Annotated in this window: 50 protein-coding genes and 1 tRNA gene (1 of these 51 only partly in view); 18 read left to right on the top strand and 33 right to left on the bottom strand. The window is 65.8% G+C overall.

Features of this window, described 5'->3' with window-relative positions; translation table 11 throughout:
- From ACODTJ_RS02205 to ACODTJ_RS02225, 5 genes are all read right to left on the bottom strand, one after another.
- Positions 1 to 1,635: DUF927 domain-containing protein (locus ACODTJ_RS02205; RefSeq protein ID WP_488847508.1), on the bottom strand; the 1,635-nt coding region annotated here is incomplete at its 3' end.
- Between the two features lie 280 nt (positions 1,636 to 1,915).
- Entirely contained in the window at positions 1,916 to 2,710 is a 795-nt protein-coding gene (locus ACODTJ_RS02210; RefSeq protein WP_488847509.1) for a hypothetical protein, read from the bottom strand.
- A 68-nt stretch (positions 2,711 to 2,778) separates the two neighbouring features.
- On the bottom strand, positions 2,779 to 3,009 hold the full coding sequence (locus tag ACODTJ_RS02215) for a helix-turn-helix domain-containing protein (RefSeq protein WP_488847510.1): 231 nt from the start codon (positions 3,007 to 3,009) through the stop codon (positions 2,779 to 2,781).
- A 74-nt stretch (positions 3,010 to 3,083) separates the two neighbouring features.
- Positions 3,084 to 3,899 (bottom strand): hypothetical protein, encoded by an 816-nt coding sequence (locus tag ACODTJ_RS02220; RefSeq protein ID WP_488847511.1) that lies wholly within the window; start codon positions 3,897 to 3,899, stop codon positions 3,084 to 3,086.
- Positions 3,865 to 5,091 (bottom strand): tyrosine-type recombinase/integrase, encoded by a 1,227-nt coding sequence (locus ACODTJ_RS02225; RefSeq protein ID WP_488847512.1) that lies wholly within the window; start codon positions 5,089 to 5,091, stop codon positions 3,865 to 3,867. Before ACODTJ_RS02225 ends, ACODTJ_RS02220 begins: the two co-directional genes overlap by 35 nt.
- A gap of 364 nt (positions 5,092 to 5,455) precedes the next feature.
- Here ACODTJ_RS02225 and ACODTJ_RS02230 point away from each other — a divergent pair, with 364 nt between their 5' ends.
- Complete coding sequence (locus tag ACODTJ_RS02230) at positions 5,456 to 5,665, top strand: hypothetical protein (RefSeq protein ID WP_454655613.1); 210 nt, start codon at positions 5,456 to 5,458, stop codon at positions 5,663 to 5,665.
- Positions 5,666 to 5,753: 88 nt separating this feature from the next.
- Positions 5,754 to 6,035, top strand: coding sequence for a hypothetical protein (locus ACODTJ_RS02235; protein WP_454655614.1), 282 nt, complete (start codon positions 5,754 to 5,756; stop codon positions 6,033 to 6,035).
- A gap of 76 nt (positions 6,036 to 6,111) precedes the next feature.
- Here the strand turns inward: ACODTJ_RS02235 and ACODTJ_RS02240 are convergent, their stop codons facing one another.
- Together ACODTJ_RS02240 and ACODTJ_RS02245 are read right to left on the bottom strand one after the other, a co-directional pair.
- On the bottom strand, positions 6,112 to 6,324 hold the full coding sequence (locus tag ACODTJ_RS02240) for a DUF2934 domain-containing protein (protein WP_454655615.1): 213 nt from the start codon (positions 6,322 to 6,324) through the stop codon (positions 6,112 to 6,114).
- A 147-nt stretch (positions 6,325 to 6,471) separates the two neighbouring features.
- The gene (locus ACODTJ_RS02245; RefSeq protein ID WP_454655616.1) at positions 6,472 to 7,494 is read right to left on the bottom strand and encodes a bile acid:sodium symporter family protein; all 1,023 of its coding nucleotides are present in this window, start codon (positions 7,492 to 7,494) and stop codon (positions 6,472 to 6,474) included.
- A gap of 93 nt (positions 7,495 to 7,587) precedes the next feature.
- Between ACODTJ_RS02245 and ACODTJ_RS02250 the strand changes: the two genes are divergently transcribed.
- Positions 7,588 to 8,487 (top strand): LysR family transcriptional regulator, encoded by a 900-nt coding sequence (locus tag ACODTJ_RS02250; RefSeq protein WP_454655617.1) that lies wholly within the window; start codon positions 7,588 to 7,590, stop codon positions 8,485 to 8,487.
- Here ACODTJ_RS02250 and ACODTJ_RS02255 read toward each other — a convergent pair.
- From ACODTJ_RS02255 to ACODTJ_RS02315, 13 genes are all read right to left on the bottom strand, one after another.
- A complete protein-coding gene (locus ACODTJ_RS02255; protein WP_454655618.1) occupies positions 8,484 to 10,493 on the bottom strand; it encodes a MacB family efflux pump subunit in 2,010 nt (669 codons plus the stop codon). The two genes, ACODTJ_RS02250 and ACODTJ_RS02255, sit on opposite strands and share 4 nt — an antisense overlap.
- Positions 10,447 to 11,652 carry an efflux RND transporter periplasmic adaptor subunit gene (locus ACODTJ_RS02260; RefSeq protein ID WP_488847513.1) on the bottom strand — a complete coding sequence of 402 codons (1,206 nt, stop codon included), beginning with the start codon at positions 11,650 to 11,652 and terminating at the stop codon, positions 10,447 to 10,449. The genes ACODTJ_RS02255 and ACODTJ_RS02260 overlap by 47 nt, the downstream gene beginning before the upstream one ends.
- A complete protein-coding gene (locus ACODTJ_RS02265) occupies positions 11,649 to 13,097 on the bottom strand; it encodes an efflux transporter outer membrane subunit (protein ID WP_488847514.1) in 1,449 nt (482 codons plus the stop codon). The genes ACODTJ_RS02260 and ACODTJ_RS02265 overlap by 4 nt, the downstream gene beginning before the upstream one ends.
- A 122-nt stretch (positions 13,098 to 13,219) precedes the next feature.
- Entirely contained in the window at positions 13,220 to 14,653 is a 1,434-nt protein-coding gene (locus ACODTJ_RS02270; protein WP_454655621.1) for an NAD-dependent succinate-semialdehyde dehydrogenase, read from the bottom strand.
- A gap of 266 nt (positions 14,654 to 14,919) precedes the next feature.
- Positions 14,920 to 15,735, bottom strand: coding sequence for an aspartate dehydrogenase (locus ACODTJ_RS02275; protein ID WP_454655622.1), 816 nt, complete (start codon positions 15,733 to 15,735; stop codon positions 14,920 to 14,922).
- Positions 15,732 to 16,859, bottom strand: a complete 1,128-nt coding sequence (locus ACODTJ_RS02280; protein WP_454655623.1) for an alpha/beta hydrolase — start codon at positions 16,857 to 16,859, stop codon at positions 15,732 to 15,734. Before ACODTJ_RS02280 ends, ACODTJ_RS02275 begins: the two co-directional genes overlap by 4 nt.
- On the bottom strand, positions 16,846 to 17,547 hold the full coding sequence (locus ACODTJ_RS02285) for an ABC transporter ATP-binding protein (protein ID WP_454655624.1): 702 nt from the start codon (positions 17,545 to 17,547) through the stop codon (positions 16,846 to 16,848). The genes ACODTJ_RS02280 and ACODTJ_RS02285 overlap by 14 nt, the downstream gene beginning before the upstream one ends.
- Complete coding sequence (locus ACODTJ_RS02290; RefSeq protein ID WP_454655625.1) at positions 17,547 to 18,299, bottom strand: ABC transporter ATP-binding protein; 753 nt, start codon at positions 18,297 to 18,299, stop codon at positions 17,547 to 17,549. Before ACODTJ_RS02290 ends, ACODTJ_RS02285 begins: the two co-directional genes overlap by 1 nt.
- Positions 18,296 to 19,318, bottom strand: a complete 1,023-nt coding sequence (locus ACODTJ_RS02295; RefSeq protein WP_454655626.1) for a branched-chain amino acid ABC transporter permease — start codon at positions 19,316 to 19,318, stop codon at positions 18,296 to 18,298. Before ACODTJ_RS02295 ends, ACODTJ_RS02290 begins: the two co-directional genes overlap by 4 nt.
- On the bottom strand, positions 19,311 to 20,225 hold the full coding sequence (locus ACODTJ_RS02300) for a branched-chain amino acid ABC transporter permease (RefSeq protein WP_454655627.1): 915 nt from the start codon (positions 20,223 to 20,225) through the stop codon (positions 19,311 to 19,313). The genes ACODTJ_RS02295 and ACODTJ_RS02300 overlap by 8 nt, the downstream gene beginning before the upstream one ends.
- 189 nt (positions 20,226 to 20,414) lie before the next feature.
- On the bottom strand, positions 20,415 to 21,581 hold the full coding sequence (locus ACODTJ_RS02305; protein WP_454658948.1) for an ABC transporter substrate-binding protein: 1,167 nt from the start codon (positions 21,579 to 21,581) through the stop codon (positions 20,415 to 20,417).
- Positions 21,582 to 21,763: 182 nt separating this feature from the next.
- Positions 21,764 to 22,315 (bottom strand): 3-hydroxyanthranilate 3,4-dioxygenase, encoded by a 552-nt coding sequence (locus tag ACODTJ_RS02310; RefSeq protein WP_454655628.1) that lies wholly within the window; start codon positions 22,313 to 22,315, stop codon positions 21,764 to 21,766.
- Positions 22,316 to 22,348: 33 nt separating this feature from the next.
- Positions 22,349 to 23,323, bottom strand: a complete 975-nt coding sequence (locus tag ACODTJ_RS02315) for a dihydrodipicolinate synthase family protein (RefSeq protein ID WP_488847515.1) — start codon at positions 23,321 to 23,323, stop codon at positions 22,349 to 22,351.
- A 219-nt stretch (positions 23,324 to 23,542) separates the two neighbouring features.
- Between ACODTJ_RS02315 and ACODTJ_RS02320 the strand changes: the two genes are divergently transcribed.
- Entirely contained in the window at positions 23,543 to 24,451 is a 909-nt protein-coding gene (locus tag ACODTJ_RS02320; protein WP_454655630.1) for a LysR family transcriptional regulator, read from the top strand.
- A 196-nt stretch (positions 24,452 to 24,647) separates the two neighbouring features.
- Here the strand turns inward: ACODTJ_RS02320 and ACODTJ_RS02325 are convergent.
- Positions 24,648 to 24,722 (bottom strand) — tRNA-Val (locus ACODTJ_RS02325).
- A gap of 167 nt (positions 24,723 to 24,889) precedes the next feature.
- The gene (gene cpdR, locus ACODTJ_RS02330; RefSeq protein WP_038363805.1) at positions 24,890 to 25,249 is read right to left on the bottom strand and encodes a cell cycle two-component system response regulator CpdR; all 360 of its coding nucleotides are present in this window, start codon (positions 25,247 to 25,249) and stop codon (positions 24,890 to 24,892) included.
- 222 nt (positions 25,250 to 25,471) lie between these two features.
- Between cpdR and ACODTJ_RS02335 the strand changes: the two genes are divergently transcribed.
- Both ACODTJ_RS02335 and hisN read left to right on the top strand, forming a co-directional pair.
- Positions 25,472 to 26,392: an N-formylglutamate amidohydrolase gene (locus tag ACODTJ_RS02335; protein ID WP_454655631.1), complete on the top strand. Its 921-nt coding sequence runs from the start codon at positions 25,472 to 25,474 to the stop codon at positions 26,390 to 26,392.
- A 312-nt stretch (positions 26,393 to 26,704) separates the two neighbouring features.
- Positions 26,705 to 27,487 (top strand): histidinol-phosphatase, encoded by a 783-nt coding sequence (gene hisN / locus ACODTJ_RS02340; RefSeq protein WP_454655632.1) that lies wholly within the window; start codon positions 26,705 to 26,707, stop codon positions 27,485 to 27,487.
- Here hisN and ACODTJ_RS02345 read toward each other — a convergent pair.
- Entirely contained in the window at positions 27,392 to 28,447 is a 1,056-nt protein-coding gene (locus ACODTJ_RS02345; protein WP_488847516.1) for an alpha/beta fold hydrolase, read from the bottom strand. The genes hisN and ACODTJ_RS02345 overlap by 96 nt on opposite strands.
- A gap of 266 nt (positions 28,448 to 28,713) precedes the next feature.
- On the opposite strand from ACODTJ_RS02345, the gene ACODTJ_RS02350 reads away from it, so the two are divergent.
- Positions 28,714 to 29,184, top strand: coding sequence for an Hsp20 family protein (locus tag ACODTJ_RS02350; protein WP_257734998.1), 471 nt, complete (start codon positions 28,714 to 28,716; stop codon positions 29,182 to 29,184).
- A gap of 152 nt (positions 29,185 to 29,336) precedes the next feature.
- On the opposite strand, the gene ACODTJ_RS02355 is transcribed toward ACODTJ_RS02350, so the two are convergent.
- Together ACODTJ_RS02355 and ACODTJ_RS02360 are read right to left on the bottom strand one after the other, a co-directional pair.
- Positions 29,337 to 30,299 carry a hypothetical protein gene (locus tag ACODTJ_RS02355; RefSeq protein WP_454655634.1) on the bottom strand — a complete coding sequence of 321 codons (963 nt, stop codon included), beginning with the start codon at positions 30,297 to 30,299 and terminating at the stop codon, positions 29,337 to 29,339.
- Between the two features lie 93 nt (positions 30,300 to 30,392).
- Positions 30,393 to 31,448: a threonine aldolase family protein gene (locus ACODTJ_RS02360; RefSeq protein WP_454655635.1), complete on the bottom strand. Its 1,056-nt coding sequence runs from the start codon at positions 31,446 to 31,448 to the stop codon at positions 30,393 to 30,395.
- Between the two features lie 761 nt (positions 31,449 to 32,209).
- On the opposite strand from ACODTJ_RS02360, the gene gltB reads away from it, so the two are divergent.
- The 3 genes from gltB to ACODTJ_RS02375 all read left to right on the top strand — a co-directional run bounded on the left by gltB (position 32,210) and on the right by ACODTJ_RS02375 (position 40,351).
- On the top strand, positions 32,210 to 36,898 hold the full coding sequence (gltB, locus tag ACODTJ_RS02365) for a glutamate synthase large subunit (protein ID WP_454655636.1): 4,689 nt from the start codon (positions 32,210 to 32,212) through the stop codon (positions 36,896 to 36,898).
- A gap of 98 nt (positions 36,899 to 36,996) precedes the next feature.
- Positions 36,997 to 38,421 (top strand): glutamate synthase subunit beta, encoded by a 1,425-nt coding sequence (locus ACODTJ_RS02370; protein WP_454655637.1) that lies wholly within the window; start codon positions 36,997 to 36,999, stop codon positions 38,419 to 38,421.
- A 415-nt stretch (positions 38,422 to 38,836) separates the two neighbouring features.
- A complete protein-coding gene (locus tag ACODTJ_RS02375; RefSeq protein ID WP_454655638.1) occupies positions 38,837 to 40,351 on the top strand; it encodes an ABC-F family ATP-binding cassette domain-containing protein in 1,515 nt (504 codons plus the stop codon).
- A 7-nt stretch (positions 40,352 to 40,358) separates the two neighbouring features.
- Here ACODTJ_RS02375 and ACODTJ_RS02380 read toward each other — a convergent pair whose 3' ends face one another.
- A complete protein-coding gene (locus tag ACODTJ_RS02380) occupies positions 40,359 to 41,555 on the bottom strand; it encodes an SGNH/GDSL hydrolase family protein (RefSeq protein ID WP_454655639.1) in 1,197 nt (398 codons plus the stop codon).
- 56 nt (positions 41,556 to 41,611) lie between these two features.
- Positions 41,612 to 42,847, bottom strand: a complete 1,236-nt coding sequence (locus ACODTJ_RS02385; protein ID WP_454655640.1) for a lytic murein transglycosylase — start codon at positions 42,845 to 42,847, stop codon at positions 41,612 to 41,614.
- 341 nt (positions 42,848 to 43,188) lie between these two features.
- On the opposite strand from ACODTJ_RS02385, the gene rnk reads away from it, so the two are divergent.
- Positions 43,189 to 43,599: a nucleoside diphosphate kinase regulator gene (gene rnk, locus ACODTJ_RS02390; protein WP_488847517.1), complete on the top strand. Its 411-nt coding sequence runs from the start codon at positions 43,189 to 43,191 to the stop codon at positions 43,597 to 43,599.
- A gap of 158 nt (positions 43,600 to 43,757) precedes the next feature.
- Here the strand turns inward: rnk and galE are convergent, their stop codons facing one another.
- On the bottom strand, positions 43,758 to 44,750 hold the full coding sequence (gene galE, locus ACODTJ_RS02395) for a UDP-glucose 4-epimerase GalE (RefSeq protein WP_454655642.1): 993 nt from the start codon (positions 44,748 to 44,750) through the stop codon (positions 43,758 to 43,760).
- Positions 44,751 to 44,921: 171 nt separating this feature from the next.
- On the opposite strand from galE, the gene galU reads away from it, so the two are divergent.
- The 3 genes from galU to ACODTJ_RS02410 all read left to right on the top strand — a co-directional run bounded on the left by galU (position 44,922) and on the right by ACODTJ_RS02410 (position 47,225).
- Positions 44,922 to 45,800 (top strand): UTP--glucose-1-phosphate uridylyltransferase GalU, encoded by an 879-nt coding sequence (gene galU / locus ACODTJ_RS02400; protein WP_454655643.1) that lies wholly within the window; start codon positions 44,922 to 44,924, stop codon positions 45,798 to 45,800.
- Between the two features lie 103 nt (positions 45,801 to 45,903).
- Positions 45,904 to 46,791, top strand: a complete 888-nt coding sequence (locus ACODTJ_RS02405; protein WP_454655644.1) for a methyltransferase domain-containing protein — start codon at positions 45,904 to 45,906, stop codon at positions 46,789 to 46,791.
- Positions 46,788 to 47,225 (top strand): acyl-CoA thioesterase, encoded by a 438-nt coding sequence (locus tag ACODTJ_RS02410; protein ID WP_454655645.1) that lies wholly within the window; start codon positions 46,788 to 46,790, stop codon positions 47,223 to 47,225. The genes ACODTJ_RS02405 and ACODTJ_RS02410 overlap by 4 nt, the downstream gene beginning before the upstream one ends.
- A gap of 1 nt (position 47,226) precedes the next feature.
- Here ACODTJ_RS02410 and vapC read toward each other — a convergent pair whose 3' ends face one another.
- Positions 47,227 to 47,616 carry a type II toxin-antitoxin system VapC family toxin gene (vapC, locus tag ACODTJ_RS02415; protein WP_454655646.1) on the bottom strand — a complete coding sequence of 130 codons (390 nt, stop codon included), beginning with the start codon at positions 47,614 to 47,616 and terminating at the stop codon, positions 47,227 to 47,229.
- Positions 47,613 to 47,825: a type II toxin-antitoxin system VapB family antitoxin gene (locus ACODTJ_RS02420; RefSeq protein ID WP_454655647.1), complete on the bottom strand. Its 213-nt coding sequence runs from the start codon at positions 47,823 to 47,825 to the stop codon at positions 47,613 to 47,615. The genes vapC and ACODTJ_RS02420 overlap by 4 nt, the downstream gene beginning before the upstream one ends.
- Before the next feature lie 149 nt (positions 47,826 to 47,974).
- Here ACODTJ_RS02420 and purL point away from each other — a divergent pair, with 149 nt between their 5' ends.
- From purL to grxD, 3 genes are read left to right on the top strand one after another with little or no spacing between them, the layout of a single operon-like run.
- The gene (gene purL / locus ACODTJ_RS02425) at positions 47,975 to 50,185 is read left to right on the top strand and encodes a phosphoribosylformylglycinamidine synthase subunit PurL (RefSeq protein ID WP_454655648.1); all 2,211 of its coding nucleotides are present in this window, start codon (positions 47,975 to 47,977) and stop codon (positions 50,183 to 50,185) included.
- Between the two features lie 12 nt (positions 50,186 to 50,197).
- The gene (locus ACODTJ_RS02430) at positions 50,198 to 50,434 is read left to right on the top strand and encodes a BolA family protein (protein WP_061970071.1); all 237 of its coding nucleotides are present in this window, start codon (positions 50,198 to 50,200) and stop codon (positions 50,432 to 50,434) included.
- Positions 50,435 to 50,481: 47 nt separating this feature from the next.
- Positions 50,482 to 50,817, top strand: coding sequence for a Grx4 family monothiol glutaredoxin (gene grxD / locus ACODTJ_RS02435; protein WP_454655649.1), 336 nt, complete (start codon positions 50,482 to 50,484; stop codon positions 50,815 to 50,817).
- Positions 50,818 to 50,895: 78 nt separating this feature from the next.
- On the opposite strand, the gene ACODTJ_RS02440 is transcribed toward grxD, so the two are convergent.
- The 3 genes from ACODTJ_RS02440 to ACODTJ_RS02450 form a co-directional block, all read right to left on the bottom strand.
- Positions 50,896 to 51,537 carry a glutathione S-transferase family protein gene (locus ACODTJ_RS02440; protein ID WP_454655650.1) on the bottom strand — a complete coding sequence of 214 codons (642 nt, stop codon included), beginning with the start codon at positions 51,535 to 51,537 and terminating at the stop codon, positions 50,896 to 50,898.
- 42 nt (positions 51,538 to 51,579) lie between these two features.
- Positions 51,580 to 51,828 (bottom strand): DUF1272 domain-containing protein, encoded by a 249-nt coding sequence (locus ACODTJ_RS02445; protein ID WP_454655651.1) that lies wholly within the window; start codon positions 51,826 to 51,828, stop codon positions 51,580 to 51,582.
- 106 nt (positions 51,829 to 51,934) lie between these two features.
- Positions 51,935 to 53,665 (bottom strand): carbamoyltransferase family protein, encoded by a 1,731-nt coding sequence (locus ACODTJ_RS02450; protein WP_454655652.1) that lies wholly within the window; start codon positions 53,663 to 53,665, stop codon positions 51,935 to 51,937.
- 287 nt (positions 53,666 to 53,952) lie between these two features.
- Here ACODTJ_RS02450 and ACODTJ_RS02455 point away from each other — a divergent pair, with 287 nt between their 5' ends.
- Positions 53,953 to 55,593, top strand: the 5' portion of a protein-coding gene (locus tag ACODTJ_RS02455; RefSeq protein WP_454655653.1) for a mechanosensitive ion channel domain-containing protein. The gene runs 516 nt beyond the window's last position; 1,641 of the gene's 2,157 nt are visible here — the first part of the coding sequence; it begins with the start codon at positions 53,953 to 53,955; its stop codon lies off the right edge, out of view.

Consider the following 55,593-nt stretch of genomic DNA (forward strand, 5'->3'; position numbering starts at 1 on the left):
GGGGTCAACATTGGACGCCGATCGGGGGGCAACTTTGCGGGCCGTTTGACACTCGGCTTCCAACGCCTGATCGATGGGACTGGCCGATACGTCTCGCAAATTGGGACGATGCTGACCAAACCAATTTCGGAGAAGGGCCAGCAGCTTTTCAACTTCCGCTTTCGACGCAGCCGGCGTGCCGGGTGCTTGTGCAACTGTAAGCCGGACATGTCCCGCCAGCGACGTTGCCAGCGCATTCGCGAGCTTTTCCCGATCCCAGGGGTGCAAACGAAATTTAATCGCAAGACAGCCGGTGGCGTAGATGATGCCGAAGCGGCGCAGAACGCGCTTTTTGCCCCCGCCACCCTCGTTCTGCTTCATAAATATTTCTTGCTTGCGCTTCAGGTACGCCACGCAGCCGTCACGGTCAGCAGCCAGCCAGGCGTTAAGCTTGCGCAGAAATCGGAGGCCGGTTGCTCCAGCGCATCGAACAGATCGGCTCTTCAGGCGCTCGCAGAACTCGCTAAGGTTTCTACTGTCATGAAGCTCCTCGACGGCGCTGTGCTCGGAAGGTAGCGGAATTTCGATCAACCGGTCCAAGATTGCGCGATCGACCGTCCTGCGATTGGCAACAGCTTTCGCTTGAACGGGCTGATTTGCCGATGTCAGCAACACGAGGCGGAAGCGTTCCGGCGCATGAGCAGAAGTTTGCCGCCCTCGCTCCGCGCCATCCGACAACAAAAACGCGAGTTGTTCGATTATATCGACGGGAGACCCAGCTCCGCGCAGACCGCGAAGATCATCAATGATAAGGCCGAGATCGTTGTGCGCGGCAAACAACTCTTCAAGGCTAGCGATCGTGTGATTCGCGATCTCTCCTGCGCCGAGTTGCCGAGCTCTGTCTACCCCTGGATGAGCGCCCCATTGACTTGATGCAGCGACAAGCCAGGACGATTTTCCGGACTCCGGCGTCCCGACAACGCAAAGCGCAAAATTCTCCTCCGCCATCGGTAGCAGCAACGGGGATGCGAGCGCAGCCGCGGCTAACGTAATGCCGAGCGAGTTACCGCAGCACAGCTCGCCAGCATCATCCAGCCAATTCCTTGCAGTACCCAGAATACGGAACTTCTCGTGATACCGAGCTTGTTTCTCCGGCGACCTGAACTCGATGTTTCTCCCAGCATCCCCAATCAGGCCCGAAGGGTGAACGAAGCTTTCCAGGGCAGCAGTCCAACCGGGTTTTGCCAGGACCGAAAACGACGGTTTGTCACCCGCGCAATCTTCGAGGGCAGCTTGGAGCCTGCTCTTGGACTCGGACTTGAGCTGCGGGGCCCCAGCCTTCGCCAGCCACTCGTAAAACGCACCATTTCGTGCGGCCAGTTGAGCAGCGGGGACGGCTTGAACGACCGCTGCCGAGCCACGACCAATCTTCAAGAGGTAGTGTAGTTCACCGGTTTCACTTCGACCGATCCCTCCACAAGCCACCTGTTGCGCGACCTCGACGAACGTCATGTTTCGGTATCGCGTGGCGTTGTCGAATGGCGTGAACGGTGATGGTTGGTAACGCGCTGCTGTTTGGGAATGGGCTGTGTCGTGGCGAGAACTCCGAAGGAGACGATTGCCAGCAATCGGATTTCGAGGACGGGCGCGTTTCATGATGCTGATCCTTTTTGAAGCGGAAAGCAGATCAATGTCGTGACGACAAAACGCTCTACGAGCGGTCTCAAACGGAGTTTGAGACGCGTAGCGAGTGTCATCACGAATTCAAGGACAGAAGCTATAGAAGCGCTTGAAAGCGTCGATTACAGCGTCAATGCAGTGAGTGGGTATGCGCAGGAGCAGTAATAGGGACTACACTGCACCGCGTTGCGGCCTACTAATGTGCACAGGGCTACTGTGTGACGACGTCGTCATGTCGTCACGGCTTTTAGGTCGATCAGTACACTACGATCCCGTCGCCACGATGCTTGCAACCGACGAGGAACGGGAAAGCCGAGAACGAGTGACGCAGCAACAATCGCGCCAGAATTCTCGCTTGCCGTGATGGCAAGGAACGTGACGCGGAGCGCGATGGACCGGTGCGATCGAGCGGCCAGTCTAGTAGCGAGAATTTCTGTATGTAGGTGCAAAGGCCGATCAGGTTGTCCACGGGCTTCGTATGCACGGGCCGAATGAGCGGAACCGTCTTCTTTGAACGCGAGCGGAAATCGTCCAAAGCCTCCTTGGGCGGCGCCCGCATGATCAGATGCAGATGCGGCACCCATCCTTCGTCCGGCGTGTGCCGCGCGAATTCGGTTCCGCCGATCGTGACCGTCGAGCCAAGCCCACACCGGCGCAATTTCTGACGGATGTTGTCGTGGAACGCCCCGATCGAGAAATAGCGCAGCTCTTTGTCATCAACCGGGCTATCCAGGATGGTGACGAATTGCAGAATGTCGTTCCCATTCGGCAGCGTCTGCAAGACATCGCGGCCGAACAGGCGCCGATATGCACGGGCACACTTCGGGCATATCGTCAGCCCGCATGCTTCTTCCCCAATCATGCAACGATCGATTGCTTCGACCGCTTCGCAGATGATCTGGGATTTCGAACCCGCAAGCCGCTTCTTGGCACTTTGCCAGGCGCGAACTACGTCTTCTGATGTTTCAAAACGCTCCCGTCGAGGCAGATAGTCGGGTCGGAGGAACGCCACGTCGTAGCGGCTTGGAATCTCGCTTTTAGCGATTTTCATGATGTTGAGCTTCTTTACATAGGTTTCTCGGACCATATCGTTTACGCAGGTACGCGTTCGATAGGCCGCTATGGAGAGCCGCGCGGCAGAGACACCATGAATCGTCGTAGATCATCCATCAGGATGATTGTTCGCGATCCGAATTTTCGCGTATCGAGTTGTTTGGCGGCAATCGCGCGATACAGCGATGCGCGGCTAAGACCGCAGTATCGGCAGGCCTCTCTTATCGACATCGCGACCGGAACTGCCGCGATGTTCGGAGTGGAAACATTGTCCATATTTGCCTCGGTGTGTGTCATGTCGTCTTTTTACGATCATGACACCGAGGTCGTCTATTTTAGATTTGACGCTTATTACTCGCGCTATTTGAGTTTCAGGCGTCGACTTGACCGGAATTATCTTTGCCGATTTTGTTCATCGAATGCACGATTTCTTTGATGCGAACCTCATTGCATTTTATTTCCAGAAGAGAGTTGCTCGCCGATCTATCCTCAAGCCAATGCAGCATCCTACCCGATATGGCTTTCACGGCTAGTCTATTCTTAAATGGCGTAAAATATTTAAGAAGCTCAAGCCAAAACTCATCTGGCATGGCACTTGGCACCCGCCCGGTCTTTTGCTTCGGCAAGCCGTTGCGGCCGCCGATATATGATTCGATCTCGGCTCTCGTCACGCGAGCGAGATATTTCTTTGTGGTCGGATGAGCAAGCGCAGCAAGCAGCTCATCTAGTTTGTCGCTGATTTCTTCGGGATTTTGCGCCATTCCTCCTGCCGGATTCGTACGCAACCACAGCGCTAAATCAGGATAATCCGCTTCAAACGCCGCGCCGTCGTCAATGACCCCGAATTTATGCAGGAATTTTCGGGCAGAGACGACCTGCATCGCAACATGCGGAAGCATATTCTGGTACTTTACGGCGAGCCAATTCAGAGGATGAGGGCGCGGCAAATCATCTTGTGTGATTCCGACCCAATAGGTTTTCGGGATCGGCATTCTGCCGTACTCGGTGATGATGAATGCCGTCATGCCTCCATTCGATAATATTTCGAGCAAAACGCTTGAATCAAAATCCTCGTCGCGTTTTCTGATTAATCCAACAGCGGTGCCCAATCCTATCGTGTGTCGTAGGCTGTTTCGCTTGATGTTCGTGCTCTTATTTCTTGCTTTTTGATTTTCGTCGATCGCCATGCCGAAGTGCGCCCTTGCTGCAGAAATCTGCCCAGTCTTCCATCATTTTTTTGCGGCGCTCAAACATGTCGCCACGCCGATAGGCGGCTTCGACCCTGTCGCTGACAGTATGCGCCAGCGCCATTTCGGCCATTTCGTTCGGATAAGTCGTTTTCTCGGCTACCCAGTCGCGGAAGGTCGAGCGAAAGCCGTGGGCGGTGAGGTCGGGGCGCTCCATGCGTTTGAGTAGCGCGAGCAGCGCCGCGTTCGAGAGCGCCGATTGTGATTGCTCTGCCTTGAACACGATCCCGGTTCGTGGTTTCGGCAATGCGGAGAGGATTCCGATCGCTCGTTTCGAGAGCGGGACTCGATGTTCCCGGCCAGCTTTCATTCTTTCGGGCGGAATCGTCCAGACCTGCTTTTCAAGATCGACTTCGGACCAGTCCGCTCGAATTATCTCCCCGGTTCGCGCGGCGGTTAGAATCAGAAACTCAAGAGCGCGGGCGGCATTCGCAGCGCGGGCGCGCAGAGCCCCTATGAAGGCAGGAAGCTCAGCGTAGGGCAGCGCGGCATGATGCTCAACCTTTTTGACGCGCGTGCGGGCCGGCAACAAGGCGTCGAGATGCCCACGCCAGCGCGCGGGGTTCTCGCCAGAGCGAAAGCCGCGCACCGCCGCCCAGTCGAGAATCGCTTCGACCCGCCCCCTGACCCGGCTTGCCGTTTCCGTCTTCTTCGTCCAGATCGGCTCCAACGCCAGCATGACCAAGCTTAAGTCGATCTCATCGACGGGACGCTCGCCGAAAATCGGTTGAGCGTAGGTTTTGAGTGTCGCCCGCCACTGCTCGGCATGTTTTTTATTCCGCCACCCTGGAGCATGCGCCTTGATGTAAGCGTCCGCACACCACTCGAACGTTGGTTGTGTATTGGTCTCGGAGGCAGCGAGGCGGCTTTTGCGCTCTTCGATCGGGTCCTTGCCGTTGAGCAAGGCTTTGCGGCACTCAAGCGCCGCCTGACGAGCCTCCGCCAATGAGACCGTATGCAAAGGGCCTAATCCCATCGCTCGGGCCTTTCCCTTCAGCATGAAGCGAAATAGCCACGATTTTCCGCCGGTCGGACCGACTTGCAGATACAGCCCGCCCCCGTCAGCCGTCAGCCCCGGCGTCGCAGCGTTGCGAACCGCGAGCGCGGTCAGGATATTCAGGCGGCGCGCCATCGATCTGACTCACAAGATGACTCACAATGTACGATGAGATGTACCGGTACGCCCTGATACGTGTCTAGACAAAATCATACAAAAATTCGCCGAAACAGGGCCTCTTGAGACACTTCGAGACGCAAGGGTACGGCGGAGGCGGACTCCCTGTCCGCCACTCTCTATCGCCCTGCGATCATCGTACGATTCACAATCCGGCGCGAAGCCTCGGCCCTGCCGGTGACGTGCTGTCGCTTGCCGCGACGATTTTCCTCGCCAGTGATCGCACCCGAGGCCGCCGGCCTCTGGTGGACGGGAGCGAACGAGGTTGAAGCGCAGGTGAGGTTAGGCCTTAATCGCCGCCTCCACAGCAAGGAGAAACCCAATGCGATTGGCGCTCGCCATCATCACCTTGGCTCTCACCGGCTGCAATGGCACGCCAGAGTCCAATCATCCCACCCGCGACTATACCGTCGGAACGGCGCAATGTTCGAAATTCGGCTGGGGCACGTCCCAGATGGCCGAATGCCTCGACCGCGCCGCTGAGCGGCAGTCGGCGACGGTTTCGCAGGACCGCACAGGTGAGGCCGGATAATTCCCGGCGGCAGGCGGCCAGAATCGCGCTGCAGCATGCGTATGCGACGGGGTTGCACCTTGCCGTCAGGCGCGGCAAAGATAAACGCATGATCAGGACATTGATTGCCGCCAGCCTGGTTGCCGTTCTGGCCGCCGGCTGTGTCTCACCCCGGCCTCAGCCTGTGCAGCAGACTGCGGCTCCTTCTGCCAAGCGTATCGTCCGCGACGGCGCACAACTCGCGTTGCCGGACGGAACACGTGTCACGCCGGATTATACCGGCGGCTTCACGTTGCCGAACGGCGACTATGTGAAGCGCGAACGCGGGGCGTTGGTGTTGCCTACGGGCGCGCGCTGCCAGCCCGACGCGATGGGGTATGTCTGCCCCTGAGGCTGAGGCGCCGCATGGCGGCGCTTGCCTGACAGCTATTTTGCTTGTCGTCGGCCCATGGCGGCCGGCTTGGCGATCAGGCCGCGTCGGAGGCCTGCTGACGCTTCTTTGCCGAACCCGTTCCGGAATCGCTGGATTCGTCGAGGACGTGGTTGTGGCTGCGGAAGGCCCAGATTTCCTTGGCGGCTTCCCAGTGCTCGCGGTCGCGACCCTCGGGCTGTCCGTCCTTGATCCAGAGATCATAGGCGATCTTCCGGATTTCGTGCTGGGTCTTGTCGTCCTGCTTCATGTCTCGCCTCCATGATCGCTCCCCGATGAGCATCGGGGAATCCTGGTTTGAGAGGGCGCCGGCTTCGCCGTTCAGGGGAACAACCTGCGGACCGGCCGGGTTGTTCCCGCGCGCGATGAATGATGCTGCCAGTAGCGGGTGGCAGGCTCACGCCTTTGCGGTGACCAACGCCGCTTCGTCGGACGTTTCCGGCTGCGGATGGACCGGGCGGCGCGCATAGCGCTGAGCGAGGACCGCGCAGGCGAAGAGCTGCGCCTGATGGAACAGCATCAACGGCAGCACGATCAGGCCGAGCGCCTGGCCGGGAAACAGGATGTTCGCCATCGGAATACCGCTCGCCATGCTCTTCTTAGAGCCGCAGAAGACGATGGCGATCTCGTCCTCCTTGGAGAAGCCGAGGCGCCGACTGGCGAAGGTGGTGGTCGCCAGCACGGCGGCGAGCAGGACGACATCGAGCGCCATGATCAGGCCGAGATCGGCGAGCGTGACCTGCGACCAGATGCCGGCGGCCATGCCTTCGCTGAAGGCGGCATAGACGACGAGCAGGATCGAGCCGCGGTCGACCAACGAGATCGGCGCTTTGTGCCGTTGCAGGAACGGCCCGATCCAGCGGCGCAGCAATTGACCCGCGACGAAGGGCAGCAGGAGCTGGAGCGCGATGCTTTCGACGGCGCGGGTGCTGAAGCCGCCGCCTTTCGAATCGAGGAGCAGCACGACCAGCAGCGGTGTCAGAACCATGCCGAAGAGGTTGGAGACCGAGGCGCTGCACAGGGCCGCGGCGACATTGCCGCGCGCGATCGAGGTGAAGGCGATCGAGGATTGCACGGTCGAGGGCAGGATGCAGACGAAGATCAGCCCGGCGATCAGCTCGGACGGCAGGACGCCGGCGAAGACGCGGGTGAGCACGAGGCCGAGCAGGGGGAACAGCACATAGGTGCTGGCGAAGACCAGCGATTGCAGGCGCCAGTGCAGTAGGCCTTCCCAGACCGCCAACGGCGACAGCCGTGCGCCATAGAGGAAGAACAGCAGCGCGACCGCAACCGAGACGGCGTCATTGGCGACCACGGCTCCGGCGCCATGGGCGGGGAAAACGGCCGCGATCGCGACCGTCGCCATCAGGGCGATCAGGTAGGGATCGATGCCGAAGCGGGCGAGGGTGCGGCGGAGCATGGTGGTCCTTCCGGTGCGGTGCCGCGTTGTAATCCCTTGCCGCCTCATTGTGATCCATGTTGGTTTCGATATCGGCTATCATGGATTATGATGATGCTTGATCCCGATCCGAAGCCACTCGATCCCGTCCTGCTGCAGAGCTTCCTCAAGGTCTGCGAGACGCTGAGCTTCACCGAGGCGGCGGGCCAGCTCGGCCTGCGCCAGTCCTCGGTCAGCCAGCATGTCGCGCGGCTGGAGAAGCGGCTGGGCCGGCGCCTGCTGGAGCGCGACACCCATGGCGTGCGTCCGACGCCGGATGCTGACGCGATCCTGCCCTTTGCGCGGCAGGCGCTGGAGGCGGGGCAGCGGATCGAGCGCTATCTCGCCGGCTCGACCCTGCGCGGGCGGCTCCGGCTCGGGGTTTCCGAGGATTTCGCCTATACGGCTCTGCCGGAGATCCTGGCGGCCTTCGCCATGCAGCACCATGCGGTCGATCTGGAGCTGACTGTGGGGCTGAGCGGCCTGCTCTACGAGCAATATGACGCGGGCGAACTCGACCTGATCTTCGCCAAGCGGCGCAAGGGCGACGCGCGCGGCGAGGTCGCCTGGCAGGAGCGGCTGGTCTGGGCGGGCAGGCCGGGCGCGCGGCTTGCCGAGCAGCCGGTCGTCCCGCTCGTGCTTTATCCGCCGCCGAGCATCACGCGGGTCCATGCGATCGAGACGCTGGAGCGGGCGGGCCGCTCCTGGCGCGTCGCCTGCACCAGCGGCAGCCTCGCGGGTCTGCGCGCGGCGACGGTGGCCGGGCTCGGCCTCACTGCGCATTCGGCCCGCCTGATCCCGCAGGGTCTCGCCGAGGTTGAGCCGCGCGAGGCGCTGCCGCCGCTGGGTACGATCGAGTTCGTCGTCATCGGTGGCCAGTCGCACCAGGCGGCGGCGCGGGCGCTGGCCGATGCTATCCTCGCGAGTGCGGGGCGGCTCATGCCGGAAGCGCCGCGACGCGGAGCGCGCAGCTAGTCCCGCGCCAGAGCCGCGACCGGATCGAGCTTCGCGGCGTTGCGCGCCGGCAGGAAGCCGAAGGTCAGGCCGATCAGCGTCGAGCAGGCGATGGCGACGGCGAAAGCCTCGCCCGAATAGATGAACCGCATCTGCGAGCCCGAGGCCTCGAAGCCATAGCCGATGGCCAGCGCCAGCCCGATGCCGAGCGCGCCGCCGATGAAGCAGACCAGCGAGGCCTCGATCAGGAATTGCTGCATGATATCGCTGCGGCGCGCACCGACCGCCATGCGCAGGCCGATCTCGCTGGTGCGCTCGATCACCGAGACCAGCATGATGTTCATCACGCCGATGCCGCCGACCAGCAGCGAGATGACGGCGATCGAGGAGATCATCAGCGTCAGCGTCTGGGTCGTGGCGGTGATGGTGTTGCGGATCTCGTCCTGGTTGAAGATGAAGAAGTCCTTGGCGCGGTGGCGATGGGTCAGGAGCTCCGTAACCGCCTCCTGAGCCGCCGCCATCGGGGTGTCGTCGTCGACGCGCAGCGTGATCGAGCGCAGTGAGAGATCGCCGAGGAATCGGCCCTGCACCGAGGTGTAGGGCATGAAGACCTGCGGGTTCTGGCTGCCGCCGAAGCCGCCCTGCTGCTGGCGCATCACGCCGACGATGCGGCTGGGCACGGTGCCGATCAGGAAGACCGTGCCGATCGGGTTGGCCGTGCCGTTCGGGAAGAGCACGCCGAGCGTATTCTCGTCGATGACGACGTCCTGCGCCAGCGTGCGGACATCCTCGGCGGTGAAGAAGGAGCCGCGCGTCAGCACGCTGCCGCGCACGTCGAAATAGCGCTCGCTGACGCCGTTGACGAGCGCCGACGCCTCGACATTGCCGAGCCGGATCGTCGCGCTGGTCGAAACCGTCGGCGTCACGCTCGCGGCATAGGGCTGGGCCGCGAGGACCTGCGCGTCGAGCACGGTCAGGGTCCTGACCCGGCCGGAGCGCGTGTCGCCGAAGCCGGCGCCGGGGAATATCTCCAGCGTGTTGGTGCCGAGGCCGGAGATGTTCTGGAGCACGTTCTGCTTGGCGCCTTCGCCGAGCGCGACGACGCTGACCACGGCGGCGATGCCGATGACGATGCCGAGCATGGTCAGCGTCGTACGCAGCTTGTGGGCGGTCATGGCCCGCACCGCCATGCCGAAGGCTTCCTTGAGCCGGCCGAAACCGGCGCGCAGCAGTCCGGCCGGGGCCGGCACGGGGGAGGGCGGCGGCACGGCTTCCGAGCGCGGCGCGGTGCGCCGGTCGTCGATGATCCGGCCATCGCTGAGCTCGATGATGCGATGGGCGCGCGCCGCGACATTCATGTCGTGGGTGACGAGGATGACCGTGTGGCCCTCGCGGTTCAGCTCCTCGATCAGCGCGAGCATCTCCTCGCCGCTTTTGCGGTCGAGCGCGCCGGTCGGTTCGTCGGCGAGGAGGACGCGGGCGCCGTTCATCAGGGCGCGCGCCACCGAGACACGCTGCTGCTGGCCGCCGGAGAGTTCGGAGGGCCGGTGCGTCGCGCGCGAGGCTAAGCCCAGCCGCTCCAGCAGCATCGCGGCGCGACTCTGGCGCGGGCCGGGCGGCACGCCGGCATAGATCGCGGGCACTTCGACATTGGCGAGCGCGGTCAGTTCCGAGAGCAGGTGGTAGCGCTGGAAGACGAAGCCGAAATATTCGCGCCGAAGCCGGGCCAGCTCGTCCGGGTCGAGGTCCCGCGTCGGCCGGCCGTCGATCTCGTAGCTGCCGCCGGTCGGGCGGTCGAGGCAGCCGATGATGTTCATCAAGGTCGACTTGCCGGAGCCGGATTGACCGACGATCGCGACCATCTCGCCAGCTTCGATGACGAGATCGGCGCCGTCGAGCGCGGCGACGGCGGCCTCGCCCTCGCCGAAATCGCGCCGGACGCCGGCGAGGCGGATGAGCGGCTTGCCCGTCACGGGCGCCTCAGAAGCCAAAGGGCGAGCGCCGGGCGCGCGTCGGGCGCGTCGCATCCGGGCCGCCGCTGCTGCGGGTGGTGACGACGCGCTCGCCCGCTTTCAGGCCGGAGGTGATCTCGACCACGATCTTGTTGTCGAGCCCGGTCGTGACCTTGCGCTGCTCCGGCTTGCCGTCGGGGCCGAGCGCATCGACGAAGGCGTTCGGCCCGCGACGTCGTACGGCGGTCGAGGGCACGGTCAGGACATTCTGCGCCCGGCCGACGATGACGGTGACCTGCGCCGTCATCGAGGTCAAAAGTCGCCCTTCGGGGTTCGGTACTTCGAACAGCGCGTTGTAGTAGACCGCGCTCGTGCTGGCGGCGGAGGACGAGCTGCTCGCGCTGGAGGAAGACGTCATATTCTGCGTCTTCAGGGTGTCGGGCGCCGGCTCGACATAGGAGATCTTGCCCGGGAAGCGCCGCTCGGGCGCGCCGAGCACGCTGAAATAGACTTCCTGCCCGGCCTTGACCCGGAGCACGTCGGCTTCCGAGATCTTGGCCTTGACCGTCATGGTCGAAACGTCGCCGAGCACCACGACTGTCGGCGCGGATTGCACCGCATTCACCGTCTGGCCTTCCTGCGCGACGATGGCGAGGACGGTGCCGGGGCTCGGCGCCGTGATGCGGGTATAGCCGAGCTTGGCGCGGGCATCCTCGACCTTGACCTGGCTCGACTGGATCTGCGCATCGAGCGACTCGATCTGGGCGCGGGTCACGCTCACCGTCATCTCGGCATTCTCGAAGGCGTCGCGCGAGACGGCGTTCTGGCCGATCATCTGCTTCTGGCGGGCGAGCACGGCCTGGGCATAGGCGAGGCTAGCGCCGCGCTCGGCGCGCTGGGCCTTCAACGCCGCGAGATCGGCCTCGGCCGAGCGCAGCGCGTTTTGCTGGGTGATGCCGTCGATCTCGGCGATCAGGTCGCCGGTCGCGACATTGTCGCCGAGCTTGACCTTGAGCGAGACGATGCGGCCGGTCGCCTGCGCGCCGACGCTGACCTGCCGGACCGGCTCCAGCGCGCCGGAGGCGAGCACGGCCTCCTCGACATTGCCCATCACCGCCTCGGCGCTGGGCAGGCTGACGGTCTCGGCCGGCGAGGGCTGGCGGGCCTGCCACCAATAGTAGCCGCCGGCGGCCGCGAGGATCAGGGCGGGGAAAAGAAGGCGGCGCAGCCTCATGGTTGCGGCTCCTCGACGGGAAGAATGCGCAGGCGCGGACCGGTCTCGGCGTCAACGACGGCCGGGGCCGAGACATTGACAGGCCGGAGCCAGCCGCCGCCCAGCGCCTTGTTGAGCGCGATGAAGCTCGTCGCGAGCGCGACCCGGCTCTGGATCAGCGATTCCTCCGATGCGTAGAGCGTGCGCTGGGCTTCGAGCACGTCGAGGAAGCTCGCCGTGCCCGCCGTATAGAGCGCGCGGGAAAGCCGCGCGGCTTCGCCGGAGGCGCGGGCGGCTTCGGTCAGGCTGCCGAGCCTGAGCCGCTGCTGGCGCAAGCCGACGAGATTGTCCTCGACATCCTGCAGCGCGGTCAGCACGGCGAGCTTGAGCGCCGCATCCTGCTGATCGCGCCGGGCGCGGGCCGCATCGACCGCTGCCGCAAGCTCGCCGCCGTTGAAGATCGGCACGCTGAGGCTCGGGCCGATCGACCAGCCGATGGCGCTGTTCTTGGCGAGATCGCCGAGCTTGAGCGCCGAGGTCGAGATATTGCCGGTCAGCGAGACCGAGGGATAGCGATTGGCCTCGGCCTGGCCGATCCGGGCGGTGGCCTGCGCGAGTTGGCGCTCGGCCGAGCGGACATCGGGGCGGCGGCGCAGCACGTCGGCCGGGATGCCGGAGCGTGGCGGGGCGGGCGTACCGGGCACTGCCGCCGTGCGGTTGAAATAGCTGGCCATCGCAGCCGGCGGGCGGCCGGTCAGCACGGCGAGCCGGTGCTGGCTCTGGGCGAGCGAGGCTTCGAGCGAAGGGATCTGCGCTTCGGTGCTGGCGGCCTGGGCGGTTGCGCGGGCGGTGTCGATGGCGGAGATGTCGCCGGCCTGGAAGCGGGTGCGGGTCAGCGCCTCGGTCTCGCGCTGGGTCTTCGCGGTGCTGCGGGCAAGCACGATCCGCGCCTGCAGGCCGCGTGCCTCGACATAGGTCGAGGCGACATCGCCGATCAGCGTGAGCATCACCGTATCGAGATCGTCGAAGGCGGCATCGGTACCATAGGTCGCAGCCTCGACGGCCCGGTCGCGCGCGCCGAACAGGTCGATCTCCCAGGAGGCGTCGAAGCCGGCGCGGAAGCTGTTGCGGGTGACCGTCGACGAGCGCGAGCGCGTGGCCGAGGCGCCGCCATCGATCTGCGGGAAGAGCGCGCCGACGGCCTGCTCGCGCGCGGCACGGGCCTCGCGAATACGGGCCTTGGCCTGCGCGACGTCGAGATTGCCGGCGATGGCCTGATCGATCAGCGCTTTGAGCGTAGGGTCGCGGAAGCCGCGCCACCATTCGCTGGGCCGGGGCGACGCTTTGCCGGTCGCCGCTGCGTTCCAGCGCTGCGGCAGGTCGAGCGCGGGCGGCGCATAGTCCGGCCCCACAGCACAGGCGCCGAGGCTCAACGCCAGCAGAGACAGGAGGGGAATGCGAATCATCGCGGCCAGAATGCCGGGAAAACCCGGAGCCGCCAGCTTTCCACCCCGTCCATGCGCAATATTTCGTCCCTATGGCATTCCTGCCAGCAGGATAACTGGTCAGCCTGTCCGGCGCATTGCGGCTAGATGACCATCCTGTGAGACAGGGTCTTCACGGTCATGTAATGCGCCAGCCCCTCGGCGCCACCCTCGCGTCCATAGCCGCTATCCTTGACGCCGCCGAAGGGCACTTCGGCGACGGAAGCCTCCAGCGTATTGATCGAGACATTGCCCGCCTCGATGCCCTCCGCGAGCTGGTCGGCGCGGGCGGCGGAGTGCGTGAAGCCGTAGGCCGCGAGGCCGAAGGGCAGGGAATTGGCCTTCTCGATCGCTTCCTCGACCGTGCGGACGGGGTTGATGATCGCCATCGGGCCGAAGGGCTCCTCGCGCAGCGCGCGGGCATCGTCCGGCAATTCGGTCAGGACGGTGGGCGGAAAGAAATAGCCGCGATTGCCGAGGCGCTCGCCGCCGGTCAGGACGCGTCCGCCACGGGCTCGCGCATCGGCGGTGAGCGCTTCCAGCGCCTCGATGCGGCGGTGATTGGCGACCGGGCCCATCTCGGTTCCGGCATCGAGGCCGTTGCCGACCGTTACAGCCTGAGCCTTCTCGACGAAGGCCTTGGTGAAGCGCTCATAGATATCCTGCTGCACGAAGAAGCGCGTCGGCGAGGTGCAGACCTGGCCGGCATTGCGGACCTTGCGGGTGGCGGAGAGATGGGCTGCGGCGATGGGGTCGACATCGTCGCAGACGATGACCGGGGCATGGCCGCCGAGCTCCATCAGCACCGGCGTCATATGGCGCGCGGCCAGCTCCGAGAGATGCTTGCCGACCGCGGTCGAGCCTGTGAAGGCGACGAGCCGGGTCTGCGCCTGTGGAATCAGATAGCTGGAGATTTTCGCGGGCACGCCGAAGACGAGGTTGAACACGCCGGGCGGCACGCCGGCATCGTGCAGGGCGCGCGCGATGTGGAGGGCGCCGGCCGGGGTCTCCTCGGCCGCCTTGATGATGATCGAGCAGCCGGCCGCGAGCGCGCCCGCGATCTTGCGGCAGGGCTGGCTCATCGGGAAATTCCAGGGCGAGAAGGCCGCGACCGTGCCGACCGGCTGGTGCATCACGACGTAGCGGATGCCGGGCTCGCTCGGGATGACGCGGCCATAGGCGCGTTGGCCCTCGGCTGCATCCCATTCGAAGAACTCGCAGCCCCGGACGACTTCGAGCCGGGCCTGCGCCAGCGGCTTGCCATGCTCCAGCGTGATCGCATAGGCGATCTCCTCGACACGCCCGCGCATCAGCGCGGCCGCCTTCAGCATGATCTCGCCGCGGGTGCGCGGGGCCATGCGGCTCCAGACCCTGAAGCCCGCGTCGGCAGCCGCCAGCGCATCGTCGAGATCGGAGTGCGAGGTGAGCGGCACCGCGCCGATGACGCTCTCGTCGGCCGGATTGATGACCGGCTGCTCCTCCGCCGTCTTCCGCCAGGCGCCGCCGATATAGAGCTTGAGATCGGGATAGGTCGTCATGGAAGCCTCGGCTGGCGATGCGTTCAGCGGTCTCTGCGCGGCGTGTCCGCCGGTCTCGATGGGGACCATAGGTGGCGGGTCATTCTGTGATCCAGTCGGCTAAATCAGATAAATTCAGATTGTTATGGTTATGAATGGTGCGAGCCACCCTCTTGTCATTCCGGACAAGCCGCAAAGCGGCGCAGATCCGGAATCCACCCAAGGCGCGGGGCCCCGTCGTGGATTCCGGGTCTCCGCTTCGCTGCGCCCGGAATGACAAGAAAAGGTCAGCGCACCAACGTGCGCACGCGGTTCTCGATCAGCCTGACCAGCCCCAGCGCCGTCATTTCCGAGGATTTCGGGTTCGTGGCGAGCGGGCGGTTCTCGATGGCGATGTCGAGCCTGCCGAAGGCGCCGCGCGCGCTGAGTTGGTGGCCGTTACCTCCGGCGGCTGGGTCGGCGACGAGCTCGACGCGGGTGCGGTCGAGCCCGATGCCGGCGAGCGCCGAGACCACCGCGACATTGGCGTTCTGCGGAAAGCGTGAGGCGGCTTCGCGGGCGGTGCCGGAGAAGAAGGTCGTGGCCTCGGTGATCTGATCGAGTGCGATCAGGCTCTCGGCCGAGGTCCCGCGCCAGGCGGCCGACGGCTTGACGATGCGGTGGATGACTTCGTCGAGTGGCAGCAGGGAGGCGGCTGCGATGCCGTCGATGCCGGCGAGCGCACCGGGTGGGATCAGGAGCTGACTGCCCCGGCTTTCGGCGGCGGCGATCAGTCGATCGAGCAGGGCGTCGTCGCAGAAGGCGCTGGTCGAGGCGACGGCGAAAGCGGGGGCATGCGCGAGCGCGGCCTCGCCCCAGATGCCGACAGCCTCGCGCCCGGCGGCCTCGACGATGAGATCGAGGTCGAGATCGGCCAGTTCGTTCGGGGTCGTGATCAGCTTCGCGGCGGCCGGGATGTCACCTGCGGCGGTTGGATTGCGGACGGCGACAACGATGATGTTGATGTCGCCTTTGCCCCTCTCCGCGAGTAGCTCCGCGACGCGGCGATTGATGGCGCCCCAGCCGATCAGGGCGAGGCGCAAGGGTTTGGCAGGGCGGGTCATGGACCCTCCGCCGTGCGCAAGGCGAGATCGAGCAGGGCGCCGCCGTTCAGGCCTTCCAGCATGCTGAAATGATGGCCGGGGCAGATCAGGGGGGCCGGCGCCTGCCACGTTGCCGCAAGTGCGGCCGATTGCGCCTTGAAGGCGTCGCTCTCGCCCTCTCCGACAGCGAAGGCGATCCGCGTGGATTGCGGGCGTGGCTGGGCGATGGGGCTGAGCCTTTTGGCGCGGGTGGCATCGTCGAGCCCGAGCAAGCGGCCGAGTGGGAGGTGGCCGAGGGGGTCGAGGTCATAGAGGCCGGAGAGCAGCAAGGCCGAGGCGACTGGCGGAGCGTTCTCTGCGCAGAGCACCATGGTGGCGAGATGTCCCCCGGCAGAATGGCCGGAGACATGCAAACGCGCCGGGTCGAGCCCTAGCGCGTCGGATTCGCGGACGAGGAAATTCAGGGCGGCCACGCTCTGAGCGAGGCTTGTTTCCAGCGGCGTATCCGGCGCCAGCCCGTAATTGGGCATGGCGACGGCATAGCCGGCGTCGAGCAGTCCTTGCGAAAACTGGGCATGCTGGGCCTTGTCCGAAGCCTGCCAGTAGCCGCCATGGATGAAGACGAAGATCGGCGCGCGTGTCACTCCGGCTGGGCGATAAAGGTCGAGCCTCTCGAAGCGGCCCGGGCCATAGGCGAGATCGGCGGCGCCATGGCGGGCGCGGAAAGCCTCGCCATCGCGGCTCCATTGCCGGAACAGTGCCTTCATGTCGGCTTGCAGGCGCGGGCTGTACTGCCGGCCGAGTTCGCGCAGGCTGTAGCCATCGACGAGCGTATCGGGCAGCGGCTGCGCGGCGGCATGGCTGGCGCGGATCGTCAGGCCGGCTTCGGCCCTCGGTTGGAGCCGGATCGACGGGCGGAAGCCGGCGAAGGTTTCGCGATAGGCGAGTTCCACCGTATGGCGGGAGAGATGGAAAGCGTCGGGCCTGTCGGTTTCCCAGACCATCTCGCGCAGGTGATGCGGGCCGCAGCCGGCCGTTACGAGCCCGGCGAGAATGTCGCCCAGCGCATCGCGCAAAGCCTCGACCGGGTCGTTCTCGGCGCTGTGCGCGACGATCTCGTGAAGGTCCGTTTCAGACGCCGACATAGCGATGCATCAGTTCCGCATTGGCCGCGAGGTCGGCGCTGGAGCCCGACCAGACCGTGCGGCCCTTCTCGATGATGTAGTGCCGGTCGGCGATGCGTTTGAGCACATTGATATTCTTGTCGATCAGCAGGATCGACTGTCCCTGTGCCTTCAGCGCCTCGATGCAGCCCCAGATCTCGGCCCGGATCACCGGAGCCAAGCCTTCGGTCGCCTCGTCGAGGATCAGGAGCTTGGGGTTGGTCATCAGGGCTCGGCCGACCGCGAGCATCTGCTGCTCGCCGCCCGAGAGTGTGCGGGCCGACTGGCTGGCGCGTTCCTGCAGGCGGGGGAAGAGGGCATAGACCCGTTCCAACGTCCAGGGCGAGGAACGTTTCAGCCGGTTCGAGGCGGTGGCGACGAGGTTTTCGCGCACGGAGAGTGTCGGGAAGACCTGCCGGCCTTCGGGCACGAGGCCGATGCCGCAGCGGGCGATCTTCTCGGGCGCGATGCCGCGGACGTCCTGGCTCTCGAAGCGGATGTCGCCGCCCTTCGGCGCCAGCAGTCCCATTATGGAGCGCACCGTCGTGGTCTTGCCCATGCCGTTGCGGCCGAGCAGGGTCACGACTTCGCCCTCCGCGATGTCGAGCGCGACGTCGAACAGCACCTGGCTCCGGCCATAGGCGGATTGCAGGTTGCGCACGCTCAGCATCAGGCGTCTCCCTCGCCGAGATAGGCGGTGCGAACCTCCGGATTGTCGCGGATCTCTTCGGCCGTGCCGGTGGCGATGACGCGGCCATAGACCAGAACGGAGATGCGGTCCGCCAAGGCGAAGACCGCCTCCATGTCGTGCTCGACGAGGAGCATGGTGACGCGGCCCTTCAACGCGGAGAGCATCGCCACCATCTGCTCGCTTTCAGCATGGCCCAAGCCCGCCATCGGTTCGTCGAGCAGGAGCAGGCGCGGCTCGCAGGCGAGGGCGATCGCGAATTCGAGCTGCTTCTGCTCGCCATGGGAGAGATCGGCGACCTTGATTTCGGCGCGATGGCTCAGGCCCGCCGTCGCGAGATGCTGGCGGGCGCGGGCCCGCAGGCTCTCGTCGCGGCGCGCATTGCCGAGGAAGCGGAAGCTGTGGCCGTCATGGGCCTGCACGGCGAGCGCGACATTGTCGAGCATCGTGAAATCCGGCAGGAGCTGGGTGATCTGGAAGGTGCGGGCGAGGCCGCGCCGGACGCGCTGGGCGGTCGGCAGGGCGCCGATATCCTCGCCCGATAGCGTGATCGCGCCTTCGTCATGCGAGAGTTCGCCGAAGAGCTGGGTCAGCAGCGTGGTCTTGCCGGCGCCGTTGGGGCCGATCAGCGCATGGATCTCGCCGTCGCGCACGTCGAGGTCGACCCCATCGGTAGCAATGAGCCCGCCGAAGCGCTTGCGCAGGCCGCGCACGGAAAGAAGCGTCGCGGTCATGGCGCGCTCCTGCCGAGGCCGAGGCGAGCGAGCAGGCCGTTGAGCCCGCCTTGCGTGAAGAGCACGACAAGCAGCAGGATCGGCCCAAGCACGAGCTGCCAATGCTCGGTCCAGCTCGTCAGCACGGTCTCGAGGATGACGAGGGCGGCGGCGCCGAGCAACGGGCCGAGCAAGGTGCCGACGCCGCCGAGGATGACCATGATCATCAGCTCGCCGGACTTGGTCCAGTGCAGCATGTCCGGGCTGACGAAGCGCAGGTAGTTCGCCATCAGCGCGCCCGCGAGCCCTGCGCCCATGCCGGAGATGACGAAGGCCGCGAGCTTGTAGCGATAGGGGGCGATGCCGATCGCGGCCATGCGCCGCTCGTTCTGGCGGATGCCGGCGAGAACCATGCCGAAGCGCGAGCCGACGATGCGCCGGAGCGCGAGGAAGACCAGCGCCGCGATGACAAGGCAGATGAAATAGAAGGTCACGTCGTCGCGCGTGTTGAGGTCGAACAACGCATTGCGGCGGCGGATCGTCATGCCGTCATCGCCACCATAGGCCTTGAGCGAGACGAAGAGGAAGAACAGCATCTGCGCGAAGGCGAGCGTGATCATGATGAACTGCACGCCGCTGGTGCGGAGCGACAGCGCGCCGATGATGCAGGCGAAGAGGCCGGCGACGAGGATCGCGGCGGGCAGCGTGATCAGCAACTGGTCCGTGCCGGGGATGAAGCCGAGGAAGAGCGCGTCGTCGGCGAAGGTCCGGTAGAGGATGCCGACGGCATAGCCGCCGATGCCGAAGAAGGCGGCGTGGCCGAATGAGACCATCCCGCCGAAGCCGAGCGCGAGGTTCAGGCTGGCGGCGGCGATGGCGTAGATCAGGACGCGTGTCGCCAGGGGCACCAGTGCCGGCTGGCCGAGTGCTTTGACGATGAAGGGCAGGGCGATCAGCGCGACGGCGAGCAGGAGCAGCGTGACGATGCGGCCCGGTGCGGGCGCGGCCGAGTCCGTGTTGGTGATGGCGTTCTCAGACATGGGCGGGGAAGAGTCCCTTGGGCCGCACCAGCAGCACGATCGCCATCAGCAGGTAGATGCCCATCGAGGCGAGGCCGGCGCCGAGCGCATCGGCCTCGGACCCTGTCATGACATGGCGCAGCAGGCCGGGTGCGAAGGCACGCAGGGAGGTATCGACGAGGCCGACGAGCAGCGCGCCGAAGAAGGCGCCGCGGATCGAGCCGACGCCGCCGATGACCACGACGACGAAGGTCATGATCAGGATCTGCTCGCCCATGCCGACCTGCACGGCGAGGATCGGCCCGGCCATCAGCCCGGCGAGGCCGGCGAGCAGCGCGCCGAGCCCGAAGACGGCGGTGTAGAGCAGGCGGATATCGACGCCGAGCGCGCGCACCATCTCGCGATGGGTAGCGCCGGCGCGGACCAGCATGCCGACGCGGGTGCGGTTGATCAGGAGGTAGAGGCCAAGCGCCACGAGCAGGCCGACGGCGATGATCGCTAGCCGGTAGACCGGATAGGTCAGGCCGGGCAGGAGCTGCACCGAGCCGTTCAGCGCCGGGGGAACCGAGACGAAGAGCGGCTGGCGGCCGAAGAGCAGCGTCACGCTCTGGTTGAAGATCAGGATCAGCGCGAAGGTCGCCAGCACCTGGTCGAGATGGTCCCGCGCATAGAGCCTTCGCAGCACGACGAGTTCCATGACCATGCCGATGAAGGCGGCGGCGGCGAGGCCTGCGAGCACAGCAATCAGGAAGGAACCGGTCTGCGCCGCGGCGAAGGCGGCGGCATAGGCGCCGACCATATAGAGCGAGCCATGGGCGAGGTTGATCACGCCCATGATGCCGAAGATCAGCGTCAGTCCGGCTGCGAGCAGGAACAGCATCACGCCGAACTGCAGGCCGTTGAGCAATTGTTCGAGAACGAGCGTCATTGTTTTTGAGGCTAGAGTGCGCCGCCTTCGGGTAGAAACACCGGGGTTATTCCAGTTTCGTCATGCTCGCCCTTGTGGCGAGCATCCACGCCTTGAACACCGATCTCGATGAAGGAAGACGTGGATGGTCGGGACAGGCCCGACCATGACGAAAACGTAAGCGGCCTTGGTCGTGAACCGGTGTGGTCCTCAGAGCTTGCAGTCCTTGGCGTAGACGTCGCCATGGTTGCTCAGCACCTTGGTGCCGGTGGTCTTGAGCACCGGCGTGCCGTCGGCGCCCTTCTCGACCTTGAGCGCGTACCAATCCTGCACCGGGTGCTGGTTCGGGCCGAACTTGAAGGCGCCGCGGACCGACTGGAAATCGGCCTTGGCCAGCGCGGTGCGCAGGGCTGGCACGTCGGTCTTGCCACCGGTCGCCTTCAGGGCGGAGGCGATGGCGAGCGCGGCGTCGTAGCCCTGGCTGGCATAATAGGTCGGGGCGCGGTTATGGGCCTTGGTCCAGGCCTCCATGAACTTCTTGTTGGCCGCGTTGTCGAAGTCGGAATTCCAGTGCGCGGTGACGCTGAGGCCGAGCGCGGATTCGCCGACCGCCTTCAGCGTGGTGGCGTCGAGCGAGGGCTCGGCCAGCACCATCGGCGTCTTGCCGAGCAGGCCGGCCTGCTGGTACTGGCGCAGGAAGGCGATGCCGAGGCCGCCGGGGTGGAACTGGAAGACGACGTCGGGATTGGCGGCGCGGATCTGCGCCATCTCGGGAGCGAAGTCGGTCTGGTCGAGGCGGGTATAGACCTCGCCGGCGATCTCGCCCTTGAACATGCGCTTGAAGCCGGTCAGCGCGTCCTTACCGGCCTGGTAGTTCGGGGCGAGGATGAAGGCCTTCTTGTAGCCGAGATTGGTGGCGTATTGCCCGGCGCTCTCGTGCAGGCTGTCATTCTGCCAGGAGACGACGAAATAGTTGGCGTTGCACTCCTTGCCGGCGAAGTTCGAGGGCGCGGCATTGGGGCTGACATAGAGCGCGCCGGAATCGACGATATCGGGCACGGTTGCGCCAGCGACGTTCGAGAAGACGATGCCGGTCAGGATCTTGATGCCGTCGGTCTTCAGCATCTTCTCGGCGATCTGCTTGCCCTGGCCGGGTTTCAGCGCATCGTCCTCGACGACGAGCTCGACCGGCACGCCGCCGAGCTTGCCGCCCTCCAGGTCGATGGCGAGCTTGAACGCGTCGCGGATGTCCTGGCCGAGATAGCCGCCGGGGCCCGAGAGCGTGGTGATCATGCCGATCTTGACCGGCTGCTGGGCCAGCGCCGTGGAGGCCGCCAGCGTCGTCGCGATGCCGAAGAGCAATCCGCGCAGTTTCATCATGGACTCCAGTCGTTCCGTTTTGCCTCTGAGATGGTTCGACGCGGCGTTTCTGCGCCGCCGCGCTTAGGCCTGTTCCCGCGCAACATCACCGCGCCCCGAGCGGGACGCAAGGCGCCGCTGCCCGTTATCCAAGCACGGACTTCCCCTCTGCGGGGAGCCCGTCTTTCGGTGCGGCACGCTTAGAGAGCAACCCAGCCGGCCGGCGGCTTGCGGCCGGGATGGAGCGCGCCGCAATGCTTGCAGGTGCGCGCCTTCTCGTCCGCGAAGAAGGCTTCGTAGAGCGGCGGCAGGTCCTTCACGAGGTCCCCGACGGTGACCTCGATGCGGTGCACGAGGCCCTGGCATTCGAAGCAGTACCATTCGAAGCCGTCGACCTGGCCGGCATGGCGCGCCGGCTCGACCACGAGCCCGATCGAGCCTTCCTGCGGGCGCTGCGGGGAATGGCGCACATGCGGCGGCAGCAGGAAGACGTCGCCCTCGCGGATCGTCACGTCGTAATGCTTCCCGTTGTCGACCAGCTTCAGCATCATGTCGCCCTTGAGCTGGTAGAAGAACTCCTCCACCGGGTCGTCATGATAGTCGGCGCGCTGGTTCGGCCCGCCGACGACCATTACGGTCATCTGGCCGTCGTCGAACACCTTCCTGTTGCCGACCGGCGGCTTGAGAAGGTGTTCGTTCTCCGCGATCCACTTCTTGAAGTTGAAGGCCTTGAGCCGTCCTTCGGTCGCCATGGTTCCCACTCCCGTCCTTATTCGTGAAATCGATCAGCCGGCCTTTGCGAGCGGCGCCTTACCGAGGCCGCAAGCCTCGAAAGCGGCGCGCGTCGCGGCCTTTTCGGCCTCGGTCAGCTCCAGCATCGGCGGACGAACGCGTCCGCCGACCTGCCCGAGCAGCTCCTGCCAGTATTTCTGGTGGGAATGCGGCTTCTCGGCAGGCCTTGTGCCGCGCAGCGCCTCGCGCACCGGGTTCAGGCTGTCGCGGATGGCGCGGGCCTTCTCGGCCTCGCCGCGGAAGGCGAGGTCGGTATAGTCGCGCATGCGTCGGTCGTTCGCCGTCTGTATCAGGTAGGGCGGCGGTGAGCAGAGATAGAGTTGCCAGCCGAGCTCGAGGATGTTGTCGAGCCATTCCTCCTCGGACGCCGTGCTGACCAGGATGCGGTCGCCGGCCAGCCGCGTCAGCTCCGCATACATCGGACGCGGCACGCTGTACTTGATCGCGACGACGTTCTCGATATCGGCGAGCCGGTTGCAGAGCTGCGGGCTCATCAGATAGCCCGAATCCGGGTGGCTCCAGAGCGCGATGCCGATATCGACCTTCTCGGCGATGGTCCGGTAGTACTCGTAGAGCGTCTCGTCCTGCGCCTTGAAGAAATGCAGGATCGGTGCGTGCACGACGATGTAGTCGGCGCCGATCTTCTGGGCGTGCTTCGCCAGATCGATGACGACGTCCATGTTCTGGTCGGAGCAGGACATGATGGTCTGGCCGCGGCCGGCCGAGGCCTTGACCGCCAGCTCGAAATTGCGCTTGCGCTCCTCTAGCGACATCGAGAAGAACTCGCCCTGCTTGCCGGCGATGAACAGCCCGTCGATCTTGAGGTCGTCGAGCCAGTGGCGGATGTTCTGCCTGAAGCCGTCCTCGTCGATCGCGAGGGTATCGGTGAAGGGCGTGAGCGCGGCCGCCCAGATGCCCTTCATATGGGCGCGGGCATAGGCCTTGGCGTCCTTCTTGGCGTATTTCATTAGGCCGGCTCCCGCATTCCGGAGCGGCTCGGACAAAGCGGGCATCGTGAAGCGAGGCAGGTCCGCGCTCTCATCCGAAATGCCCTTGCCCGACACCCTCTCCCAGGCAGCCCGGCATGCATGCCGGGCGATGAGGGATGATGGCATGAGAGCCGGGGTATACGGCAACTCGTAACATTCGTATGAATTTGGAACCTATCCTTATAAATCGGGGCATCGATGGCGATTACGCTGCGCCAGATTCAGGCCTTCCTGGCCGTGACCGAGCAGGGCACCTTCACCAAGGCGGCCGAGCGCCTGAACATGGCTCAGCCGGCGCTCTCCCAGCTCGTGCGCGATCTGGAGCGGGAACTCGGCATCCGCGTGCTCGACCGCACGACGCGCCGGGTCGAACTGACCGAGGGCGGGCGCGAATTTCATGGGGCCGCGCTGAAGATCGTGCAGGACCTCGATACGGCTGTGTTGAACGCGAACGGGCTCGCTGAACGCCGCCGAGGTCGCATCGTGGTGGCGGTGCCGCCCTTGCTCGCGGCGGTGATCATGCCGCCGACGATCGTGGCGCTGCAGCAGAAATATCCCGGCCTGCAGGTCGCGATCATCGATGCGCGCAACGACCTCGTCGTCGAGGCCGTGCGTTTCGGCAAGGCCGATTGCGGCGTCGGCACCTTCCCGGCGCTCGACGACACGATCGAGCGCACGACGCTCGCCCGCGACAGCCTGATGCTGTTCTGCTGCCGGGGCAGTCGCTTCGCCGCATGCGATTCGGTGGCGTGGCGCGATCTCGCCGACGAGCCGCTGGTGACGCTGACCCGCGACAGCGGCATCCGCCTGCTCGCCGAGGTCGGCTACGAGACCGCCGAGATCACGCTGAAGCCGGCCTATGAGGTGACGCAGATCACGACCGCGCTGGCGCTGGTCGAGGCCGGGCTCGGCATCGCCGTGCTGCCGACCTATGCGCGGGCGGTGGCGCCGAAATCGGTGCTGGTGCGGCCGTTGGCGGAGCCGTCGATCGCGCGGGATATCGTGATGATTCGCCCCGGCGGCCGCTCGGCCTCGCCGGCGCTCTCCGCCTTCGAGGCGCTGCTGCGCCGCTTCGTGCGCCAGCTCGCGCCGAGCGAAGCGGATTGAAGAAGCGTGCGCATCACACGTCATTGCGAGGAGCGTCAGCGACGAAGCAATCCAGGGGGACCGGGCTGAACCGTTCGACCCAGTCCTCCTGGATTACTTGGCTGCGCTCGCAATGTCGGCGAGGGGAGAGGCCCGAAAAGCAAAAAAGGCCGCCCGGTAAGGCGGCCTTTCGTCCCTGTATTGCAAGGGCATCAAATGGTGGGCGCGACAGGGATCGAACCTGTGACCCCTACGATGTCAACGTAGTGCTCTCCCGCTGAGCTACGCGCCCGTCGCCGCCGTGAGGTGGCTTCCGGAAGCGTGTCCGGGCCGTGTGGGCCGCGTTCACGCTGCGAGTGAGGGGGCTATAGCGGCTCGCTTTGCGGGTGGCAAGGCGTTTGCCGCATAAATTCTCACGAGACTGTTGGCATCTGCATTCGCGCGATGCCAAACGGCCGCTCAGGCGGCCAGCAGCTTCTCGACCTCGTTGACGAGCTCGCGCAGGTGGAAGGGCTTGGAGAGCACCTTCGCATCCTTCGGCGTCTGCGAATCGGGGTTCAGCGCCACGGCAGCAAAGCCCGTGATGAACATCACCTTGATGTCGGGGTCGAGCTCGGTGGCGCGGCGCGCCAGCTCGATTCCGTCCATCTCCGGCATGACGATATCCGTCAGCAGGAGCTCGAACGGCTCCTCGCGCAGGCGATTATAGGCCGACAGGCCGTTATCGAAGGAAGCGACGTCGTAGCCTGCGTTCTGCAGGGCCTTGACCAGGAAGCGACGCATATCGTTGTCGTCTTCGGCGAGCAGTATCTTCGTCATGGGCCTGATCTGTCGTCCCTGAGGCCTGTGTTTCTATAACGTCTGGCGCCCCGACTCGAGGCCGGGTCTGGAACGGTTGGGTACTCACCCGGCCGCACAGTTGGAACCATGTCCTGTGATAAGGCAACATCATGGTAAACAACGCGTGAATCCAGCAGAGAATTTCCCGCGTTTCGCGACATCGCTTCAACCGTTCAGGTTTGTGTGCTTCAGTCGCTCGCGATGAGCCTGTCCTCAGCCCCTTTCCCGCCCGCGCCGGACGACGTCGTCGCCGAGATCGAGCGGCCGTTCAGCCTGTACCAACCGGCTCTCCAGATCGTGCCGGTGGTGGTCGACGTGCCGCATGCCGGCCGCTGCTACCCGCGCGGCTTCGTCGAGGCGGCGCGCCTGCCCTTACGCAGCCTCAGGCGCTCCGAGGATGCCTATGTCGACCGGCTCTTCGCGCAGAGCGTCTCGCTCGGCGCGCCGCTGCTCGTGGCCGAGTTCCCGCGCGCCTATCTCGACGTCAATCGCGAGCCCTACGAGCTTGACCCGCGCATGTTCGAGGGCCGCGTGCCGCCCTTCGCCAATACCCGCTCGATGCGGGTCGCCGGCGGGCTCGGCACCATCCCCCGCATCGTCGGCGACGGGCAGGAAATCTATTTCGGCCGGATTCCGGTCCAGGATGGGCTCGCCCGCATCGAGGATCTCTACCGGCCCTATCACGCAGGCCTGCGCAGCCTCGTCCAGCGCACGCAAGGGGGATTCGGCACCTGCATCCTCGTCGATGCACATTCGATGCCCTCGGCCGGGCTCGACCGCGACGGGCTGGCGAAATCCGACATCATTCTCGGCGACCGCTTCGGCACCAGCGCGGCCGGCTACATCATCGATATTGCCGAGCAGGCCTTCATGCGGCTGGGCTTCAGCGTCACCCGCAACCGGCCCTATGCCGGCGGCTTCATCACCGAGCATTACGGTGCGCCGGCTGCCGGCGTGCATGCGCTGCAGATCGAGGTGAACCGCGCGCTCTATATGAACGAGGCGACGCTGGAGCCGCATGCCGGGTTCGGCGAAGTGGAGCAGGCGATGGCGGCGGTGATGGCGGATTGTTTTGCGCGCTGGAGCGGCTGGCTCGACGAATGGCGCGAGGCTGCCGAATAGCGGCAGGCGGCGAAGCCGGGGGCACTGATCCAAAGAAAAAAGGGCCGCACACTTGCGTGGCGGCCCAAGTCTAGGGAGGAAACGCCCAAGGAGGGCAATGAAGGTTTGAGGTCATCTCCCCTTCGCAGCGCACAATATTGGGGTGCGCTGCAAAACGCAAGCAGAATCAGCGGAATCGCAGCTGTCATGCGATGCATGCATGATACTGGAACGAAAAGGCGGTGTTCTTCGGATATTTCCGCATCCGGCCCCGTCTAAGATGGTCAATCCGCGGAGTTGATGCTGCAAAGCAGCAAACTGGAGTGCCTATTCATGAGCGCAGTCGATTTCGGCGCTTTCGTCGCGGAGCTGGCGACGCAGTCCGGCCGGGCGATCCTGCCCTTCTTCCGGGCGCTGCATGCGACGGAGGACAAGTCGCGGGGCGGGGTGTTCGATCCCGTGACCGAAGGCGACCGCGCCGGCGAATCGGTGATGCGCCACATGATCAAGCGGCAGTTCCCGGCCCATGGCGTGCTCGGCGAGGAATTCGGCAGCGAGAACACCGACGCGGAATATGTCTGGGTGCTCGATCCGATCGACGGCACGCGCGCCTTCATCTCGGGCATCCCGGTTTGGGGCACGCTGATCGGGCTGACGCGCGATCGCGTGCCGGTCTACGGCATGATGCACCAGCCCTTCTCGGGCGAGCGCTATTCCGGCGACGGGCGCGAGGCGCGCTATGAGGGACCGGGCGGGCCGAAGAAGCTGCGGACGCGCCCGACCACCGACCTCGCCACCGCGACGCTGATGACGACGACGCCCGCCCTGTTCAAGGGCGAGGAGGCCGAGGCCTTCGCCCGCGTCGAGAAGGAGGTCCGGCTCTCTCGCTATGGCTGCGACTGCTACGCCTATTGCATGCTCGCGGCCGGCCATGTCGATCTCGTGATCGAGAGCGGCCTCAAGCCTTACGACATCGTCGCGCTGATTCCGATCATCGAGGGCGCGGGCGGCATCGTCACCTCATGGGACGGCGGCAGCGCTGCCGGGGGCGGGCGCATCCTCGCGGCCGGCAGCAAGGCGCTGCATGAGGCCGCCATGGCCAGGCTCGCCGGCTGAGCCGGGCACGGCCTGGTCCTCGCCGGGGATGAAGGCGTCGAAGGCGGCCCAGAACTGGGCGCGGATGTCGTCGCTTTCCATCAGGATCTCGTGGCGCGACGTCGGCAGGACGAGCGCCGCGCCGGTCTTGAGCCGCGCCGCGAAGCGCTCGATCGCAGGCGTCGAGACGACCGGGTCGCGGCCGGCGGCGATGATCAGCGTCGGCACCTTCACCTCCAGCGCTGCTGACGGCGTGGCGAGGCGTGCCATCAGGCGGAAGGCGGTCCTGATCCAGGCGATGGTCGGGTCGCCGATGCTGAGTTCGCGCGCCGCGGCCGAGAGAGCGCTGTTACGGGCATAGCGGGCGGGGTCGCTGGTCAGGCGGTTGCCCTCGAAAGGTTTTGTCGCGATCGCGGTGTCGCCGCCGCCCGGCACGAAGGCGCGGCCGAGGCCGAGCCAGTAGAGCAGGCTCGCCAGGATTTTCGCCCGGCCGGGATGCGCGATCATCGCGATGCCGAGCATCGGCGCGAGCGCGACCATGCGCGCAACCGGCAAGGCGTTCGAGCGGGCGGCGTCGAGGCAGAGCGCGGCGCCCATCGAATGGGCGAGGACGAAATAAGGCTGCGGGAACTTGGCCTGCATCTCGGCCATGGCCAGCGCCAGATCGGCTTCGTACTGCCTGAGCCGCCCGACATGGCCCTTGCGGATGCGCCGGACGAAGCGCTGCGAGCCGCCCTGGCCGCGCCAGTCGAAGCTCAGCAAATGGAAGCCGCGGCGGCGCAGGTCAGCGACGGTCTCGCTGTAGCGCTCGATGAATTCGGCCCGGCCCTGCACGACGACGACGGTGCCGCGCACCGGCTTCACGGTCGGGCGCCAGCTCGCGAAGCGCAGGGAGGCGCCGTCCCGCGTCGTAGCGAGCCAGGTCTTGCCGTGCCCCGGGACGGGGTAGTCCGGATCGGCAAAGAAAGCGGCCTCGGCCATCAAGTGCTCCGCATCGCGGCTGCGCCTTTTGAGCACGGCCGCCATCAGCCCGATATCCTGCACAAGATATCCTGCGAAAACATGTCGGCGCGCTGAAAAAGAAATGCGAGGGGTGATTTCGCGGCCCGAAAGAGCGGCTCTTGAAAAGCCCAAACGCCTCCCCAGATCAGGTCTGCGCAGGCCAGAACCGGATGCGCGAAAGCAACCAAGGTCCGCGCTCAGGCGAGGCGGACCGACATCATTGTCGCTTCTTCGGAGGACATATCATGCGTCATTTCGACCTTTCCCCGCTCTATCGCTCGACTGTCGGCTTCGACCGTCTGTTTAATCTCCTCGATCAGGCGACGAGCAACGAATCCGCCCCGAGCTATCCGCCCTACAATATCGAGCGGACTGCCGAGAACGCCTACCGCATCACCATCGCGGTCGCGGGCTTCGGCGAGGGTGACCTCTCCATCGAGTCCAAGGAAAACGCGCTGACCGTCAAGGGCGAGAAGCAGCTCGTCGAGGGCGCCGAGAAGCGCGAAGTCCTGCATCAGGGCATCGCCGCGCGCGCCTTCGAGCGTCGCTTCCAGCTTGCCGATTACGTGCAGGTGACCGGCGCCAGCCTCGAGAACGGCCTGCTCCATATCGACCTCGTGCGCGAGATCCCCGAGGCCAAGAAGCCGCGCCAGATTCCGATCGGCAACGGCGGTTCGGCCAAGGTCCTCGAGGCCAAGGTCGCCAAGGCGGCGTAACCCAGGCGAAGCTTTCAATGAAAGCGAAAGGCTCCCGGAAACGGGAGCCTTTTTTGTTCGTGCTCAGAACGGAGCGGCAGCTACGACGTGTCATTCCGGGCGGAGCGAAGCGGAGACCCGGAATGACGGCCCGGTTGTCCGAGGGGGTATTATCAGTTCATCGGGGCGACCGGAGCGATCGGCGTCTCGGGCTTCGGCGTCGATGGGCTCGGATCGATGTTCTGTACCGGCGGGATCGACGAGGCTTCGGCTGCCGGCGCGGCGGTCGAGAGCGGCGGCTTGCGCTCGGTGCCCTCGGTGTTCCGGACATCGCTGGGGTTGACCAGCTTCGGCTTGTCGGCGCCGGTCTCCGGATTGGTCACGCCGGGCGATGGCTCCGCAGGCTTTGCTGGTTGCGGAGGAACAGCTGTCGCGGGTGCGCTGGCCTGAGCCGGTGCCGTTTCCGCTGGCTTCACCGGTTCGGGCGCAGGCGGCGCGGCGGGTGAGGGCGGCGCGGTCGTCGCGGGGGCGCTTGCCTCGGCCGGCGGCTTCTCGACCGGCGCGGCCGGCTCGGGCGCCGGCGGTGCGGCCGGGGATGGCGGCGCGGTCGTTGCCGGCGCGCTGGCCTCGGCCGGACCCTTGAATTCAGCCGGTCGTTCCGGCGGCTGGGGCACGAGACGCTGGCGTGGCGGGGCGTGCTCCTCGCGCGGGTCGGCGCGGGCGACGCTGGGGGCGGGTTGGCCGCGCAAGGGGATGCGGCGGATCAGCTCGCCGGCATAGGCGTCGAGGATCAGGCGCTGGCGCTGGCCTCCAGCCGTGACGCCGTCGACAATATAGGTGTCGTCGCGCCGGATCGAACGCTCGATCCGGACGAGGCCGTAACGGCGGGCGGCTATGCCGTTGACCGAGTAGGGCGAGGCGGCGGCCGGCGCGCGGGGCACGACGGCCGGCGGGCGCGGCGCGTAGCCATAGTCGTAACGGTAGCCATAGCCGTAGCCATAGGCCGGATAGGGGTCGTACCCGTCGTCGTAATAATAATACTGGGCGCTGGCGGCGCCCGCCATGCCGGCCATTGCGCCGGCCACGACCAGGCCCATCAGCGCGATGCGCCCCGGTGCGGTCGAACGATCTGCCATGCCAATTTTCCTTAACGAATGACTGCTCGCCATTCAGTCTTGTTAGGGATTGCGGCAGGTATGCGGCTGGAAACGGGGCACAAATGCGCCCGCTCAACCGGCGATCGCGGCAACCAGACGCTCGACGTCCTCAGGCTTTGTCGCGAAGGACATGACGAAGCGGCCAACAACCTCGCCTTCCTTGAGCGGGGCTTCCGGCGGCAGCGAGCGTGCCGACCAGTCGTAATAGCCGATGCCGGCAGCCTTCAGGCGTTCCTGGACGGCGGATGGCAGGACGAGGAAGACCTCGTTCGCCTGACACGGCCAGGCAAGCCGGGCCTCGCTGCCCTGTGCGACCGAATCCGCGAGACGCTTGGCGCGGGCATTGGCGTGGCGGGCGAGGTCGAGCCAGTGATCGTCCGCGAGCAGGCCTTCGAACTGGGCGCCAAGGACGCGGCCCTTGGACAGCGTCTGCCCGGCGCGCTTGCGGCGCCATTTCATCTCCTCGGCCTGCGCCGGGTCGAAGAAGATCACGGCTTCCGCCGCGAGCGCACCGTTCTTGGTGCCGCCGAAGGAGAGCACGTCGACGCCGGCCTTCCAGGTGATCTCGGCCGGCGAGCAACCGAGCGTGACCAGCGCATTGGCGAAGCGGGCGCCATCCATGTGGAGCTTGAGGCCGCGCGGCGTGACCGCCTCCTTCAGGGCACGCACCTCGGCCGGCGTGTAGATCGTGCCGCATTCGGTCGCCTGCGTGATCGTCAGCGCCTGGGCCTGGACCTGATGAAAGTCGCCGGCGCGCAGATGCGAGAGCGCCTTCGTCACCGTCTCCGGCTTCAGCTTGGCGCCGGTGCCGGGCAGGTCGACCAGCTTGGCGCCGTTGGTGAAGAATTCGGGCGCGCCGCACTCGTCCTCGACGACATGCGCCTCCTCATGGGTGAGGATTGCGCCCCAGGGTTTGACGATGCTGGCGAGCGCCAGCGCGTTCGCCGCGGTGCCTGTGAGCACGAGGAAGACCGCGACCTCGCGCTCGAAGATCGCGGCGAAGCGCTCCTCGACGCGCCGCGTCCAGTCGTCCTTGCCATAAGGGGAGGCGGCGCCGGCATTGGCGGCGGCGAGAGCGGCCATGACGCGGGGGCTGGCGGCGGCGGTGTTGTCGCTGAAGAAATCCATGGCGTCAGGGTTAAGCGGCGGGGGCTTTCCTGCCAAGCGGCACTCGTGGAGAGGGGGCCTGCGTACGCCACCGAACGGACTCCGAAACTTGCCGATTTATCCGCTGGTCATCCCGGGCTTGACCCGGGATCCATTCCGGAACGCCTCCCATCAGGTTCCGGAATGGATCCCGGATCTCCGCTTCGCTGCGTCCGGGATGACCCGCGTTTTATCAAAGGCGCCTCAATGGACTGAGATGCCAGAAAACAAGAACCGGGCTGCCTGAGTCACGCTTTCATGCCGGAAATGTCTGGCGCGGATTCGATTTTGCAATAAAATTTCGCTGCAGCGCGAAATAGGCGCTTGTGCCTAGATTGGAATTCTGGCAAGTTCATCGCAATAGGACAGTGTTGCTGTCCCATTTTTCACCGCGCCGACCAAAAGCTGTTTTAGCTCAAGGTCGCGCCGTCGCAACGGAGCGGAGCATGACGAAGGGCCGGGCTACCAACGCCAAAGCCAATCGCACGCGCGCCGTCCGTAAAACGACGGCCTGAAGACAGGCGCGAACGGGCGAGGCACGCCCGAGGCGCCTGCGGAGGACGCGGGCGCGGTGGAAACAAAGCGCAAGCAAAGCCTCCAAAGAGACGACGGCCGAACCGCTCTGGCCCCATCCTTGCTGCCGACTTCGGGTCGGCACTGAGGGCCGCAGCGGTCGGGATTGTGGACTGACGGGTCTCCCTGCCGGCGCAAGCTCGCGGGGTTCTGGGAAGCGGGGTTTGACGATGAGCGTGACCAGCAAGTCGAGCGGCGCAGAGGCTTTCGAGCGTTTTCCGGCCGTGCGCGATCCGGCGATGCCGGTGCATCAGGGCCTGTACGATCCCAATAACGAGAAAGACTCCTGCGGCGTCGGCTTCATCGCCGACATGAAGAACCGCAAGAGCCATGCGATCGTGCAGCAGGGCCTGCAGATCCTACACAATATCGACCATCGCGGCGCGGTCGGGGCCGATCCGAAGCTCGGCGACGGCTGCGGCATCCTCGTCCAGATTCCCGACCAGTTCTTCCGCGAGGAGACCGCGCGGCTCGGCATCACCCTGCCGGAACAGGGCTACTACGCCATCGGCCAGTTCTTCATGCCGCGCGATCCCACGGCGCGGGCGATGTGCGAGGAGATCATCTCGCAGACCGTGGCGGAGGAGGGGCTCGTCTTCCTCGGCTGGCGCGACGTGCCGGTCGATAACAGCGATCTCGGCCATGCCGTGCTTGCGACCGAGCCGGTGCATCGCCAGCTCTTCGTCGGTCGCCCCGACGACATCACCGACGAGGACGAGTTCGAGCGGCAGGTCTATGTCCTCCGCAAGTCGGTCTCGAACAAGGTCTACAAGCATCAGGAGCGCAAGACGGCGGAGTATTACCCCGTCTCGATGTCCTGCCGCACCATCGTCTACAAGGGCATGGTGCTGGTGAACCAGCTTGGCTCCTACTTCAAGGACCTGCAGGACGAGCGCTTCATCAGCGCGCTCGCGCTGGTCCACCAGCGTTTCGCCACCAACACCTTCCCGTCCTGGCGCCTCGCCCATCCCTACCGCATGGTCGCCCATAACGGCGAGATCAACACGCTGCGCGGCAACGTCAACTGGATGGCGGCACGGCAGGCGAGCGTCGATTCCGACCTGTTCGGCTCGGATATCTCCAAGCTCTGGCCGATCTCCTATGAGGGCCAGTCGGACACCGCCTGCTTCGACAACGCGCTCGAATTCCTGGTGCAGGGCGGTTACTCGCTGGCCCATGCCATGATGATGCTCGTGCCGGAGGCGTGGAACGGCAACCCGCTGATGAACGAGGAGCGGCGCGCCTTCTACGAGTATCACGCCGCGTTGATGGAGCCCTGGGATGGGCCGGCCGCGATCGCCTTCACCGACGGCCGCCAGATCGGCGCGACGCTCGACCGCAACGGCCTGCGTCCGGCGCGCTATCTCGTCACGGATGACGGGCTCGTCGTGCTTGCTTCGGAATTCGGCGTGCTGCCGATCCCGGAGGAGAAGATCGTCGAGAAGTGGCGTCTCCAGCCCGGCAAGATGCTGCTGATCGATCTCGAACAGGGCCGCATCATCGGCGATGACGAGATCAAGACCTCGCTCTGCCTCGCCAATCCCTACAAGGACTGGCTTAAGCGCACCCAGATCGTGCTGGAGGACCTGCCGCCGGTCGAGGCGCGGGCCTCGCGCACCGACGTGCCGCTGCTCGATCGCCAGCAATCCTTCGGCTACACCACCGAGGATGTCCGCCTGCTGATGGCGCCGATGGCGGTGACCGGGCAGGAAGCCGTGGGCTCGATGGGCACGGATACGCCGATTTCGGCGCTCTCGCTCAAGTCGAAGCTGCTCTACACCTATTTCAAGCAGAACTTCGCGCAGGTCACGAACCCGCCGATCGACCCGATCCGCGAGGAGCTGGTGATGAGCCTGCTCTCCTTCATCGGGCCGCGTCCGAACATCCTCGATCTGGAAGGCACCTCGCGCCGCAAGCGCCTGGAGGTTCGCACGCCGATCCTGACCAATGACGATCTCGAGAAGATCCGCTGCATCGGTCATTACGAGGATCGCTTCGACACCAAGACGATCGACTTCACCTATCCGGCGCGCGAGGGCGCGAGCGGCATGGACGGCGCGGTAGCGCGGCTCTGCGAGCGCGCCGAGGCTGCGGTCCATGGCGGCTACAATATCATCATCCTGTCCGACCGGCAGGTCGGGCCGGACCGCATCCCGATCCCGGCATTGCTGGCGACGGCGGCGGTGCATCATCACCTGATCCGCAAGGGCCTGCGCACCTCGGTCGGCCTCGTCGTCGAATCCGGCGAGCCGCGCGAGATCCATCATTTCTGCTGCCTCGCCGGCTACGGCGCCGAGGCGATCAACCCCTATCTCGCCTTCGATACCCTGCTCGACCAGCATGAGCAGGGCGCCTTCCCCGAGGAGGTCGACGCCGACGAGGTGGTGAAGCGCTACATCAAGTCGGTCGGCAAGGGCGTGCTCAAGGTGATGTCCAAGATGGGCATCTCGACCTACCAGTCCTATTGCGGCGCGCAGATCTTCGACGCCGTCGGCCTGAAGAGCGCCTTCGTCGACAAGTTCTTCTTCGGCACGGGCACGGCGATCGAGGGCGTGGGCCTCGACGAGATCGCCGAGGAGAGCCTGCGCCGCCATCGCGACGCCTTCGGCGACTCGCCGCTCTACCGCAACAGCCTCGATATCGGCGGCGAGTACATGTACCGCGTCCGCGGCGAGGACCATATCTGGAAGCCGGATGTCGTCGCTTCGCTGCAGCATGCGGTGCGCCTCAACGCGCAAGACCGTTACGAGGAGTTTGCCGCTCAGGTGAACGACGACGCGCAGCGGCTCAGCACCATCCGCGGCCTGTTCAAGGTCAAGATGGCCGTCGATAACGGCCGCGCGCCGGTGCCGCTGGAGAGCGTCGAGCCTGCCGCGAATATCGTGAAGCGCTTCGCTACCGGCGCGATGTCCTTCGGTTCGATCTCGCGCGAGGCCCACGAGACGATCGCGCTCGCGATGAACCAGATCGGCGGCAAGTCGAACACCGGCGAGGGCGGCGAGGAGCCGATCCGTTTCCGGCCGATGCCGGATGGCCGTTCGAAGCGCTCGGCGATCAAGCAGATCGCGTCCGGCCGCTTCGGTGTTACCACCGAGTATCTCGTCAATGCCGACGTGATGCAGATCAAGGTCGCGCAGGGCGCCAAGCCCGGCGAGGGCGGCCAGCTCCCCGGCCACAAGGTCGATGCCAAGATCGCCCGCACCCGGCATTCGACCCCGGGCGTCGGCCTGATCTCGCCGCCGCCGCATCATGACATCTATTCGATCGAGGATCTGGCGCAGCTCATCTTCGACCTGAAGAACGTCAATCCGGCGGCCGATGTCTCGGTGAAGCTCGTCTCCGAGATCGGCGTCGGCACGGTTGCGGCCGGCGTCGCCAAGTCGCGCGCCGACCACATCACCATCTCCGGCTTCGAGGGCGGCACGGGCGCGAGCCCGCTGACCTCGCTGAAGCATGCCGGTTCGCCCTGGGAGATCGGGCTGGCCGAGACGCAGCAGACGCTGGTGCTGAACCAGTTGCGCGGCCGCGTGGCGCTTCAGGTCGATGGTGGCCTGCGCACAGGGCGGGACGTCATCATCGGCGCGCTGCTCGGGGCCGACGAGTTCGGCTTCTCGACCGCGCCGCTGATCGCGGCCGGCTGCATCATGATGCGCAAGTGCCATCTCAACACCTGCCCGGTCGGCGTCGCGACGCAGGACCCGGTGCTGCGCAAGCGCTTCAAGGGCCTGCCCGAGCATGTCGTGAACTACTTCTTCTTCGTGGCCGAGGATGTCCGTCGGATCATGGCGGAGATGGGCTTCACGAAGATCGAGGAGATCGTCGGCCGCTCGGACCTGCTCGACAAGCGCGATGCGATCGAACACTGGAAGGCGAACGGGCTCGACTTCACCAAGCTCTTCCACAAGGTCGACCTGCCGGGCGTGGCGATCCGCCATGTCGAGCTGCAGAAGCACCCGATCGATACCGTGCTCGACTGCCAGCTCCTGGCTGAGGCCACGGACGCGATCGAGACCGGCACGCCGGTCGTGATCGAGAAGCCGGTCGGCAATGTCGACCGCAGCACCGGCGCGATGCTCTCGGGCGCCGTCGCCAAGAAGTATGGTCATGCCGGCCTGCCGGAAGACACGATCACGGTGAAGCTCACCGGCACCTCCGGCCAGAGCTTCGCGGCCTTCCTGGCGGCGGGCGTCACGGTCGAGCTCACAGGCCAGGCCAACGACTACGTCGCCAAGGGTCTCTCGGGCGGCAAGGTCATCGTGAAGCCCGATCCGGCGACCAAGGCGGTGGCCGAGCGCTCGATCATCGTCGGCAACACCGTGCTCTACGGGGCTATCGCGGGCGAGGCTTACTTCCGCGGCGTGGCGGGTGAGCGCTTCGCGGTCCGCAATTCCGGCGCCATCGCGGTGGTGGAAGGAACCGGCGACCATGGCTGCGAGTACATGACCGGCGGCGTCGTCGCGGTCATCGGCCAGACCGGGCGCAATTTCGCGGCCGGCATGTCGGGCGGCATCGCCTATGTGCTGGACGAGGACGGCACCTTCAAGTCGCGCTGCAATCTCTCGATGGTCGATCTCGAACCGGTCGAGGAGGAAGAGGACCTGATGGAGCGGCTGCACCATCACGGCGGCGATCTCGAACACAAGGGCCGGATCGACATGACCAACATGTCGGGCCATGACGAGGAGCGCCTGATGCAGATGCTGACGAACCATGTCGACTACACCGGCTCGAAGCGCGCCCGCACTATCCTCGACAACTGGGCGGATTACCGCACCAAATTCGTCAAGGTGATGCCGGTCGAGTACCGCCGCGCGCTGCGCGAGATGGAACAGGCCCGCACCTTGCAGGCTGCAGAATAAGCGAACGCCACCCCGCCGGGGCCGTCACGGTCCCGGCATCTCGATCAGGTTAAGGCACGCGCACGGGGACGCCCCGCGCACACGGCGAGAGAAACGGCATGGGCAAGGTCACGGGCTTTCTCGAATTCGACCGGCAGGAGCAGAAGTATCAGCTCGCCGGCGACCGCATCCGCCACTTCCGCGAGTTCACGCTTCCCTTGGAGGAGCGCGATATCAAGAAGCAGGCGGCGCGCTGCATGGATTGCGGCATCCCGTTCTGCCACGGGCCGACCGGTTGCCCGGTCCATAACCAGATTCCGGACTGGAACGAGCTGGTCTATTCCGGCGGCTGGGAGGATGCGCTGCGCAACCTCCACTCCACCAACAATTTCCCGGAGTTCACCGGACGCATCTGCCCGGCGCCCTGCGAGGAGGCCTGCACGCTCAACCTCGAGAACATGCCGGTGACGATCAAGACGATCGAGCAGGCCATCGCCGACAAGGGCTGGGAAGAGGGTTGGATCGCGCCGGAAATCCCGGCCAAGCGCACCGGCAAGCGCATTGCCATCGTCGGCTCCGGTCCTGCCGGCATGGCGGCGGCGCAGCAGCTCGCCCGCGTCGGGCACGATGTCCATCTCTATGAGCGCGAGGCCAAGGCCGGCGGCCTGCTGCGCTACGGCATCCCCGACTTCAAGATGGAGAAGAAGCATATCGACCGCCGGGTGAAGCAGATGGAGGCGGAAGGCGTGACCTTCCACTACAACGCCAATATCGGCGTCAACCTGCCTTTCGCCACGCTGATGGCCGAGCACGACGCGGTGCTGATGACCGGCGGGGCGGAAGCGCCGCGCGATCCCGGTCTGCCGGATACCAATCTCGCCGGCGTCCATTACGCGATGCCGTACCTGACCCAGCAGAACAAGCGCGTCGGCGGCGAGGATGTCTCCGGCCTCGAACCGATCAGCGCGGCGGGCAAGCATGTCGTCGTGGTCGGCGGCGGCGATACGGCCTCGGACTGCGTCGGCACCGCCTTCCGGCAGGGCGCGCTCTCGGTGACGCAGCTCGATATCCGGCCGATGGCGCCGGAGATCGAGGACAAGCTCACCGTCTGGCCGTATTGGCCGACGAAGTTCCGCACCTCGTCCTCGCAGGCCGAGGGTGCCGAGCGCGAGTTCCAGGCGGCGACGCTCGGGCTCGAAGGCCGCAACGGCAAGCTCACCGGCGTGAAATGCGCCCGCGTCGACGAGAAGCGCAAGCCGATCCCCGGCACCGAATTCGTGCTCCAGGCCGATCTCTGCTTCCTCGCCATCGGCTTTGCCGGCTCGGTGATCGAGGGCATGATCGCGCAATCTGGCGCGGCCGTGGACAAGCGCGCCAACGTCGTCGCCAATGACCGCGACTACAAGACCAGCGTCGGCAAGGTCTTCGTCGCCGGCGACATGCGCCGCGGCCAGTCGCTGGTGGTCTGGGCGATCCGCGAGGGCCGCCAGGCCGCGCATGCCATCGACAAGGAACTGATGGGCGCGACGATCCTGCCGATGTGAATGGAAGAAGTGTGCCTCGGTTTTGAGCCCTCATCCTGAGGAGCGGGCCGAAGGCTCGCGTCTCGAAGGATGTTCCAGGAGACTCCCGAACCATCTGGACCATCCTTCGAGACGGCCCTTCCAGGCCTCCTCAGGATGAGGGCTGGCGTTTCCTGTCGGATGCCCAAGACGCGGGTTTCGCTTTGGAAGTGATCAGCCGGCCACTGTTCATTGCCGCCGCCATCGCTATGATCACCGCCATGGAATCGAACCAGAAGGGGAAGCAAGCGCCGCGCCGCCGCTTCCATTGCCGCACCCGCGGACCTGTCTGCGCCCCGCGCTTCACCTCGCGGGGCTGACCGGGAACGCATCGTCGTCTCATCGTCAGCCTTTCTCGGCGCGCTCCTGCGCGCATGCCTGACTTCATGAGATTCCGATGTCCCTGATCACCCTGAAAGACCTCTCGCTCGCGCGCAGCGCGCCGCTCTTTGCCGGCCTCGACCTCGCCATCGCCAAGGGCGACCGCCTCGGCCTCGTCGCCGCCAATGGACGCGGCAAATCCTCGCTCCTGCGCATCCTGGCCGGCACGGAGGAGGCGAGCGGCGGGACGCTGACCCGATCACGCGGACTGGTCACCGCCTTCGCACCGCAGGACCCGCCCGAGCGGCTGCTGCCGATGAGCCTCTACGATGCCGTGCTGGACGCGCTCGATGCCGAGGCGGCCGAGACCGAAAGCTGGCGTGTTGACGTGCTGCTCGACGATCTGATGGTCGAGGAGAGCCTGCGCAATCGCGCTGTCGGCAGCCTCTCCGGCGGCTGGCAGCGCACGATGCTGCTGGCGCGGGCCATCGTGATCGAACCCGATCTGCTCTTGCTCGACGAACCGACCAATCATCTCGATCTCGAACGGATCGGCCTGCTGGAGCGCTTCCTCGCCAACCTGCCGCGCGACTGCGCCGTGGTCGCGGCGAGCCATGATCGCGCCTTCCTCGACGATGTCAGCACGCGCACCCTGTTCCTGCGTCCGGCAGAGAGCGCCGATTTCGCCTTGCCCTATTCGCGCGCCCTGCAGGCGCTGGAGGAGCGCGATGCGGCGCGCGACCGGCAGTTCGAGAACGAGATGCGCAAGGTTCGGGCGATCCGCCAGCAGGCGGCGAAGCTGAAGAATATCGGCATCAATTCCGGGTCGGACCTGCTGGTGGTCAAGACCAAGCAGTTGTCGGAGCGCGCCGACAAGCTGGAGGAGCGAGCGAAGCCTGGGCACAAGGAGCGCTCGGCCGGCACGATCCGGCTCGCCAGCAGCGGCAGCCATGCCAAGGCGCTTGTCTCGATCAAGGAAACCGCGGTCGCCACGCCCGACGGCCGCGTATTGTTTCGTACCGGGCCGCTCTGGATCGAGAAGGGAGACCGGATCGCGTTGCTCGGCGCCAATGGCAGCGGCAAGACGCGTTTCGTTGCGCGATTGCAGGCGGCGCTTGATGGTTCCGACACGGATATCCGGGGCGCGGCCACCCTAAAGGCAGGCTATTCCGATCAGGGCCTCTCGCAGCTCGATGCCTGGCGCACGCCCTGGGATGCGGTGAAGCGCTCCAGCGATCTCGGCGACCAGACGGCGCGCACCGTGCTCGCCGGCGCGGGGATCGCGAGCGAGGCGCAGACCGCGCCGACGGCGCGTCTGTCCGGTGGGCAGCGGGCGCGACTCGCAATGCTGCTGCTGCGTCTGGCCGAGCCGAATTTCTACCTGCTGGACGAGCCGACCAACCATCTCGATATCGAGGGGCAGGACATGCTGGAGAGCGAACTGATCAAGCAGGAAACGGCCTGCCTGCTGGTCAGCCATGACCGCGCCTTCGTCAGGGCCGTGGCGACGCGGGTCTGGGTGATCACGGCTAAGAAACTGGTCGAGGTCGACGATCCCGATCCGGTCTTCGACCGACTGATGGCGGGGTGAGGCGCGCTCAGCGCGGCCAGCGATAATCGTCGAGCCGGCCCGGGACCGGGTCCGGCGCGATGCCTTGGCCGAAGACGCGTTCGAGCTGGAGGGCGGCATCGCCACGCCCGCGCGCCTCGGTGATCGAGGCGAGGAGCGGCTGCTCGGAGAGCGCGGCCTGACCGGTGAGCGGCTGGATCGGCCCGGCGAGCGGGCGCGCCTGCAAGGCGGCGGGCAGGCCGATGGTCGGAATGCCCGCGACCATCTGGTCGATCAGGCGCTCGACGCCGCCGGGTTGGAGCTCAAGGGCGCTCGGCGCGCCGGTCTCGGGCGAGACGGGCAGGGCGATGACGCTGTTCTGCGGGGCAGCCTCGATCATGCGGCGGATGACCAGATCGACGAAATGCGCGGCCTTGCGCGCGCCGGCAGCGGTGAAATGAATGCCGTCGCCGAGCCGTAGGCGCACCGGCTGGCCGGAGACGTCGGGGCCGGTCGCGACATAGCGGTTTTCGGCATCGACGAAGCCGCCCCAGAGATCGATATATTGCCCGCCCGCTTTCTCGACGCGCTGGCGGTAGAGGTCGTTGAAGGTGATCATGTCGGCCGAGAGCCGCCCGTTCTGCATCGGCGGCGCGCCGACCCAGATCAACGGTACGCGCTTGGCGGAAAAGGCACTGGCGATGGCGTCGACCCGGTCGCGGTAGAGTTCGAGCCAGCGTGGGCTCAAGGGCTCGTGGACGGTCTCGCCCTCGCGGAGCGGCTGCCGGTCGTTGAGACCGAGCAGGACCACGCCGATGCTGATCTTCTGGTCGCTGGCGAGCAACTCGGAAACGACCTTCGGCCAGTCGTAGAAATCGCTCCGCACCAGGCCGGAATCGGGCTTGGCCCGGTGGATCACCTCGACATCGGGGCGGTTGTTGAGGGCGTCGTCCAGCCCGTTCGCAAGGAGGTTCGCGAGGGAATCGCCCATCACGACAATATGGGTGCTGACATCGACCTTGGGGATGACGGGGTCGTCGCGGACGACGACGGGCGCATCGCGGCGGCGGGCGACAGGCGCGACGCGCTGGCGCGGCTGCGGCGCGGTCCGCGGCTGCGCCGGTATTTGCCAGAACATCTGGAACAGGCTGCGCTGCTGTTGCTGCTGGGCGAGGGACACCGGCCCGCCCGTCACGAGGAGCAGGCAGGCGGCAGCCAAGACCATGGCAAGCGAGCGCAGGCGCATCGGCCGATCCGGTGATTACCCCTCGTCAGCCATTATAGGCGGTGACGGATCCGGAGTCAGCGTTTGCCGCGCAGCTTGGTCAAAAGGGCTGGGGTCGGGTAGCCGTCGGCGATCTCACCGGCGCTGATCTGATAGCGCCGGACCGCCTCGCGCGTGCCGGTGCCGATGCGCCCGTCGGCATCGTGATTGTAGAGACCGAGCGCCTTCAGGCGGTGCTGCAGATCGCGGGTCGCAGCCATGTCGAGGCGCGGTGCTTTGGTCGGCCAGTTCCCCTGGATGGCGGCGCGCCCGGCGATGCGGTCGCCGAGATGACCGACGGCCATCGCATAGGCGTCCGAGGAATTGTACTTCTTGATGACGTCGAAATTGGCGGTCAGCAGCATCACCGGGCCGGTATGACCGGCCGGGTAGAACAGGCGCCCTGCGCCGGAGGAGGGCAGGCGGCCGCCATCAGCGCGGCGGATGCCGGCAGACGCGAAGGCGGAGAAGCTCGCCTTGTCCAGGCGGTGGTCGAAGCCGTTGGGCAGCGTCACCTCCATGCCCCAGGGCAGGCCCGGCACCCAGCCATAGCCCTTGAGATAATTGGCGGTGGAGGCGATGGCGTCGCTCGACGAGGTCCAGATGTCGGCATGGCCGTCGCCGGTCCAGTCGACCGCGTATTTCATGTAGCTCGACGGCATGAACTGGGTATGGCCCATGGCGCCGGCCCAGGAGCCCTTCAGTTCGCTGCGCTCGACATGGCCCTTCTCGATCAACTCCAGCGCGGTCAGCAATTCGTCGCGGAAGAAGTCGCCGCGATAGCGGATCGAGGCGAGCGTCGCCAGCGAGCGGATGACGTCCTTGCTGCCCTTGAACGAGCCGTAATTGGTCTCCATGCCCCAGACGCCGAGGACGATCTCCTTGGGCACGCCATAGCGCGCCTCGACCTGGGAGAGGACGGAGGCATTCTCCGCCGCGGCCTCGCGCCCGCGCTGGATGCGGGAGCCGCCGACGGCGTTCTCCAGATAGTTCCAGATCGGGGCGCTGAATTCCGACTGCTTCTTGGTGAGCGCGACGATGGATGAATCCGGCGTCACGCCGCGGAAGGCGAGGTCGAATGTCGGGCGCGAGATGCCGCGTGCCTGCGCCTGCGGCCAGAGCCGTTGCACGAAGACGTCGAAGGAGGCGCTCGCCGGGGTCGCCTGGGCATTGCTGCGGGCATGGGCGCCGGACACGTTGATCGAGCCGGTGGTCTGGGCCAGCGCCGGTGCCAGGCTGATCAGGACTGAGGCTGCGATGACGGACAGGCGCATGGACACTCCCGGCGAATGTTGGATGGAAACATCTTCACAGCGCCCGAACAAGATTAACCAGCGGTTAATTCGGGGTACGATCGTTGCGGCATTCGTGATTTGACAAGCTCCGGCGATTGTCAGATTCTGTGGTGATGAATAGCGCGTCCCCCTTCCGCCGCGGTCTGCACCGCTCGGGCAACCTTATCGCGGGCTTCTAGCCCCGGGCCTGTCGCGCTTGGCGCCTCCGGTTCGGGGGTGCGCCTGCTCTGCCGCTTTTTCCTGCGAGTTCGACCTTTTTGATGCCGCGCGGATTTCAACCGCCGGCGGGCGCTCGCCTTTTCGATGAAAGACCTGTCCTGATGTCCACCAAGCGTCCCGCCATCACCGTCACGGCCGCGGACCATGCCATGCTGAGCCGCATCGCGGCCGGCGCGGCCAACACCATGCCCGATCTCGCCGCCGAGCTGACCCATGAGCTCGACCGCGCCCGCATCCTGCCGGAGGGGCGCGTCTCGCATGACCATGCCCGGATCGGCAGCCGGATCGTCTATCGCGACGAAACCACCAAGCGGGAGAGCACGATCACGCTGGTCTGGCCTGAGCATGCCGATATCGAGAAGAACCGCATCTCGGTGATGACACCGATCGGCGTCGCGCTGATCGGCATGGCGGTCGAGCGCTCGATCGACTGGACGACGCGCTCCGGCGACGTCAAGCGCCTGACCGTGCTCGAAGTCTGCGAGCCGATGGAGGAAGAGGCGGCGTCCTGAGGCGGCGCTTTCACGAGCGGCCTCTGAACTTCATGGTCATCCCGGGCTTGACCCGGGATCCATGCCGGAGCGCTTCCGAATGAGGCTCTGGCATGGATCCCGGATCTCCGCTTCGCTGCGTCCGGGATGACAAAGGTCTCTTCTCAAATACGGCCTGCTCAGGCCGTGGCGTTCTTCGTCCTGAGCTTCTCTTCCCAGGCGAGTGCCTGGCCGACGATCTGTTCGAGGTCGTCATGCTCGGGCTGCCAGCCCAGTTCGGCGCGGATGCGGTCGGCGCGGGCGATCAGCGAGGCCGGGTCGCCCGCGCGACGCTCCGCCAGCGTCACCGGGAAATCGACGCCGGAGACCTTCTTCACGACCTCGACGACCTCCTTCACCGAATAGCCGCGGCCATAACCGCAGTTCAGCGTCAGGCTCTCACCGCCGCCGCGCAAATGATCGAGCGCGGCGAGGTGGGCGCGGGCGAGGTCGGTGACGTGGATGTAGTCGCGCACACAAGTGCCGTCGGGCGTCGCATAATCGGTGCCGAAGACGGTGAGGCCGTCGCGCTGGCCGAGCGCCGCCTGGCTCGCGACCTTGATGAGATGGGTGGCGTTCGGTGAGGACTGGCCGGAGCGCCCCTTCGGATCGGCGCCGGACACGTTGAAATAGCGCAGGGCGATATAAGTGAAGCCATGCGCGTTTGCCGCATCCTGCAACATCCACTCGCTCATCAGCTTGGAGCGGCCGTAAGGGTTGATCGGGTTCAGCGCGATCTCCTCCGGCACCGGCGAGACCGGCGGCTCGCCATAGACCGCGGCGGTGGAGGAAAAGATGACGTGCTTCACGCCCTTGCGCGCTGCGCTCTCGATCAGGGCGCGGGTCTTCACGGTATTGTTGAAATAATAGCCCAGAGGGTCAGAAACAGATTCCGGAACCACGATCCTGGCGGCGAAATGCGCGATCTCGCTGATCCCATATTCGCCGATCAGGCCCTCGACGAGTTCCTGGTTGCCGATATCGCCCTGGACGAAGATCGCCTCGGGCGGCACCGCCCACCAGAAGCCGGTGGAGAGATTGTCGAGCACCACGACCTTCTCGCCGCGGTCGAGCAATTCCAGGACCATATGGCTGCCGATGTAGCCGGCGCCGCCGGAAACCAATACCGCCATCGTCTCTCTCTCGCCTCATCTTCGTCAGGAACCGAACCTATCGAAAAACCGTTGACGGCTTCTCAAGGCCTGTCGGCTAATACCGCCTGATGGCCGGCAACCATGACAGTTGTGCGGCCGCCCCCACCATCGCCTTGCTTCGGCAAGGCTATCGCGCCCAATGGATTTTGCATGACGAAACGCATCCGCAAGGCCGTTCTTCCTGTCGCTGGTCTCGGCACCCGCTTCCTGCCCGCCACCAAGGCGATCCCGAAGGAGATGCTGACCATCGTCGACCGTCCGGTCGTGCAGCATGTCGTTGACGAGGCGCGCGCCGCCGGCATCGAGCATTTCATCTTCGTCACCGGCCGCAACAAGGCGGTGATCGAAGACCATTTCGACATGGCCTACGAACTCGACGACACGCTGGCCAAACGCAACAAGGTGAAGGAGCTGGAGGCGCTGAAGCACGACCTGCCGGCTGCGGGGGCGACCAGCTTCACCCGCCAGCAGGCGCCGCTCGGCCTCGGCCATGCCGTCTGGTGCGCGCGCGAGATCGTCGGCGACGAGCCCTTCGCGCTGCTGCTGCCGGATATGCTGCATTACAGCCAGGGCAAGGGTTGCCTCGCCGAGATGATCGATGCCTATGAGCAGCATGGCGGCAATCATGTCGCCGTTGCGCCCGTGCCGGACGACCAGACGCATCAATACGGCATCGTCGGGGTTCAAGACGCCAAGGCCAAGGTCTCGAAGATCACCGGCATGGTCGAGAAGCCGCCGAAAGGCACGGCCCCGTCGAACCTCCACATTTCCGGCCGCTACATTCTGCAGCCGACGATCTTCAACCTGCTCGCCAACCAGGAGAAGGGTGCGGGCGGCGAGATCCAGCTCACCGATTCGATGATCGCCCTGTCGCGTCAGGAGCCGTTCTACGCTGTGCGCTTCGACGGCGAGATCTACGATGCCGGTTCGAAGATCGGCTTCCTTGCGGCGAACGTCGCCTATGCGCTCGACCGTGGCGATCTCGGCCCGCAACTGCGCGCGGAAATCGAGAAGCTGCTCGACCGCTGAGTCGTGCAGGACCCGTTCAACTCAGCTCTCGTCCTGAGGAGCCATTCCGAATAGGAATGACGTCTCCAGGGACGAGGGCTTGTGTCTTGCCGACGGTGCAAAGTTGAGTGACCAGAGTCTCGTCTTCGACCGGGCGCTCGGCCGTTCGCGGCTGAGGCGCGCGCTTGCCGGCGACTACCCGGATTTCCTGCTACAGCGCGCGGCCGATGATCTGAAGGACCGGCTGGGCGCGGTGCTGCGCGAGTTCGCGGTCGCGGCCGATCTCGGCACGGCCTTGCCCGTCGTCGCGCCCGTGCTTGCCGGCCGGGCCGGGCGGCTGCTGCGCATGGCGGAAACCGCAGGGGCGCCGGCCGATCTCGTCGGCGATCTCGAAAGCCTGCCTTTCGCAGCCGGCTCGCTCGATCTCGCCGTCTCGCTGCTCGCGCTGCACGGGGTCAACGACCTGCCCGGCGCGCTCATCCAGATCAAGCGGGCGCTCAAGCCCGACGGCCTGTTCATGGGCTGTCTGCTCGGCGGCCGGACGCTGCAGGAGCTCAGGCAGGCGCTGCTCGAAGCCGAGAGCGAGACGATGGGCGGGGTCAGCCCGCGCGTCGCCCCCTTCGCCGACCTGCGCGATCTCGGTGGGCTGTTGCAGCGCGCCGGTTTCGCATTGCCCGTCATCGACAGCGAGATCGTGACCGTGCGCTATCGCGATGCCTTCGGGCTGCTGCGCGACCTGCGCGCCATGGGCTGGGCCAACGCGCTCGTCGCCCGGCGCAAGACGCCGCTTCGGCGAGAGACGCTGCTGCGCGCGGCTTCGCTCTATGCCGAGCGCTTTGCCGACCCGGATGGACGCCTGCCCGCGACCTTCGAATTCGTCTGGGTCTCCGGCTGGGCGCCGCATGAAAGCCAGCAGAAGCCGCTGAAGCCCGGCTCAGCCAAGGCGCGGCTGGCCGATGCGCTCGGCGTGCCGGAGATCAAGGCGGGTGAGAAACCGGGCGGCGAGAGATGAGCGAGCGCCAGCCGCGCCTGACCCGCGCCGATTTCCGCGTCTTCCGCGCCATCCCGACACGCTGGCACGACAACGACGCCTACGGGCACGTCAACAATGTCGTCTATTACGGCTGGTTCGACACCGCGGTGAATGCCTGGCTGATCGAGAACGGCTTCCTTGATCTTGCCGGCAGCGAGATCGTCGGGCTCGTGGTCGAGACGGCTTGCACCTATTTCGAGAGCGTCGCCTTCCCCGAGACGGTGGAGGCCGGGATCGCGGTCGAGCGCCTCGGCAACAGCTCGGTCACCTATCGCATCGGCATCTTCCGGCAAGGCGGCGCGCAGGCGGCGGCGCAAGGGCGCTTCACCCATGTCTATGTCGAACGCGTGGACCAGAAGCCGGTGCCGATCCCGGCGCCGCTCAGGGGCGCGTTGGTACAGCTGGCGGTCTGAACTAAAGCGCGCGAAGGCCGCAATGCTCGATCATCGGATCGAAATCGCGATCCTGATGAAGCAGCAAATGGCCGTGCTCGATGCAATAGGTGGCGATGATCACATCGGCCGTCTTGCGTATGGTGATCCCGCGTTGGCGAAGCAGGCGATAGTTTGCGGCGGCACGGGGAGCGAGCGCAGCCCCGAGCAGAGGAACGATGGGAAAAGCGGACATCGACGCTTCGATCGTCACAGCATGCTTGTCGTCGCGCGCTCCTTGCAATACCTCCGTCAGAATGAGGTCTCCGATCAGGATATCGGAGACGTGCTCGACAGCGGTCAGTTGCGCGACTTGGGGCGATGCCTCGCCACGCAGCAACGCAATCCAGACAGACGAGTCGACGAGGATCACTGCCGGTCCGGCGACACTTCAACCCGCCTCATGGCGTCGAGGTCGCCTTCCCAACCCAAGCCGGCCAACTCTTGCAAGGCGCGGCGCTGGCGATGTTGCTGAACGACGAGCCGCAACGCTTCCTCGACGGTCGCGCGCTTGGTCGGCAAGCCGGTCGCCTCCATCGCTTCGGCGAGCAACTCGTCATCGAGCTCGATATTGGTGCGCATCGGAGCACTTCAATGTGTAAAAAGTGTGTATTTTATACACATCGGAACAACCTGCTTCAAGGGCGAGCCGGGAATCCGTTGTCTCGCACGTTAAGGCAGGCTATGCCCCTGCCAACCCCTATCGCCGGACCGTCAGGAACCCTGAGCCCGTGATTCCGAACGACATCAAGATCACCCCGCAGCTCGTCGCCGAGCACGGCCTGAAGCCGGACGAGTACCAGCGCTTCCTGCATCTGATCGGCCGCGAGCCGACGATCACGGAACTCGGCATCGTCTCGGCGATGTGGAACGAGCACTGCTCCTACAAGTCGTCGAAAATCCATCTGAAGACGCTGCCGACCAAGGCGCCTTGGGTGATCCAGGGCCCGGGCGAGAATGCCGGCGTCATCGATATCGGCGAGGGCACCGCCATCGTCTTCAAGATGGAGAGCCATAACCATCCGTCCTTCATCGAGCCCTATCAGGGCGCGACGACGGGCGTCGGTGGCATCCTGCGCGACGTCTTCACCATGGGTGCCCGCCCGATCGCGGTGCTCGACGCGCTGCGCTTCGGCTCGCCCGATCATCCCAAGACCCGCCATCTCGTCTCCGGCGTCGTCGCCGGCATCGGCGGCTACGGCAATTCCTTTGGCGTGCCGAATGTCGGCGGCGCCACCGGCTTCCACACGCGCTATGACGGCAACATCCTCGTCAACGCGATGGCGGTGGGCATCGCCCAGGCCGACGAGATCTTCTACGCCAAGGCCTCCGGCGTCGGTAAGGCGATCGTCTATCTCGGTTCGAAGACCGGCCGCGACGGCATCCACGGCGCGACCATGGCCTCGGCCGAATTCGACGACAAGTCGGAGGAGAAGCGTCCGACCGTGCAGGTCGGCGACCCCTTCGCCGAGAAGCTCCTGCTCGAAGCCTGCCTCGAGATCATGGCTGCCGGCCATGTCGACGCGATTCAGGACATGGGCGCCGCCGGCCTGACCTGCTCGGCCGTCGAGATGGGCGCCAAGGGCGATCTCGGCGTCGAGCTCGACCTGGACAAGGTGCCCTGCCGCGAGGAGGGCATGAGCGCCTATGAGATGATGCTGTCGGAGAGCCAGGAGCGCATGCTCATGGTGATCAAGCCCGGCCATGAGGATGCCGCCGAGGCGATCTTCAAGAAGTGGGGTCTGGACTTCGCCGTCATCGGCCACACCACCGACACGCTGCGCTTCGTCGTGAAGCACCAGGGCGAGGTCATGGCCGACCTGCCGATCAAGGAGCTGGGCGACGAGGCTCCGGAATACGACCGGCCCTGGATCGAGACCGCGCCGCAGCAGCGCATCGCGGCCGAGACCGTGACGCCGCCTTGCGGCAATGCCGAGGCGCTGAAGACGCTGATCGGCTCGCCGGACCTGTCGTCCAAGCGCTGGATCTGGGAGCAATACGATACGCTGATCCTCGGCAATTCGGCGGTGACGCCGGGTGGCGATGCCGGCGTGATCCGCATCGAGGACGGGCCGCGGGGCCTCGCCATGACCGCCGACGTGACGCCGCGCTATTGCGAAGCCGATCCGTTCGAGGGCGGCAAGCAGGCGGTGGCCGAAGCCTGGCGCAACCTGACCGCGACCGGCGCGACGCCGCTCGCCGTCACCGACAACCTCAATTTCGGCAATCCCGAGAAGCCGGAAGTCATGGGCCAGCTTGTCGGCTGCGTTCGTGGCATCGGCGAGGCCTGCAAGGTGCTCGACTTCCCGGTCGTGTCCGGCAACGTCTCGCTCTACAACGAGACCAATGGCATCTCGATCCTGCCGACCCCGACCATCGGCGGCGTCGGCGTCATGGCCGATGTCACCAAGCACGCGACCGTCGCTTTCAAGGCTGAGAACGAGGCGATCATCCTGATCGGCGAGACCACGGGCTGGCTCGGCCAGAGCGCCTATCTCGCGACCGTCTGCGGCCGCGAGGAGGGCGCTCCGCCGCCGGTCGATCTCAAGATCGAACGCCGCAACGGCGATTTCGTGCGCGGGCTGATCACGTCGGGCAAGGTCTCGACCTGTCATGACCTGTCGGATGGCGGCCTTGCCGTGGCGTTGGCCGAGATGGCGATGGCCAAGGGCATTGGCGCGACCATCGAGACGCTGCCGGCGGGCCCCGTCCATGCCGCGCTCTTCGGCGAGGATCAGGCGCGTTATGTCCTGACCGTCCCGGCTGCTGAGGCCGATGCCGTGATCGCTGCCGCCAAGGCTGCCGGCGTGCCGGCGCTCGCCATCGGCAAGACGGGCGGCGCTTCGCTTGCCCTGCCGGGCGAGCCTGCGCTGGCGATCGCCGACCTCCGCAAGATCCATGAAGACTGGCTGCCGACCTACATGGCCGGCAAGGCGGCCTGAGGAGTTCGACCCATGGCGATGGACGCGCACGAGATCGAGCGCATGATCAAGGCGGCGCTGCCGGATGCGGCGATCGAGATCAAGGATCTGGCCGGCGACGGCGACCACTATGCCGCGACCGTCGTCTCGGCCGCCTTCAAGGGCAAGACCCGGGTGCAGCAGCACCAGATGGTCTATGCCGCGCTCCAGGGGAATATGGGCGGCGTGCTGCACGCCCTTGCGCTGACGACCAGCGTTCCCCAAGATTAGAACGAGACCATCCGGCGGGCCTTGAACCCGCTTCAGGAGACGAGACGATGTCCGACGTCAATGCCCGCATCGAAGCGGAAGTGAAGAACAACGACGTGGTGCTGTTCATGAAGGGCACGCCGCAATTCCCGATGTGCGGCTTCTCCGGCCAGGTCGCCCAGATTCTCGGCTATATCGGCGTGCCCTATAAGGGCGTGAACGTGCTCGAGGATCAGGAGATCCGCGAGGGCATCAAGGCCTATTCGAGCTGGCCGACGATCCCGCAGCTCTACGTCAAGGGCGAGTTCATCGGCGGCTGCGACATCACCCGCGAGATGTTCCAGGCCGGCGAACTGCAGCAGCTCTTCGAAGAGAAGGGCATTGCGGTCAAGCAGGCGAGCTGAGGCTCGCCGCCACGGCCCATCCGCCCGCGTCGAAAGCGGGCACGGGCTGCCCTATGCCGATCTTTCCCGCGAAACCGCTTAGGCGGGATAGGCGGTGGCCTGCATGGCAGGCCGCCGCATCATGTCCGCCCACCAGGCCTCGATGAGGGGCTGCGCGGCGAGGAGCGCCTCAGCCTCCAGCGCCAGTGCGAAATAGGCGAACATGGGAGCGGCGTGCAGATCGGCCAGCGTCAGCTCGGCGCCGGCGAGGAAGGGCCCGCCATCCATCAGGTCGTTGATCGCACGCAGGCATAGCTGCGCCTTGGGCAGGGCGGCCTGGATTCGCGCCCCGTCCGGCGCGCGTCCCTGCTTGGGGGCGGAGACCCGCTCCACATAGATGTCCCAGACCAGCGTGCGATAGGCGTAGGAATCGAGGATGCTCGTGAGCTGATTGACGCGGGCTCGTTCGCGCGGCGCGGAAGGTTGGAGCGCGGGGCCGGGGAATGCCTCATCGACATAGCGTTCGATGGCGCCGGCTTCGTAAAGCTGGAAGCCATCATGTTCGAAGGCGGGGATGCGGCCGAATGGCTGTCGCTCCAGCAGCGAAGCAGGCGGCCCGTTCTCAGCGAAGACATCGACCGGGTCCAGCCGATAGGCCACGCCCTTTTCTTCAAGCGCTAGCCGGACCGCACGGACATAGACGCTGTAGGGCGCACCATAGACGACAGGCATGGACGTCATTGCGCACTCCCTGGCCGATCGATCGGCCGTCTTTTGATGCGCTCAAGCGGCCGCGCATTGCGGGTGCGGCTTGCGGACGCGCTCGGTCGAGGCCGGGTATTTCTCCAGCAGCCGCTCCGGTCTGATCGGCCGGCGCACGAGGTCGCCGCCGCAGTTCGGGCAGGCGCCGGCAAAGCGCGTCTCGACGCAGTCGCTGCAGAAGGTGCATTCGAAGGTGCAGATCAAGGCGTCGCGTGATTGCGGCGGCAGGTCGCGGTCGCAGCATTCGCAGTTCGGGCGCAGTTTCAGCATGACGTCGTCTCCTTCGGGCAGGCCGGAAGAATGACCACAAACCAGCCTGAGACCAGCGATTTCGCGTGATCTGACCGATCAACGCGACGGATTGATCGCCCGTCGGCTATTTCACCAGCAGCCAGTCTTCGATCACCAGCGCGTCGAGCCCGCTCGTATAGAACATCAGGATCGCGTCCTCCGCCGTGTGCAGGATCGGCTTGCCCATGATGTTGAACGAGGTGTTGAGGATCACCGGCACGCCCGTCAGGTCATGGAAGGCCGAGATCAGCGCGTGGTAGCGCGGATTGCGCTCGGCCGTGACGCTCTGGAGCCGGCCGGTCGCGTCCTCATGGACCACGGCCGGGACACGGTCGCGGACAGCTTCCTTCCAGACCAGCGTGCGCTCCATATAGGGCGCGTCCTGATAGGTCTCGAACCAGTCGGCGGCATGCTCGGCCAGGATCGAGGGCGCGAAGGGGCGGAACGCCTCGCGGTACTTCACCTTGGCGTTGAGGATGTCCTTGGCATCGGCGGGGCGCGGATCGGCGATGATCGAGCGGTTGCCGAGCGCGCGCGGGCCGAACTCGGCGCGGCCCTGCACCCAGCCGATCAGCTTGCCCTCGGTCAGGAGCTTGGCGGTGACGGGCGCGATCTCATCGGGAGTGAGCTTGCGCAGGCGCTTTTCCCAGAGCTGCATGCGCTCGAGGGGCTCGGTCGAGACTGTCGAGCCGAGATAGGGCGTCAACGGCCCCTTCGGCGCGCGCCAGCCGGGATTGGCCTCGGAATGGGCGAGCCAGGCAGCCCCGATCGCGTTGCCGTCGTCGGCGGGGGCGGAGGGCACGAAGACCGTCTTGAAGCTGTGGCGGCCGGCGATCTTGCCGTTGAAGGACGAGTTCAGCGCGCAGCCGCCGGCCAGGACGAGGTTTTCAACTGGCACGAGCGCTGCGGCTTCGCCGAGCAGTGCTTCCATCATTTCGGCGAAGACGTCCTGCCCGCAGCGGGCGAGATCGGCCCAGCCCTGGTCGAGCGCATCCGCCGGGCGCTTCGCCAGGATCTCGGCGGCGACGCCCTGCACGATATCCGCCTTGGCGAAGGAGAGCTTGTGGCCCTCGATGCTGTAGAGCTTGCGCAGCAGCGCCATCAGCTCCGGGTCGGTCTTGCCATAGGGCGCGAGCCCCATGATCTTCCATTCCTCGCCCTTGGCCTGGTCGAAACCGGCGAGATCGGTGACGAGCCCGAAATAGAAGCCGATCGATTCCCGCCCACGGTGGCGCTTCACCTCGCGCAGCTTGCTGTTCTCCAGCGCGAAGATCGCGGAGGCGCCGGTCTCGCCCATGCCGTCGACGACGAGGCAGGCGGCGTTGTCGAAGGGCGAGGACCAGCAGGCATAGGCCGCGTGGCTGAGATGGTGGCCATAGCGCTTCAGGCCGGTGACATTGGCCTTGCCATAGGCGCGGTCGAGCCCGAGCAGCACGCCCATGCCGGCGCGTTGCTGGCCGAGATGGAGCGAGGCGATCAGGGCGCGCTCGGTCCGTTCCGGCACCAGCGAACGGTTGAGCTCAGGCGAGAGCTTGAGCAGGGCATCGAGCGTGAAGGAGCCGGCGCGGGCCATCTGGTCGAGGAAGCCGGTGAAATCCTCGCCCCAGCTGGTGGCGATGCGGACCTCGGCATCCTTGGGAATGTAGCGCTTGAGCAGCCCTTCCATGCGCGGCGCCGAATCCGGCTCGCAGTTCGGCGCGCGCTTGTATTGCAGGTAGCGCTCGGTCGCTTCCGCGAAGAGAACCGCGCCATCGGGACCGATGATCGCGATGGCGGGATCGTGGAAGGTGGTGGCAAGGCCGATCGTATAGGTCATGGCCGAGAGTCAATAACCTCTTCGGCTCCCAGCGCCAATGGCGGTGGCGCCCCCTCCGCCGCGGGTCTCTCCGAAGCTGCGTCTGAGTATTCGTGGGGTGATTCTGATTGCGGGGCGGTCGAAATTTGAGAGAGCAGGTTTGACCTGCGTGCCTCCGTGCCTAGTATGAAGGAGAATCTTCCCTTCAACGGCGGTGAATTTGTTCGATGAGATTATGGGTATTGGTCGCGGTTGCCCTGATGGCATTTGGCAGTATTGTTTCGGCTCAGGACAGAACTCCGCCTCCAGTGACCACGACTGCCGTTCCCGCGCAGGCATCCCCCTCGTCGCTCGATGATCTCGTCCGCATTCTCGAGGATGACGGGCTGCGCACCGAGCTGCTGCAACGGTTGAAGCAGCGGCAGGTCGGCCAGGAAAACGGTGAGGTTGCCGCGGCACCGGCCGAGGCGGAATCCGGCTTCGCCCGCGGCATTGCGGAGTATACCAAGGCGTTCGCCGAGCAGAGCGCGGCCGCCCTGTCCGCGGCGGTTCAGACGTTTCGCCAGCTAGGTAGCGTCGTCTCCGGCCAGTCGCGGTTCGAGATGGTGCGGCTGCGCGATGTCGGGCTGGCGCTCGGCTTCGTCATCGCCGCCATTTTGGGCAGCTTCCTGATGGCACGCCTGCTCGCCGAACGGCTCCAGACGGCCCTGTCCCGCCGGGTCGCCGGCCTTTCCTGGCCGGCGCGGTCTCTCGGCCTGCTCGTCGCGGTCGCCGTCGATCTCGCCGGCGTCGCGCTCGCCTGGGGGGCGGGCTATCTGCTCGTCCTCAACCTGGTCGGCACCACCGGGCGCATCACGCTGGAGCAAACGCTGCTGCTCAACGCCTTCCTGGCGGTCGAACTCGTCAAGGTGGCGATGCGGGCGGTTCTGGAACCGCGCCATCCGGCGATGCGGCTGATGCCGCTCGACGACACCACCGCTGCCTACTGGTACTTCTGGCTGGCGCGGCTGGTCTCGTTGCTGGGCTACACCTTCCTGTTCGTCGCGCCGGTCCTCGGGCTCTATTTGCCGCCTGCTCCGGTTCAGGCGCTCAAGGTCCTCGTCGTGATGAGCGCCCTGGTCATCGCGATCCTGATCATCCTGCAGAATCGCGTTCAGGTCAGGCGCCGGCTGTTCGCGGCCCGTGAGGCCGGCCGGCACGACCTGCTGGCGCAGGCCAGCCACTTCGCCGGGCAGTTCTGGCATGTCGTCGCCATCCTCTATCTCGTCGGCGTGTTCTTCGTCTGGCTGGTCAACCCGCTGCGCGCACTGCCCTTCGTGCTCGGCGCCACCGTCGAGTCGGTCGCCATCGGCATCATCGGCGGGCTGGTGATCGCCTTCGTCTCGCGCCTGGTGAATATCAGCGTGCGCCTGCCGGAGGACGTGCGGCTGCGCCTGCCGCTGCTGGAGCCGCGCCTGCGGGCCTTCGCGCCGCGCGTGATGCAGTTCGTGCGCCTGCTGATCCTGTTCGGCGTGCTGCTGATGATCGCGCAGGCCTGGCAGCTGCTCGACATCCTGGCCTGGCTGTCGAGCGCATCGGGCCAGCGGCTCGCGGGCGCGCTGGTCTCGGCCGGGCTGATCGCGCTCATCGGACTGGCGATCTATGTCGCCATGCTGTCCTGGGTCGAATACCGGCTCAATCCGGATTTCGGCACCGTGCCGACGGCGCGCGAGAAGACGCTGCTCGCGCTCTTCCGCAACGCCTTCACCGTGGCGCTCGCCGTGCTGGTGGTGATGCTCGTGCTGGCGCAGCTCGGGCTCAACATCGCGCCGCTGCTCGCCGGCGCCGGCGTCCTCGGCCTGGCGATCGGCTTCGGCGCGCAGAAGCTGGTGCAGGACATCATCACCGGCGTCTTCATCCAGTTCGAGAATGTGATGAACGAGGGCGACGTGGTGCAGGTCGGCGGCAAG

Source organism: Allobosea sp. FG18, from assembly GCF_057809495.1.

Excerpts from the sequence above, each read along its gene's own strand:
- ACODTJ_RS02210 (WP_488847509.1), bottom strand. The coding sequence starts at position 2,710 with ATGAAAATCGCTAAAAGCGAGATTCCAAGCCGCTACGACGTGGCGTTC.
- ACODTJ_RS02215 (WP_488847510.1), bottom strand. The coding sequence starts at position 3,009 with ATGACACACACCGAGGCAAATATGGACAATGTTTCCACTCCGAACATC.
- ACODTJ_RS02220 (WP_488847511.1), bottom strand. The coding sequence starts at position 3,899 with ATGGCGATCGACGAAAATCAAAAAGCAAGAAATAAGAGCACGAACATC.
- ACODTJ_RS02225 (WP_488847512.1), bottom strand. The coding sequence starts at position 5,091 with ATGGCGCGCCGCCTGAATATCCTGACCGCGCTCGCGGTTCGCAACGCT.
- ACODTJ_RS02230 (WP_454655613.1), top strand. The coding sequence starts at position 5,456 with ATGCGATTGGCGCTCGCCATCATCACCTTGGCTCTCACCGGCTGCAAT.
- ACODTJ_RS02235 (WP_454655614.1), top strand. The coding sequence starts at position 5,754 with ATGATCAGGACATTGATTGCCGCCAGCCTGGTTGCCGTTCTGGCCGCC.
- ACODTJ_RS02240 (WP_454655615.1), bottom strand. The coding sequence starts at position 6,324 with ATGAAGCAGGACGACAAGACCCAGCACGAAATCCGGAAGATCGCCTAT.
- ACODTJ_RS02245 (WP_454655616.1), bottom strand. The coding sequence starts at position 7,494 with ATGCTCCGCCGCACCCTCGCCCGCTTCGGCATCGATCCCTACCTGATC.
- ACODTJ_RS02250 (WP_454655617.1), top strand. The coding sequence starts at position 7,588 with ATGCTTGATCCCGATCCGAAGCCACTCGATCCCGTCCTGCTGCAGAGC.
- ACODTJ_RS02255 (WP_454655618.1), bottom strand. The coding sequence starts at position 10,493 with ATGCGACGCGCCCGACGCGCGCCCGGCGCTCGCCCTTTGGCTTCTGAG.
- ACODTJ_RS02260 (WP_488847513.1), bottom strand. The coding sequence starts at position 11,652 with ATGAGGCTGCGCCGCCTTCTTTTCCCCGCCCTGATCCTCGCGGCCGCC.
- ACODTJ_RS02265 (WP_488847514.1), bottom strand. The coding sequence starts at position 13,097 with ATGATTCGCATTCCCCTCCTGTCTCTGCTGGCGTTGAGCCTCGGCGCC.
- ACODTJ_RS02270 (WP_454655621.1), bottom strand. The coding sequence starts at position 14,653 with ATGACGACCTATCCCGATCTCAAGCTCTATATCGGCGGCGCCTGGCGG.
- ACODTJ_RS02275 (WP_454655622.1), bottom strand. The coding sequence starts at position 15,735 with ATGACCCGCCCTGCCAAACCCTTGCGCCTCGCCCTGATCGGCTGGGGC.
- ACODTJ_RS02280 (WP_454655623.1), bottom strand. The coding sequence starts at position 16,859 with ATGTCGGCGTCTGAAACGGACCTTCACGAGATCGTCGCGCACAGCGCC.
- ACODTJ_RS02285 (WP_454655624.1), bottom strand. The coding sequence starts at position 17,547 with ATGCTGAGCGTGCGCAACCTGCAATCCGCCTATGGCCGGAGCCAGGTG.
- ACODTJ_RS02290 (WP_454655625.1), bottom strand. The coding sequence starts at position 18,299 with ATGACCGCGACGCTTCTTTCCGTGCGCGGCCTGCGCAAGCGCTTCGGC.
- ACODTJ_RS02295 (WP_454655626.1), bottom strand. The coding sequence starts at position 19,318 with ATGTCTGAGAACGCCATCACCAACACGGACTCGGCCGCGCCCGCACCG.
- ACODTJ_RS02300 (WP_454655627.1), bottom strand. The coding sequence starts at position 20,225 with ATGACGCTCGTTCTCGAACAATTGCTCAACGGCCTGCAGTTCGGCGTG.
- ACODTJ_RS02305 (WP_454658948.1), bottom strand. The coding sequence starts at position 21,581 with ATGAAACTGCGCGGATTGCTCTTCGGCATCGCGACGACGCTGGCGGCC.
- ACODTJ_RS02310 (WP_454655628.1), bottom strand. The coding sequence starts at position 22,315 with ATGGCGACCGAAGGACGGCTCAAGGCCTTCAACTTCAAGAAGTGGATC.
- ACODTJ_RS02315 (WP_488847515.1), bottom strand. The coding sequence starts at position 23,323 with ATGAAATACGCCAAGAAGGACGCCAAGGCCTATGCCCGCGCCCATATG.
- ACODTJ_RS02320 (WP_454655630.1), top strand. The coding sequence starts at position 23,543 with ATGGCGATTACGCTGCGCCAGATTCAGGCCTTCCTGGCCGTGACCGAG.
- cpdR (WP_038363805.1), bottom strand. The coding sequence starts at position 25,249 with ATGACGAAGATACTGCTCGCCGAAGACGACAACGATATGCGTCGCTTC.
- ACODTJ_RS02335 (WP_454655631.1), top strand. The coding sequence starts at position 25,472 with ATGAGCCTGTCCTCAGCCCCTTTCCCGCCCGCGCCGGACGACGTCGTC.
- hisN (WP_454655632.1), top strand. The coding sequence starts at position 26,705 with ATGAGCGCAGTCGATTTCGGCGCTTTCGTCGCGGAGCTGGCGACGCAG.
- ACODTJ_RS02345 (WP_488847516.1), bottom strand. The coding sequence starts at position 28,447 with ATGGCCGAGGCCGCTTTCTTTGCCGATCCGGACTACCCCGTCCCGGGG.
- ACODTJ_RS02350 (WP_257734998.1), top strand. The coding sequence starts at position 28,714 with ATGCGTCATTTCGACCTTTCCCCGCTCTATCGCTCGACTGTCGGCTTC.
- ACODTJ_RS02355 (WP_454655634.1), bottom strand. The coding sequence starts at position 30,299 with ATGGCAGATCGTTCGACCGCACCGGGGCGCATCGCGCTGATGGGCCTG.
- ACODTJ_RS02360 (WP_454655635.1), bottom strand. The coding sequence starts at position 31,448 with ATGGATTTCTTCAGCGACAACACCGCCGCCGCCAGCCCCCGCGTCATG.
- gltB (WP_454655636.1), top strand. The coding sequence starts at position 32,210 with ATGAGCGTGACCAGCAAGTCGAGCGGCGCAGAGGCTTTCGAGCGTTTT.
- ACODTJ_RS02370 (WP_454655637.1), top strand. The coding sequence starts at position 36,997 with ATGGGCAAGGTCACGGGCTTTCTCGAATTCGACCGGCAGGAGCAGAAG.
- ACODTJ_RS02375 (WP_454655638.1), top strand. The coding sequence starts at position 38,837 with ATGTCCCTGATCACCCTGAAAGACCTCTCGCTCGCGCGCAGCGCGCCG.
- ACODTJ_RS02380 (WP_454655639.1), bottom strand. The coding sequence starts at position 41,555 with ATGCGCCTGCGCTCGCTTGCCATGGTCTTGGCTGCCGCCTGCCTGCTC.
- ACODTJ_RS02385 (WP_454655640.1), bottom strand. The coding sequence starts at position 42,847 with ATGCGCCTGTCCGTCATCGCAGCCTCAGTCCTGATCAGCCTGGCACCG.
- rnk (WP_488847517.1), top strand. The coding sequence starts at position 43,189 with ATGTCCACCAAGCGTCCCGCCATCACCGTCACGGCCGCGGACCATGCC.
- galE (WP_454655642.1), bottom strand. The coding sequence starts at position 44,750 with ATGGCGGTATTGGTTTCCGGCGGCGCCGGCTACATCGGCAGCCATATG.
- galU (WP_454655643.1), top strand. The coding sequence starts at position 44,922 with ATGACGAAACGCATCCGCAAGGCCGTTCTTCCTGTCGCTGGTCTCGGC.
- ACODTJ_RS02410 (WP_454655645.1), top strand. The coding sequence starts at position 46,788 with ATGAGCGAGCGCCAGCCGCGCCTGACCCGCGCCGATTTCCGCGTCTTC.
- ACODTJ_RS02420 (WP_454655647.1), bottom strand. The coding sequence starts at position 47,825 with ATGCGCACCAATATCGAGCTCGATGACGAGTTGCTCGCCGAAGCGATG.
- ACODTJ_RS02430 (WP_061970071.1), top strand. The coding sequence starts at position 50,198 with ATGGCGATGGACGCGCACGAGATCGAGCGCATGATCAAGGCGGCGCTG.
- grxD (WP_454655649.1), top strand. The coding sequence starts at position 50,482 with ATGTCCGACGTCAATGCCCGCATCGAAGCGGAAGTGAAGAACAACGAC.
- ACODTJ_RS02440 (WP_454655650.1), bottom strand. The coding sequence starts at position 51,537 with ATGACGTCCATGCCTGTCGTCTATGGTGCGCCCTACAGCGTCTATGTC.
- ACODTJ_RS02445 (WP_454655651.1), bottom strand. The coding sequence starts at position 51,828 with ATGCTGAAACTGCGCCCGAACTGCGAATGCTGCGACCGCGACCTGCCG.
- ACODTJ_RS02450 (WP_454655652.1), bottom strand. The coding sequence starts at position 53,665 with ATGACCTATACGATCGGCCTTGCCACCACCTTCCACGATCCCGCCATC.